Source organism: Pseudomonas sp. IT-P260 (assembly GCF_949768395.1).
Lineage (GTDB): Bacteria > Pseudomonadota > Gammaproteobacteria > Pseudomonadales > Pseudomonadaceae > Aquipseudomonas > Aquipseudomonas parakoreensis.
Genome location: NZ_CATKPO010000011.1, coordinates 454,664 through 511,195, shown reverse-complemented (window position 1 = coordinate 511,195; position 56,532 = coordinate 454,664). Strand labels below are relative to the sequence as shown.

51 protein-coding genes (2 of these 51 only partly in view) are annotated in these 56,532 nt (G+C 61.0%); 17 read left to right on the top strand and 34 right to left on the bottom strand.

Annotation, left to right across the window (positions count from 1 at the left end):
- Together lgt and ACM6HV_RS09205 are read right to left on the bottom strand one after the other, a co-directional pair.
- Window positions 1–638 carry the 5' portion of a prolipoprotein diacylglyceryl transferase gene (gene lgt, locus ACM6HV_RS09210; RefSeq protein ID WP_095668081.1) on the bottom strand. The gene continues 178 nt to the left of window position 1, outside the view, so 638 of the gene's 816 nt are visible here — the first part of the coding sequence; the start codon lies at window positions 636–638; its stop codon lies beyond the left edge, outside the window.
- Window positions 639–731: 93 nt separating this feature from the next.
- Window positions 732–1,514 carry a sulfite exporter TauE/SafE family protein gene (locus tag ACM6HV_RS09205; RefSeq protein ID WP_027610537.1) on the bottom strand — a complete coding sequence of 261 codons (783 nt, stop codon included), beginning with the start codon at window positions 1,512–1,514 and terminating at the stop codon, window positions 732–734.
- A 130-nt stretch (window positions 1,515–1,644) separates the two neighbouring features.
- On the opposite strand from ACM6HV_RS09205, the gene ACM6HV_RS09200 reads away from it, so the two are divergent.
- Entirely contained in the window at window positions 1,645–2,391 is a 747-nt protein-coding gene (locus ACM6HV_RS09200; RefSeq protein WP_414904026.1) for an NRDE family protein, read from the top strand.
- Between the two features lie 159 nt (window positions 2,392–2,550).
- Here the strand turns inward: ACM6HV_RS09200 and ptsP are convergent, their stop codons facing one another.
- Window positions 2,551–4,830 carry a phosphoenolpyruvate--protein phosphotransferase gene (ptsP, locus tag ACM6HV_RS09195; RefSeq protein WP_145593630.1) on the bottom strand — a complete coding sequence of 760 codons (2,280 nt, stop codon included), beginning with the start codon at window positions 4,828–4,830 and terminating at the stop codon, window positions 2,551–2,553.
- 22 nt (window positions 4,831–4,852) lie between these two features.
- Entirely contained in the window at window positions 4,853–5,332 is a 480-nt protein-coding gene (locus tag ACM6HV_RS09190; protein WP_003229203.1) for an RNA pyrophosphohydrolase, read from the bottom strand.
- 143 nt (window positions 5,333–5,475) lie between these two features.
- Here ACM6HV_RS09190 and ACM6HV_RS09185 point away from each other — a divergent pair, with 143 nt between their 5' ends.
- The gene (locus tag ACM6HV_RS09185; protein ID WP_041072163.1) at window positions 5,476–6,132 is read left to right on the top strand and encodes an HAD family hydrolase; all 657 of its coding nucleotides are present in this window, start codon (window positions 5,476–5,478) and stop codon (window positions 6,130–6,132) included.
- A gap of 103 nt (window positions 6,133–6,235) precedes the next feature.
- Here the strand turns inward: ACM6HV_RS09185 and ACM6HV_RS09180 are convergent, their stop codons facing one another.
- Together ACM6HV_RS09180 and ilvA are read right to left on the bottom strand one after the other, a co-directional pair.
- Entirely contained in the window at window positions 6,236–6,661 is a 426-nt protein-coding gene (locus tag ACM6HV_RS09180; protein ID WP_414904025.1) for a DUF2269 domain-containing protein, read from the bottom strand.
- 39 nt (window positions 6,662–6,700) lie between these two features.
- On the bottom strand, window positions 6,701–8,215 hold the full coding sequence (gene ilvA, locus ACM6HV_RS09175) for a threonine ammonia-lyase, biosynthetic (protein WP_041072159.1): 1,515 nt from the start codon (window positions 8,213–8,215) through the stop codon (window positions 6,701–6,703).
- 309 nt (window positions 8,216–8,524) lie between these two features.
- On the opposite strand from ilvA, the gene rpiA reads away from it, so the two are divergent.
- A complete protein-coding gene (gene rpiA, locus ACM6HV_RS09170; RefSeq protein WP_007965573.1) occupies window positions 8,525–9,199 on the top strand; it encodes a ribose-5-phosphate isomerase RpiA in 675 nt (224 codons plus the stop codon).
- Window positions 9,200–9,345: 146 nt separating this feature from the next.
- Here rpiA and ACM6HV_RS09165 read toward each other — a convergent pair whose 3' ends face one another.
- From ACM6HV_RS09165 to ACM6HV_RS09150, 4 genes are all read right to left on the bottom strand, one after another.
- On the bottom strand, window positions 9,346–10,263 hold the full coding sequence (locus tag ACM6HV_RS09165; RefSeq protein ID WP_414904024.1) for an SdiA-regulated domain-containing protein: 918 nt from the start codon (window positions 10,261–10,263) through the stop codon (window positions 9,346–9,348).
- 196 nt (window positions 10,264–10,459) lie between these two features.
- Entirely contained in the window at window positions 10,460–11,383 is a 924-nt protein-coding gene (locus tag ACM6HV_RS09160; protein WP_414904023.1) for an SdiA-regulated domain-containing protein, read from the bottom strand.
- Window positions 11,384–11,650: 267 nt separating this feature from the next.
- Window positions 11,651–12,316: a fumarylacetoacetate hydrolase family protein gene (locus ACM6HV_RS09155; protein WP_041072151.1), complete on the bottom strand. Its 666-nt coding sequence runs from the start codon at window positions 12,314–12,316 to the stop codon at window positions 11,651–11,653.
- Window positions 12,317–12,355: 39 nt separating this feature from the next.
- Complete coding sequence (locus ACM6HV_RS09150; protein ID WP_414904022.1) at window positions 12,356–13,750, bottom strand: FAD-binding oxidoreductase; 1,395 nt, start codon at window positions 13,748–13,750, stop codon at window positions 12,356–12,358.
- A 204-nt stretch (window positions 13,751–13,954) separates the two neighbouring features.
- Here ACM6HV_RS09150 and serA point away from each other — a divergent pair, with 204 nt between their 5' ends.
- A complete protein-coding gene (serA, locus tag ACM6HV_RS09145; RefSeq protein ID WP_003229219.1) occupies window positions 13,955–15,184 on the top strand; it encodes a phosphoglycerate dehydrogenase in 1,230 nt (409 codons plus the stop codon).
- Between the two features lie 62 nt (window positions 15,185–15,246).
- Here the strand turns inward: serA and ACM6HV_RS09140 are convergent, their stop codons facing one another.
- Window positions 15,247–15,672 (bottom strand): DUF4399 domain-containing protein, encoded by a 426-nt coding sequence (locus ACM6HV_RS09140; protein ID WP_041072147.1) that lies wholly within the window; start codon window positions 15,670–15,672, stop codon window positions 15,247–15,249.
- A 135-nt stretch (window positions 15,673–15,807) separates the two neighbouring features.
- Between ACM6HV_RS09140 and ACM6HV_RS09135 the strand changes: the two genes are divergently transcribed.
- Window positions 15,808–16,371: a transporter substrate-binding domain-containing protein gene (locus tag ACM6HV_RS09135; protein WP_145593635.1), complete on the top strand. Its 564-nt coding sequence runs from the start codon at window positions 15,808–15,810 to the stop codon at window positions 16,369–16,371.
- A gap of 101 nt (window positions 16,372–16,472) precedes the next feature.
- Here the strand turns inward: ACM6HV_RS09135 and ACM6HV_RS09130 are convergent, their stop codons facing one another.
- Window positions 16,473–16,958 (bottom strand): DUF523 domain-containing protein, encoded by a 486-nt coding sequence (locus ACM6HV_RS09130; protein WP_414904021.1) that lies wholly within the window; start codon window positions 16,956–16,958, stop codon window positions 16,473–16,475.
- Between the two features lies 1 nt (window position 16,959).
- Window positions 16,960–17,592, bottom strand: a complete 633-nt coding sequence (locus tag ACM6HV_RS09125; RefSeq protein WP_047297188.1) for a 2OG-Fe(II) oxygenase — start codon at window positions 17,590–17,592, stop codon at window positions 16,960–16,962.
- Between the two features lie 108 nt (window positions 17,593–17,700).
- Between ACM6HV_RS09125 and ACM6HV_RS09120 the strand changes: the two genes are divergently transcribed.
- Window positions 17,701–18,453, top strand: coding sequence for a DUF2059 domain-containing protein (locus ACM6HV_RS09120; protein ID WP_414904020.1), 753 nt, complete (start codon window positions 17,701–17,703; stop codon window positions 18,451–18,453).
- Between the two features lie 103 nt (window positions 18,454–18,556).
- On the opposite strand, the gene ACM6HV_RS09115 is transcribed toward ACM6HV_RS09120, so the two are convergent.
- Entirely contained in the window at window positions 18,557–19,504 is a 948-nt protein-coding gene (locus ACM6HV_RS09115; RefSeq protein WP_414904018.1) for an alpha/beta hydrolase, read from the bottom strand.
- 99 nt (window positions 19,505–19,603) lie between these two features.
- Here ACM6HV_RS09115 and ACM6HV_RS09110 point away from each other — a divergent pair, with 99 nt between their 5' ends.
- Together ACM6HV_RS09110 and ACM6HV_RS09105 are read left to right on the top strand one after the other, a co-directional pair.
- Window positions 19,604–20,182, top strand: a complete 579-nt coding sequence (locus ACM6HV_RS09110; protein WP_414904017.1) for a DUF6436 domain-containing protein — start codon at window positions 19,604–19,606, stop codon at window positions 20,180–20,182.
- Window positions 20,183–20,284: 102 nt separating this feature from the next.
- Window positions 20,285–22,696, top strand: a complete 2,412-nt coding sequence (locus ACM6HV_RS09105; protein WP_414904016.1) for a penicillin acylase family protein — start codon at window positions 20,285–20,287, stop codon at window positions 22,694–22,696.
- Window positions 22,697–22,811: 115 nt separating this feature from the next.
- Here the strand turns inward: ACM6HV_RS09105 and ACM6HV_RS09100 are convergent, their stop codons facing one another.
- Window positions 22,812–23,777: a GlxA family transcriptional regulator gene (locus ACM6HV_RS09100; protein WP_414904015.1), complete on the bottom strand. Its 966-nt coding sequence runs from the start codon at window positions 23,775–23,777 to the stop codon at window positions 22,812–22,814.
- A 320-nt stretch (window positions 23,778–24,097) separates the two neighbouring features.
- On the opposite strand from ACM6HV_RS09100, the gene ACM6HV_RS09095 reads away from it, so the two are divergent.
- Window positions 24,098–24,739 (top strand): HD domain-containing protein, encoded by a 642-nt coding sequence (locus ACM6HV_RS09095; RefSeq protein WP_414904014.1) that lies wholly within the window; start codon window positions 24,098–24,100, stop codon window positions 24,737–24,739.
- A gap of 92 nt (window positions 24,740–24,831) precedes the next feature.
- Here ACM6HV_RS09095 and ACM6HV_RS09090 read toward each other — a convergent pair whose 3' ends face one another.
- The 7 genes from ACM6HV_RS09090 to ACM6HV_RS09060 all read right to left on the bottom strand — a co-directional run bounded on the left by ACM6HV_RS09090 (window position 24,832) and on the right by ACM6HV_RS09060 (window position 33,191).
- Complete coding sequence (locus tag ACM6HV_RS09090; protein WP_047297195.1) at window positions 24,832–25,722, bottom strand: ABC transporter permease subunit; 891 nt, start codon at window positions 25,720–25,722, stop codon at window positions 24,832–24,834.
- A complete protein-coding gene (locus ACM6HV_RS09085) occupies window positions 25,719–26,600 on the bottom strand; it encodes an ABC transporter permease subunit (RefSeq protein ID WP_414904154.1) in 882 nt (293 codons plus the stop codon). Before ACM6HV_RS09085 ends, ACM6HV_RS09090 begins: the two co-directional genes overlap by 4 nt.
- A 35-nt stretch (window positions 26,601–26,635) precedes the next feature.
- A complete protein-coding gene (locus ACM6HV_RS09080) occupies window positions 26,636–27,778 on the bottom strand; it encodes an ABC transporter ATP-binding protein (protein WP_003229245.1) in 1,143 nt (380 codons plus the stop codon).
- Window positions 27,779–27,845: 67 nt separating this feature from the next.
- Window positions 27,846–28,943, bottom strand: coding sequence for a polyamine ABC transporter substrate-binding protein (locus tag ACM6HV_RS09075; RefSeq protein WP_041072123.1), 1,098 nt, complete (start codon window positions 28,941–28,943; stop codon window positions 27,846–27,848).
- Window positions 28,944–29,130: 187 nt separating this feature from the next.
- On the bottom strand, window positions 29,131–30,240 hold the full coding sequence (locus tag ACM6HV_RS09070) for a polyamine ABC transporter substrate-binding protein (RefSeq protein WP_047297197.1): 1,110 nt from the start codon (window positions 30,238–30,240) through the stop codon (window positions 29,131–29,133).
- A 171-nt stretch (window positions 30,241–30,411) separates the two neighbouring features.
- A complete protein-coding gene (locus ACM6HV_RS09065; protein WP_121182522.1) occupies window positions 30,412–31,776 on the bottom strand; it encodes an aspartate aminotransferase family protein in 1,365 nt (454 codons plus the stop codon).
- 56 nt (window positions 31,777–31,832) lie between these two features.
- Window positions 31,833–33,191 (bottom strand): glutamine synthetase family protein, encoded by a 1,359-nt coding sequence (locus tag ACM6HV_RS09060; protein WP_007967993.1) that lies wholly within the window; start codon window positions 33,189–33,191, stop codon window positions 31,833–31,835.
- Between the two features lie 730 nt (window positions 33,192–33,921).
- On the opposite strand from ACM6HV_RS09060, the gene ACM6HV_RS09055 reads away from it, so the two are divergent.
- Both ACM6HV_RS09055 and ACM6HV_RS09050 read left to right on the top strand, forming a co-directional pair.
- Window positions 33,922–35,298: a glutamine synthetase family protein gene (locus ACM6HV_RS09055; RefSeq protein ID WP_003229254.1), complete on the top strand. Its 1,377-nt coding sequence runs from the start codon at window positions 33,922–33,924 to the stop codon at window positions 35,296–35,298.
- Window positions 35,299–35,528: 230 nt separating this feature from the next.
- Complete coding sequence (locus tag ACM6HV_RS09050) at window positions 35,529–36,161, top strand: TetR/AcrR family transcriptional regulator (protein ID WP_027610513.1); 633 nt, start codon at window positions 35,529–35,531, stop codon at window positions 36,159–36,161.
- Between the two features lie 161 nt (window positions 36,162–36,322).
- Here ACM6HV_RS09050 and ACM6HV_RS09045 read toward each other — a convergent pair whose 3' ends face one another.
- The 8 genes from ACM6HV_RS09045 to ACM6HV_RS09010 form a co-directional block, all read right to left on the bottom strand.
- Window positions 36,323–36,538 carry a TOBE domain-containing protein gene (locus tag ACM6HV_RS09045; protein WP_007967989.1) on the bottom strand — a complete coding sequence of 72 codons (216 nt, stop codon included), beginning with the start codon at window positions 36,536–36,538 and terminating at the stop codon, window positions 36,323–36,325.
- 33 nt (window positions 36,539–36,571) lie between these two features.
- Window positions 36,572–37,378 carry an aliphatic sulfonates ABC transporter ATP-binding protein gene (gene ssuB / locus ACM6HV_RS09040; protein WP_145593644.1) on the bottom strand — a complete coding sequence of 269 codons (807 nt, stop codon included), beginning with the start codon at window positions 37,376–37,378 and terminating at the stop codon, window positions 36,572–36,574.
- On the bottom strand, window positions 37,375–38,157 hold the full coding sequence (gene ssuC / locus ACM6HV_RS09035; protein ID WP_047297201.1) for an aliphatic sulfonate ABC transporter permease SsuC: 783 nt from the start codon (window positions 38,155–38,157) through the stop codon (window positions 37,375–37,377). Before ssuC ends, ssuB begins: the two co-directional genes overlap by 4 nt.
- Before the next feature lie 8 nt (window positions 38,158–38,165).
- Entirely contained in the window at window positions 38,166–39,314 is a 1,149-nt protein-coding gene (ssuD, locus tag ACM6HV_RS09030; RefSeq protein WP_041072113.1) for an FMNH2-dependent alkanesulfonate monooxygenase, read from the bottom strand.
- A 25-nt stretch (window positions 39,315–39,339) separates the two neighbouring features.
- The gene (locus tag ACM6HV_RS09025) at window positions 39,340–40,320 is read right to left on the bottom strand and encodes a sulfonate ABC transporter substrate-binding protein (protein WP_414904013.1); all 981 of its coding nucleotides are present in this window, start codon (window positions 40,318–40,320) and stop codon (window positions 39,340–39,342) included.
- An 88-nt stretch (window positions 40,321–40,408) separates the two neighbouring features.
- Complete coding sequence (gene ssuE, locus ACM6HV_RS09020; RefSeq protein ID WP_041072109.1) at window positions 40,409–41,002, bottom strand: NADPH-dependent FMN reductase; 594 nt, start codon at window positions 41,000–41,002, stop codon at window positions 40,409–40,411.
- Between the two features lie 281 nt (window positions 41,003–41,283).
- Window positions 41,284–41,922, bottom strand: coding sequence for a peroxiredoxin (locus tag ACM6HV_RS09015; protein WP_414904012.1), 639 nt, complete (start codon window positions 41,920–41,922; stop codon window positions 41,284–41,286).
- Between the two features lie 295 nt (window positions 41,923–42,217).
- On the bottom strand, window positions 42,218–43,543 hold the full coding sequence (locus ACM6HV_RS09010; protein ID WP_041072104.1) for an OprD family porin: 1,326 nt from the start codon (window positions 43,541–43,543) through the stop codon (window positions 42,218–42,220).
- A gap of 364 nt (window positions 43,544–43,907) precedes the next feature.
- On the opposite strand from ACM6HV_RS09010, the gene tauA reads away from it, so the two are divergent.
- Window positions 43,908–44,897: a taurine ABC transporter substrate-binding protein gene (gene tauA / locus ACM6HV_RS09005; protein ID WP_414904011.1), complete on the top strand. Its 990-nt coding sequence runs from the start codon at window positions 43,908–43,910 to the stop codon at window positions 44,895–44,897.
- Between the two features lie 106 nt (window positions 44,898–45,003).
- Here tauA and argA read toward each other — a convergent pair whose 3' ends face one another.
- Both argA and argE read right to left on the bottom strand, forming a co-directional pair.
- Window positions 45,004–46,302 carry an amino-acid N-acetyltransferase gene (argA, locus tag ACM6HV_RS09000; protein WP_414904010.1) on the bottom strand — a complete coding sequence of 433 codons (1,299 nt, stop codon included), beginning with the start codon at window positions 46,300–46,302 and terminating at the stop codon, window positions 45,004–45,006.
- A gap of 245 nt (window positions 46,303–46,547) precedes the next feature.
- A complete protein-coding gene (argE, locus tag ACM6HV_RS08995) occupies window positions 46,548–47,693 on the bottom strand; it encodes an acetylornithine deacetylase (RefSeq protein WP_414904009.1) in 1,146 nt (381 codons plus the stop codon).
- Window positions 47,694–47,848: 155 nt separating this feature from the next.
- Between argE and ACM6HV_RS08990 the strand changes: the two genes are divergently transcribed.
- Entirely contained in the window at window positions 47,849–49,219 is a 1,371-nt protein-coding gene (locus tag ACM6HV_RS08990; RefSeq protein WP_095668062.1) for an inorganic triphosphatase, read from the top strand.
- Window positions 49,220–49,355: 136 nt separating this feature from the next.
- Here ACM6HV_RS08990 and ACM6HV_RS08985 read toward each other — a convergent pair whose 3' ends face one another.
- The gene (locus tag ACM6HV_RS08985; RefSeq protein WP_025112016.1) at window positions 49,356–49,826 is read right to left on the bottom strand and encodes an Lrp/AsnC family transcriptional regulator; all 471 of its coding nucleotides are present in this window, start codon (window positions 49,824–49,826) and stop codon (window positions 49,356–49,358) included.
- A 127-nt stretch (window positions 49,827–49,953) separates the two neighbouring features.
- Between ACM6HV_RS08985 and ACM6HV_RS08980 the strand changes: the two genes are divergently transcribed.
- From ACM6HV_RS08980 to ACM6HV_RS08970, 3 genes are all read left to right on the top strand, one after another.
- Entirely contained in the window at window positions 49,954–50,292 is a 339-nt protein-coding gene (locus ACM6HV_RS08980) for a hypothetical protein (RefSeq protein WP_108184141.1), read from the top strand.
- A gap of 90 nt (window positions 50,293–50,382) precedes the next feature.
- Window positions 50,383–52,167, top strand: coding sequence for a GspE/PulE family protein (locus tag ACM6HV_RS08975; RefSeq protein ID WP_041072096.1), 1,785 nt, complete (start codon window positions 50,383–50,385; stop codon window positions 52,165–52,167).
- A gap of 65 nt (window positions 52,168–52,232) precedes the next feature.
- Complete coding sequence (locus ACM6HV_RS08970; protein WP_169843014.1) at window positions 52,233–52,553, top strand: DUF2388 domain-containing protein; 321 nt, start codon at window positions 52,233–52,235, stop codon at window positions 52,551–52,553.
- Between the two features lie 188 nt (window positions 52,554–52,741).
- Here ACM6HV_RS08970 and gcvP read toward each other — a convergent pair whose 3' ends face one another.
- Window positions 52,742–55,615 (bottom strand): aminomethyl-transferring glycine dehydrogenase, encoded by a 2,874-nt coding sequence (gene gcvP, locus ACM6HV_RS08965; RefSeq protein ID WP_414904008.1) that lies wholly within the window; start codon window positions 55,613–55,615, stop codon window positions 52,742–52,744.
- Between the two features lie 153 nt (window positions 55,616–55,768).
- On the opposite strand from gcvP, the gene ACM6HV_RS08960 reads away from it, so the two are divergent.
- Window positions 55,769–56,532: the 5' portion of a DegT/DnrJ/EryC1/StrS family aminotransferase gene (locus ACM6HV_RS08960; RefSeq protein WP_414904007.1), read on the top strand. It continues 376 nt past the right edge of the window; only the first 764 of its 1,140 coding nucleotides appear in the window; it begins with the start codon at window positions 55,769–55,771; the stop codon falls past the right edge of the window.

Below are 56,532 nucleotides of genomic sequence, written 5' to 3'. Positions count from 1 at the left end.
CCGTAAAAAAGCGCGAACATGCCGGATACGGCCATGGTCGGACGCGGTTTACGCGAGAACAGCCACAGAATCAGGAACAGCGCGACGCCTTCGAGCGCGAACTGATACAGCTGCGACGGGTGACGCGGCAACTGCGCCGGATCGCTGAACGGCGGGAAGATCATCGCCCACGGCACGTCGGTCGGCTTGCCCCACAGCTCGGCGTTGATGAAGTTGCCGATACGCCCGGCACCCAGACCGATCGGCACCATCGGCGCAACGAAGTCCATCAGTTGGAAGAACGTCTTGCCGTTACGCTTGCCGAACCACAGCGCGGCGAGCATCACGCCGATGAACCCGCCGTGGAACGACATGCCGCCCTTCCACACTTCGAAAATCAGCGTCGGGTTGGCGAGGTAGGCGCTCAGGTCGTAGAACAGCACATAGCCCAGACGCCCACCGACAATCACCCCCATCGACAGCCAGAACACCAGATCGGAGAGCTTCTCCTTGGTCCAGGTCGGGTCGAAACGGTTGAGCCGGCTCGACGCCAGCAGCCATGCGCCGCCGATGCCGACGAGGTACATCAGGCCGTACCAGTGGATTTTCAGCGGACCGATGGCCAGGGCCACCGGGTCGATCTGCGGGTAAGGCAGCATTGCGACTCCTCGTTAGAGTTGAAACCAAAATTCCCGGGCGACGCTGCCACCTCAGGATTAAGCCAGGATTGCGGCCCGTTCTGACCCAGCGGATCAGAGCAGGAAATTCAGGCCCACGCAGAACAGCAAAGCGGCGAACAGCCGTTTCAGCAAGCGCGGCGACAATCTGTGTGCCAGGCGCGCGCCGAGACGGGCGAACACCATGCTGGTCAGGGCAATGCCCAGCAGCGCCGGCAAATAGACAAAACCGAGACTATGCGGCGGCAACAGCGGATCATGCCAGCCCAGAATCATGAAACTTAACGCACTCGCCACAGCAATCGGCAAGCCACAGGCCGACGACGTTGCCACCGCCTGCTGCATCGGCACGCTGCGCCAGGTCAGGAACGGCACGGTCAGCGAACCGCCGCCGATTCCGAAAATCGCCGAGGCCCAGCCAATCACACTGCCGGCCACGGTCAGACCGAGTTTGCCCGGCACCGTTCGACTGGCCTTGGGTTTGACCTCCAGCGCCAGTTGCACGGCAATGACCAAGGCGAATACGCCGATGATCTTCTGCAGGTTCGGCCCGGAAATCGCCTCGGCGGTCAGCGCCCCAAAACCGGCGCCGAGCAGAATGCCCACGGTCATCCACATGAAGATCGGCCAGCGCACCGCACCGCGCCGATGGTGCTCGCGCACGGCATTGACCGAGGTGAAGATGATGGTCGCCAGCGATGTCCCTACCGCCAGGTGCGTGAGGATCGACTGATCGAATCCCTGCAAGGTAAAACTGAACACCAGCACCGGGACAATAATGATCCCGCCGCCCACCCCGAACAGCCCGGCCAGCACGCCCGCACAGGCGCCCAACGCCAGATAGAGCAGAAATTCCATGACCGTCTCCCAGACGCATCCCCAAAACCGGAGCGGCATGGTAACGGATGCATGCCCTCCGGCTCCACTTGCGATGGATGCACGGACGCCGACTGCGTAGAGTGAGCAAAAAACACACAAGGACCACCTTATGTGCCTGATCGTTTTCGCCTGGCGTCCGGGCCATGCCCAGCCGCTGATCGTCGCGGCCAACCGTGACGAGTTCTACGCCCGCCCGAGCCTGCCGCTGGCGCCATGGGCCGATGCGCCGCACGTGCACGCCGGGCGCGATCTTGAGGCGGGCGGCACCTGGCTGGGGATCGGCGCCAACGGGCGCTTTGCCGCGCTGACCAATATCCGCGATCCACACCAGCCTCCGGCGCGTAAATCGAGGGGCGAGCTGGTGGCGCGGTTTCTCACGGGCGATGCGTCGATTGATGATTATTTAAGCGATGTGGTCGCGCGCTCGCCGGAGTACGCCGGGTTCAACCTGCTGCTGGGCAATGCCCACGAGCTGTGGCACTTCAATGCGCGGACGTCCGAGCCGGTGATGCTCCAACCCGGGGTTTACGGTCTGTCGAATGCCGGGCTGGATACGCCGTGGCCGAAGTTGCTCAAGGCCAAAGCTGCCCTGAGCGCGGTGCTGGACGATCCACAACCTGCGCGGTTGCTGGAGTTGCTGGGCGATGCGCACACCGCACCGTTTGCCGAACTGCCGGATACCGGAGTCGGGCTGGCGACCGAATCACTGCTGTCGAGCGTGTTCATTGCCAGCCAGAGTTACGGGACGCGAGCGAGTACGGCGTTGATTGTGCAGGCGGACGGCACGCGGCGGATGGTGGAGCGCAGTTTCGGGCCGTATGGCGGGCATTTGGGTGAGGTGGAGATCAATACCTGAAAGTGAGCAACCATTGTGGCTAGGGAGCTTGCTCCCGCTCGGGTGCGAAGCAGCCGCAACCCAGCCAATGCGATCTCTCAGAAGAATCTCATTGGCCGAATTGGGAGCGCTCCGCACTCCAGCGGGAGCAAGCTCCCTCACCACAGGGCCATCAGCCTTTTAAAGGGCCTTGTTGACCGCAGGAGGATTCATCTTCGACAAGCCGAGATTCTTCAGCGCCAGTTGCAGCGAGCTGTGGATAACCTGCGGATTGTCGATGGTCATCAGCTCCGCCAGCAGGTCCTTGGCCTTGCTCAGGTTGATCTGGCGCAGCATCCACTTCACTTTCGGCAGGTTGGTGGCGTTCATCGACAGGCTGTCGAAGCCCATCGCCATCAACAGCACCGCCGCTGCCGGATCACCGGCCATTTCGCCGCAGATGCTCACCGGCTTGCCTTCGGCATGCGCGTCGCGCACCACGGTTTGCAGGGCTTGCAGCACCGCCGGGTGCAGGTAGTCGTAGAGATCGGCCACTCGCGGGTTGTTGCGGTCAACCGCCAGCAGGTACTGGGTCAGGTCGTTGGAGCCGACCGACAGGAAGTCCACCTGCCGCGCCAGCTCCTTGGTCTGGTACACCGCCGCCGGAATCTCGATCATCACCCCGATCGGCGGCATCGGCACGTCGGTGCCTTCGTCGCGCACTTCGCCCCAGGCCCGGTGGATCAGGTGCAGGGCTTCTTCGAGTTCGTGAGTGCCGGAGATCATCGGCAGCAGGATCCGCAGGTTGTTAAGGCCTTCGCTGGCCTTGAGCATCGCACGGGTCTGCACCAGGAAGATTTCCGGATGGTCGAGGGTCACGCGAATCCCGCGCCAGCCGAGGAACGGGTTGTCTTCCTTGATCGGGAAGTACGACAGCGATTTGTCACCGCCGATGTCCAGACTGCGCATGGTCACCGGTTGCGGGTGGAACGCGGCGAGCTGCTCGCGGTAGATCGCCAGTTGTTCCTTCTCGCTCGGGAAGCGCTGGTTGATCATGAACGGCACTTCGGTGCGGTACAGGCCGACACCCTCGGCGCCGCGCTTCTGCGCCCGCGCCACATCGGCCAGCAGACCGGTGTTGACCCACAACGGCATGCGGTGCCCGTCGAGGGTCACGCACGGCAGGTCACGCAGGGTATCGAGGCCCAGCGCCAGTTGTTTCTCTTCTTCGACCACCTCGGCGAACTGCTTGCGCAGCACATCGCCAGGGTTGGTGTAGACCTCGCCGCGGGTGCCATCGACGATCACTTCGATACCGTCGACCTTGGCGTACGGCAGATCGACCAGGCCCATCACCGTCGGAATGCCCATGGCCCGGGCCAGGATCGCGACGTGGGAGTTGCCCGAACCGAGAACCGACACCAGACCGACCAGCGTGCCTTCCGGCACCTCGCCGAGCATCGCCGGCGTCAGTTCTTCGCTGACCAGAATGGTTTTTTCCGGGTAGACCAGGTTCTGCTGACGCTCTTCCTGCAGGTAAGCCAGCAGGCGCCGGCCGAGGTCTTTGACGTCCGACGCACGCTCGCGCAGGTAGGCGTCGTCCATCAGTTCGAAACGGTTGACGTGCTCAGTGACCACCTGGCGCAGCGCGCCCTGGGCCCACTGGCCGGTCTTGATCACGGTGGTGATTTCGCTGCCCAGCGAGGCGTCGTCGAGCATCATCAGGTAGACGTCGAACAGCGCGCGCTCTTCCGGACGCAACTGGGTCGCAAGTTTGGCGGACAAGGCGCGCATGTCGGCGCGCACGCCTTCGATGGCGGTCTTGAACAGCGCCAGTTCGGCGTCGATGTCGGTGATGTGCTTGTCCGGCACCACGTCCAGATCCGCTGGCGGCAGCATCACCACCGCAGTACCGACGGCAGCACCCGGCGAACCCGGTACGCCGACGAACTTGGCTTCCTGAATGCCCTTGCCCTGACGGCCCAGGCCACGGATCGAACCGGTGGCCTCGGCGTGGGCGATCACGCCGGCGAGCTGCGCGCTCATGGTCACGAGGAAGGCTTCTTCACCTTCATCGAACTGACGGCGTTCTTTCTGCTGGATGACCAACACGCCGACGACGCGGCGGTGATGAATGATCGGCGCCCCGAGGAAGGAGGCGTAGCGCTCCTCGCCGGTCTCGGCGAAGTAGCGGTAGCGCGGGTGATCCGCGGCGTTTTCGAGGTTCAGGGGTTCTTCACGCGTGCCGACCAGACCCACCAGACCTTCGTTGGGTGCCATGCTGACCTTGCCGATGGAGCGCTTGTTCAAGCCCTCGGTGGCCATCAGGACGAAGCGGTTGGTCTCGGGATCAAGCAGGTAGACCGAGCAGACCTGGCTGCCCATGGCCTCTTTGACGCGCAACACAATAATCCCCAACGCCGCCTTGAGATCCTTGGCGGAGTTAACTTCCTGGACGATCTTGCGCAGCGTATTGAGCATGGCTCGGGGTCGAACTCCGTCGTCAGTCGCGCGCTAAAAGGCGCGGGGCAAGCTCTTTGAGGGCGCGTCGATACACCTCGCGCTTGAATGTCACCACCTGGCCCAACGGATACCAATAACTGACCCAGCGCCAGCCATCGAACTCCGGTTTACCGGTCAAATCCATCCGCACCCGCTGCTCGTTGGAGATCAGGCGCAGGAGAAACCATTTCTGTTTCTGGCCGATGCACAGCGGTTGGCTGTGGGTACGCACCAGACGTTGCGGCAAACGATAGCGCAACCAGCCCCGGGTACAGGCCAGTATTTCAACATCTTCACGTTCCAGGCCAACTTCTTCGTTCAGCTCGCGGTACAAGGCGTCTTCCGGCGTCTCCTCGGGGTTGATTCCCCCTTGCGGAAACTGCCAGGCATCTTGATTGATACGGCGAGCCCATAGCACCTGGCCGGCGTCATTCGTCAGAATGATCCCGACATTGGGGCGGAAACCATCGGGGTCGATCACGGCAACAACCTCGCAAACGCATGTCGCCGCATTGTTCCACAAAGCTTGATAAGGCGGCAACGAAGGTTCCTACCTTATGTGCACTCTTGTGAAAAGACCGTATTCTTGTCGCCTTTTTACTGACTTTTCAGCGGGTAACTGCAATGCGCCTGGCTCTATTCGATTTGGACAACACCCTTCTGGGCGGCGACAGCGATCACGCCTGGGGCGACTATCTGTGCGAGCGCGGCTTCCTCGATCCGGTGGCGTACAAGCAGCGTAACGACGAGTTCTACCAGGATTACCTGGCCGGCCAGCTGGATAACGCCGCGTACCTGAACTTCTGCCTGGAAATCCTCGGTCGCACCGAAATGGCCGTGCTTGAGCAGTGGCATAACGATTACATGCGCGACTGCATTGAGCCGATCATGCTGCCCAAGGCGCTGGAGTTGCTGAAACAGCACCGTGACGCCGGTGACAAACTGGTGATCATCACCGCCACCAACCGCTTCGTCACCGCGCCGATTGCCGTGCGCCTGGGCGTTGAAACCCTGATCGCCACCGAGTGCGAGATGGTCGATGGCCGCTACACCGGGCGCAGCACCGACATTCCGTGCTTCCGCGAAGGCAAGGTGACGCGCCTGAATCGCTGGCTGGAGGAAACCGGGCATTCGCTGGATGACAGCTATTTCTATAGCGATTCGATGAATGACCTGCCGCTGCTGGAGCAGGTGGCGAACCCGGTGGCCGTGGATCCGGATCCGAATCTGCGGGCCGAGGCCGAGAAGCGGGGCTGGCCGGTGATTTCGTTGCGCGGCTGATTACGCCTTCGCGAGCAGGCTCGCTCCCACATTGGATCTGTGTCGTTCACAAATCCCCGTGGGAGCGAGCCTGCTCGCGAATGGGGCAACGCGGTGTGAAGCCTTAAACAGGCTTGGCGCCCATCAACCCGGCAATGGCGACAAAGCAGACAAAACTGAACAACGCCAAGGCAAAAGTGAACCTGCCAACGCCACCCGGCGCCTTGCGCAAGCGATTCAACCGCACCAGCAACCAGAACCACGCCAGCGCCGCCACGGTGTACAGCACGCTGGAGGCCAGCAGCCAGGTCTGCCCCAGCGGCCAGCCGACCAGATGCACCATGCCCCAGCCGGTAAACGGCATGCTCAGCAACGCCAGGCCCATCAACAGCCAGATGAACACCCGTGGCCGTTGCAAGGTGCGGCTGCCCGCCGTTGCATCACCTTTGCGTTTTGCCAGAAAAACCCAGACTCCCAACCCCAGCGCACCGGCCAGCAACACTACAGTGGCGACCATGTGCGCGGCTTTCAGGGCAGTTAACGTTTCCATTGTTCGATTTCCTCAGGGCCTGCCCATCAGCGTAGCCGCTCAGCCAAGAAACAACTGATAGGCCGGGTTTTCGCTTTCATCCCAGTACGGATAACCGATTTCCTCAAGCGCCGCCGGCACCAGATGGCGCTCGTCATGCGGTACTTGCAGGCCCGCGACCACCCGGCCGTCAGCTGCGCCGTGGTTGCGGTAGTGGAACATCGAGATGTTCCAGCGCCCGCCGAGCTTGTTGAGGAAGTTGAACAGCGCGCCCGGGCGTTCCGGGAATTCGAAGCGGAACACCACTTCGTCGATCACGTGCGCCGCATGGCCGCCGACCATGTGGCGGATGTGCAACTTGGCCAGTTCGTTGTCGGTCAGGTCGAGTACCGGGAAACCCTGCTCGGTCAGGCTCGCCAGCAGCGCGCTGCGCGGGTCGTTTTCCGGGTGCGTCTGCACGCCGACGAAGATGTGTGCTTCGCTGCCGGTGTTGTAGCGGTAGTTGAATTCGGTGATCTGACGCTTGCCGATCGCCTCGCAGAAGGCTTTGAAGCTGCCGGCCTTCTCCGGGATCGTCACGGCGATGATCGCCTCGCGACCCTCGCCCAGCTCGGCGCGCTCGGCGACATGGCGCAGGCGGTCGAAGTTGACGTTGGCTCCGGAGTCGATGGCGACGAAGGTCTGGCCACTGACGCCGCGCAGTTCGACGTACTTCTTGATCCCGGCCACGCCCAAGGCGCCGGCAGGTTCGGTGATCGAGCGGGTATCGTCGTAGATATCCTTGATTGCCGCGCAGATCTCGTCGGTGCTGACAGTAATCACTTCGTCGACGTAGTCTTTGCAGATGTCGAAGGTGTGCTGGCCGATCTGTGCCACCGCCACGCCGTCGGCGAAGATGCCCACGGTCGGCAGTACCACGCGCTCACCGGCGGCCATGGCCGCTTGCAGGCAGTTGGAGTCGTCCGGCTCGACGCCGATGACCTTGATGTCCGGACGCAGATATTTCACGTACGCCGCGATACCGGCAATCAGACCGCCGCCGCCGACCGGCACGAAGATCGCGTCCAGCGGTTGCGGGTGCTGGCGCAAAATTTCCATCGCCACGGTGCCCTGCCCGGCAATGGTGTGCGGATCGTCGTACGGGTGGATGTAGACGTAGCCCTTTTCATCGACCAGTTTCAGCGAGTAGGCCAGCGCTTCCGGGAACGAATCGCCGTGCAGCACGACTTTGCCGCCGCGCGAGCGCACGCCTTCGACCTTGATCTCCGGAGTGGTCTTGGGCATGACGATGGTGGCTTTCACGCCCAGCACTTTCGCCGCCAGCGCCAGACCCTGCGCATGGTTGCCCGCCGACGCGGTGACCACGCCACGGGCACGTTCTTCGTCGGTCAGCTGGGTCAACTTGTTGTAGGCGCCGCGAATCTTGAACGAGAACACCGGCTGCAAGTCTTCACGCTTGAGCCAAATGTCATTGCCCAGCCGCTCGGAGAGCTGGCGAGCGTTCTGCAGCGGGGTTTCTACGGCAACGTCATAAACGCGCGAGGTGAGGATCTTTTTGACGTACTGTTCGAGCATCGGAAAGCATCACTGGCGATTGGGCGGGACCGACGAGTCTAACCCGGCTTTTGCCCGTGCGACCACACTGAACAGGGGGTTTTAGCCGGGGCGAACACTTTGTGATGTAAACCTCATTGTGGTGAGGGGATTTATCCCCGATCGGCGGCGCAGCCGTCGTCAACCTGAGAGCGCAATATTTGGGAGGAGTGCCGGGGAGCGCTTCGCCCTCCATCGGGGATAAATCCCCTCACCACAGGAGTTTTCGCCGGGCATGGGGGCTATAATGCCGGCCTTTCCGAACTCACCTTGCCCGCTTCCGGAGCCCGCATGACCCAGGATCAACTCAAACAGGCAGTGGCTCAGGCCGCCGTCGACTTCATCCTCCCGAAACTCGATGACAAGAGCATCGTCGGGGTCGGCACCGGCTCCACCGCCAACTGCTTCATCGATGCGCTGGCCCAGCACAAGGGCGCGTTCGATGGCGCGGTCGCCAGTTCCGAAGCCACTGCCGCGCGCCTCAAGGGCCACGGCATTCCGGTGTATGAGCTGAACACTGTCAGCGACCTGGAGTTCTACGTCGACGGCGCCGACGAGAGCGACGAACACCTGAACCTGATCAAGGGCGGCGGCGCCGCCCTGACCCGCGAGAAGATCGTCGCGGCCGTGGCCAAGACCTTCATCTGCATCGCCGACGCCAGCAAACTGGTGCCGGTGCTGGGCGAATTCCCGCTACCGGTGGAAGTGATCCCGATGGCCCGCAGCCACGTCGCCCGCCAACTGGTGAAACTGGGCGGCGACCCGGTGTACCGCGAAGGCGTGCTGACCGACAACGGCAACATCATCCTCGACGTGCATAACCTGCAGATCACCAACCCGGTGGAGCTGGAAGCGCAGATCAACGCGATCGTCGGCGTGGTCACCAACGGCCTGTTCGCGGCGCGCCCGGCGGATCTGCTGTTGCTGGGCACCAGCGAAGGTGTAAAAACGCTGAAGGCTGAGTAAGCCCAGACTGCCCGAAATTAATGGGCAGACGAATAAACCTGTGGGAGCGAGCCTGCTCGCGAAAGCGCCCGTTCAGCCAACATTTTCATTGGCTGACACGACGCCTTCGCGAGCAGGCTCGCTCCCACAGTGTTTTGCGGTGTGAGTCAAGGCTGTGCAGGTTTCTTGAAGACGTAAAACAAGTTCGGCTCACTCACCAGATACAACGTTCCGTCATCATCCATCGCCATGCCTTCGGCTTGCGGCACGCTCTTGTGCAAACCCTGCCGGCCCTTGTTCAGCGACAAGGTGCTCAGCGGACGTCCATCAACATCCAGTTCCAGAATCAGCCCCGACTCGTCGGACAGCGCCAACAAATGACCGCTGCGCTCGTCGTATTGCAGGCTCGACAGATCGCGCACGAACATCCCGGCATCGCGCTTGGGGTTGTTGATCACGTGTACCGCGTAGGACTTTTCCGGATTGAAGTGCGGAAATCCGTGCACTTCATAAATCAGCATCGGGTCGCGCTCCTTGGCCACGAACAGGCGTTTGCCCACCGAGTCATACGCCAGGCCCTCGAAGCCCTTGTTGCCGCTCATGTGCACGCCAAGTGTCATCTGTTCGACATCCGCCGCATCGAGGAACGTGGTGTCATGCTCCAGTCGGATCTTGATCAGGCGCTGCTGGCGCTCGTCTGTGATTACGTAGGTGTCGGCACTGATGAACTCCACTGCTTCCGGATCGCCGAAGCCGATCAAGGCGACACGGCGCAGGATAGTGCCGTCCAGCGACAGCTCGATCAGTTCGGCATTCTTGTTGGTCACCGTGAACAGGCTCTTGCGCACCGGATCGTAAGTCAGCGCCGAGACATCGTCGTTCAGCCCGTCGATGACCTTCGCTTCGATCTGCACCCGGTACTGATCGAGTCCGATGGCGTCACTGCTCATCGGCTGCCAGAGCGTATGCAAATTGAACCAGGCTCGCTCGAACAGACGCATGTATTGGCCGATCGCAACCAGCGCGATCAGGGCAATCACCGACAGGATGATGAACAGAGGCTTGGGGCGGGCAAGTCGACGCATTCGGGCAGGCTCGGAATCAAAACAGGCGGATGAAATATCACGCCTGTCTGAACTGAAGCTTAATGGCCACTTGCCCTTGTCCACAACAGAACCGTGTAGGAGCTGCCGCAGGCTGCGATCTTTTGATCTTGATCTTGAAAAACAAAAGCAAAAGATCGCAGCCTGCGGCAGCTCCTACAGGGAGAGATTCAGGTGGTTATTTCTGCTTTTCGAAGCGGTAGAACAGGTTCGGTTCGCTGACCATGTACAGCGTACCGGCATCATCCATGGTCACGCCTTCGGCGCGAGGGATGGTGTTCTTCAAACCGTTGAAGCCGCCCAGCAGGGTCATGAAGCTGACTTGCTCGCCCTTCTCGTCCAGCTCCAGCAACAGATGCGAATCGGCGGACAGCACCAGGGTGTGGCCGGTACGCGGGTCGATGGCCAGCGCCGAGAGGTTGCGGATATCCAGCTCATCATTGGCCAGCTTCTGCTTGTCACCCTTGAGGATCGCGCTGCCGTCGCTTTTCCAGGTGAACAGCGCCGGTGGCCGTTCTTCGCCCAGCAGCAACTGTTGATTGCGCGGATCCCAGGTAATCGCCTCGAACGCCTTGTTCTGGTCTTTCGAGGGGCCCAGGTCGTATTTCGGGAATTGGTCGCGCTTCAGTTCACGGGTTTCGGCATCGACCTTGACGATGGAGAGCAGGTGTTCGCGCTCATCGACGATCGCCATCAGGCCGTTTTGCAACACGGTTACGCCTTCCGGATTGCTCCAGCCCACCAGCGGCATCTTGCGTAGCACATCACCCTGCAGGGTCAGTTCGACCAGAAACGGGTTCTTGCCCATCACTGAAAACAGGGTTTTGGTCTGCGGGTTGTAGGACAGGTCAGAGGCCTCGTCCTTTTCCATGCCCGGCAGCAGTTTGCCGTCGATGACCACACGATAGTCCGGCAACCAGATGCTCGCTTTTTGCTCGGCCTGGCTTTCGAAACGCTCGCGCAACCAGAGCAGGCCACGGTCGTCCCAATGCATGGCAAACGCCAGGCCATACGCGGCGGCAAGCACCAGCAACAGCCAGACATACCAGCGCAGGGCAAAACGTGAGCGACGAGGAGGATTGAGCTGTGTTTGAGCTGACATCAGGGACGCGTTCCGAAAATTCAGGCTATGGGTAATAGCACAAAGAGGCCGGCTCAGACGCCAGAATGAGAGGAATTATCCGGACAGAATGTGAAAAAAACGGCAAATGACGGGATTGGCGTGTGCCGCCAACCTTCTTCAGGACACCACAAAGCGATGTGGGAGCGAGCCTGCTCGCGAAGACGAAGTATCAGTCAACAATGATGTCGACTGACCTGGCGCCTTCGCGAGCAGGCTCGCTCCCACAAGGGATTTGCGGCGTGGCGATTAACGTACGCTGCTGCTGAAGCGGCTCGCGCCAACCAGTTCCAGGACGATGTCGTCGCCGACGTTCAACGGGCCGACGCCCACTGGCGTGCCGGTGAGGATCACGTCGCCGGCCTGCAGCGAAAAGCAGCCGGCCATGTGCTGGATCATCGGCACGATCGGGTTGAGCATCGCGCTGCTGTTGCCGTCCTGACGCACTTCACCGTTGATGGTCAGGCGAATGCCGATGTCGGTCAGGTCTGGGAACGTGCTGCCGACCACGAACGGCGCGATCACCGCCGCGCCGTCGAACGACTTGGCGATTTCCCATGGCAGGCCCTTGGACTTGAGCTCGGCCTGCTTGTCGCGCAGGGTCAGATCCAGCGCCGGGGCGAAACCGGAGATCGCATCCAGCACTTCTTCGCGGCTCGGTTTGGTCGACAGCGGCTTGCCGATCAACACGGCGATTTCCGCTTCGTAGTGCACCGAGCCGCGCTCGGTCGGAATGCTGAACCCGCCTTCCAGCGGCACCACGCAACTGCCCGGCTTGATGAACAGCAACGGTTCGGTAGGCACCGGATTGTCCAGTTCCTTGGCGTGTTCGGCGTAATTACGGCCAATGCACACCACTTTCCCGATCGGGAAGTGAATGCGCGTGCCGTCGACGTACTGGTGCTGATAGCTCATTTACCGACTCCTGCCTTCATTGATTCAGGGGATTGCCAATCAAACCGCGAAGATCTTGCCCGGGTTCATGATGCCGTTCGGGTCGAACACCGCTTTGACCGCCTTCATGTACTCGATTTCGACCGGCGAACGGCTGTACGTCAAGTAGTCGCGCTTGGTCATGCCCACGCCATGTTCGGCGGAGATCGAACCGTTGTATTTCTCGACGGTTTCGAACACCCACTTGTTGACGGTCGCACACTTGGCGAAGAACTCGTCCTTGCTCAGGTTATTCGGCTTGAGGATGTTCAGGTGCAGGTTGCCGTCGCCAATGTGGCCGAACCAGACAATTTCGAAATCCGGGTAATGTTCACCGACGATCGCGTCGATTTCCTGCAGAAACGCCGGCACTTTCGACACGGTGACCGAGATGTCGTTCTTGTACGGCGTCCAGTGCGAGATGGTTTCGGAAATGTACTCGCGCAGCTTCCACAGGTTGTGCAGCTGGGTTTCGCTCTGGCTCATCACGCCGTCCAGCACCCAGCCCTGCTCGACGCAGTGCTCGAAGGTTTCCAGCGCGGTGTTGGCCACTTCTTCGCTGGTGGCCTCGAATTCCAGCAACGCATAGAACGGGCACTCGGTGTCGAACGGCGCCGGTACGTCGCCACGGCCCAGCACTTTGGCCAGGGCCTTGTCGGAGAAGAATTCGAACGCGGTCAGGTCAAGCTTGCCCTGAAAGGCGTGCAGCACCGGCATGATCGAGTCGAAATCAGCGGTGCCGAGAACCATCGCCGTAAGGTTTTTCGGCGCGCGATCCAGACGCATGGTCGCTTCGACCACAAAACCCAAAGTGCCCTCGGCACCAATGAATAACTGGCGCAGGTCGTAACCGGTGGCGTTCTTGATCAGGTCTTTGTTCAGCTCCAGCACATCGCCCTTGCCGGTGACCACTTTCAGGCCAGCGACCCAGTTACGGGTCATGCCGTAGCGAATCACCTTGATCCCGCCGGCATTGGTGCCGATGTTGCCGCCAATCTGACTGGAACCGGCCGACGCGAAGTCCACCGGGTAGTACAGGCCGCTTTCATCGGCGACGTTTTGCAGGTGTTCGGTGACCACGCCCGGCTGGCACACGGCGGTGCGATCGGTGAGGTTCACGTCGAGAATCTGGTTCATGTAGTCGAACGACACCACCACTTCGCCATTCGCTGCGACGGCGGCGGCGGACAGCCCGGTGCGCCCGCCGGATGGCACCAGCGCCACTTTGTGGGTATTGGCCCAGCGGACGACGGCCTGCACCTGCTCGATGGTCTTGGGAAACACGATGGCGCTTGGCGCGGGAGCAAAGTGCTTGGTCCAATCCTTGCCGTACGCATTCAGGGAGTCGGCGTCGGTCAGGACCTTGCCAGGCTCGACCAGGGTCTTCAGTTCATCAATCAGGGCAGGATTGGTCATCGACAGAACTCTCGAACAATTCATGGTCATCCTGAAGACGCTTCACGTCGCAGGAATGAGTGTTTCGCGGGGTGGCTATGCTAGCATACCGACCCCGCAGGCCAGTGCCCAAGGCCAGTTCTGCGGTGACGGCTTTCTTGTCGTCCAGGTCAATGTCTGTTGACCATTTCCTGCCATTTTTCTCCGGGATACAGGTTTACGCAGATGAGCAAGACTTCTCTCGATAAGAGCAAGATCAAGTTCCTTCTTCTCGAAGGCGTCCACCAATCGGCTGTCGACGTCCTCAAGGCGGCGGGCTACACCAGCATCGAATACCTGACAGGCTCCTTGCCGGAAGCCGAGCTCAAGGAAAAGATCGCTGATGCTCACTTCATCGGCATTCGTTCGCGCACCCAACTGACCGAAGAGATCTTCGATCACGCGAAGAAGCTGGTCGCGGTCGGCTGTTTCTGCATCGGCACCAACCAGGTCGACCTGAGTGCTGCCCGCGAACGCGGTATCGCCGTGTTCAACGCGCCGTACTCCAACACCCGCTCCGTCGCGGAACTGGTGCTGGCCGAAGCGATCCTGCTGCTGCGCGGCATCCCTGAGAAAAACGCGTCCTGCCACCGTGGCGGCTGGATCAAGTCCGCAGCCAACTCCTTCGAGATCCGTGGCAAGAAACTCGGCATCGTCGGCTACGGCTCGATCGGTACGCAGCTGTCGGTTCTGGCGGAAGGCTTAGGGATGCAGGTGTTCTTCTACGACACCGTGACCAAGCTGCCGCTGGGCAACGCCACTCAGGTCGGCAACCTGCACGAGCTGCTGGGCATGTCCGACATCGTCACCCTGCACGTTCCGGAAACCGCTGCGACCCAGTGGATGATCGGCGAGAAGGAAATCCGCGCCATCAAGAAGGGCGGCATCCTGATCAACGCCGCGCGCGGTACCGTGGTCGAGCTGGACGCCCTGGCGGACGCGATCAAGGACAAGCACCTGATCGGCGCGGCCATCGACGTGTTCCCGGTAGAGCCACGCTCCAACGACGAAGAGTTCGAAAGCCCGCTGCGTGGCCTGGACAACGTGATCCTGACCCCGCACATCGGTGGCTCGACTGCCGAAGCCCAGGCCAACATCGGTCTGGAAGTGGCGGAGAAACTGGTCAAGTACAGCGACAACGGTACTTCGGTGTCGTCGGTGAACTTCCCGGAAGTGGCCCTGCCGGCTCACCCTGGCAAGCACCGTCTGCTGCACATCCACGAGAACATTCCGGGTGTGATGAGCGAGATCAACAAGGTCTTCGCCGAAAACGGCATCAACATCTCCGGTCAGTTCCTGCAGACCAACGAGAAAGTCGGTTACGTGGTGATCGACGTCGACGCCGAGTACTCGGAGCTGGCGCAAGAGAAGCTGCAACACGTCAACGGCACCATCCGTAGCCGCGTGCTGTTCTGATCGAACGCCGAGCAATGAAAAAGGGAGCCTCCGGGCTCCCTTTTTCATGCACCGCCGGAAACTTATTTGACGTTGACGGTGATTTTCTTCGAGACGATTGGCGGATCGAACGGCATGTGGCCGCTGTCGCCCAGTTCCAGCTGCAAGGTGTGCTTGCCCGGGGCCAGTTTGATCGTGGCCTCGGTCTGCGCCTTGCCGAAGTGCATGTGGTTCGCATCATTCGGAATCGGCGCGCCCGCCGCCGGCATTTGGTCGACGTCGATCAGCAGGTGATGGTGACCGGTGTTCTTGGTAACGTCACCGGCCGGTGCCAGCGCAACGTCCTTGACCCCGAACTTGACCTTGAACTCCTGAGAAACCGTGGCCCCGTCTTCGGGAGAAACGATGAACACTTCGGCACCTTTAGGCGCCGGGGTCGCTGCACTGGCCAGCACTGAAACACCCATCAACAGGCCAGCCAAGGCTGCTCGTGACATAAACGTTTTCATTCTCTTCTCCAGTTTTTCCGTAAAATCCGCGCGGTCATGACAACTTCATGACCATTCGTTGTCGAAGGCACTCGACAACCATAGCAAAGCGAGCCTGACTCAGAGCATCGCAATAATGATTTCAAAGGAGTGACCATGCGCCTTCTGCCTGGCCTGATCTGCCTGCTACCCCTTCTGAGCCCGTTGGCTCACGCCGAACTGATTGATGACATCAACGACCGTGGCGAGTTGCGCATTGCCCTTGAGGCTAATACACCGCCCTTCAATTTCAAGGATGGCGACACACTCACGGGGTTCGAGGTCGAGCTTGGGCAACTGCTGGCCAACGAGCTGGATGTACGCGCCGACTTCATCGTCACCGACGAAGCCGACCTGCTCCAGGGCGTTGAAAGCGGCAAGTACGACGTCGCGCTCAACCACATAGCACTGACACCTGAACTCAAGGATCGTTTCGACTTCAGCGAGTCTTACGGCAAGGTCGACTCGCAGCTATGGGCGAAGAAGGATGAGCAGCCACGGCCAATGGTGCTGGTGCAGGCGCTGACCGAAGAGAAGCCGAAAGCGACCCCGGTGGAGCTGGCGATTCCGTTTCAGAAGGGTAATCCGGCATTTCACGCCAGCCTGGAAGGTGCGTTGCAGCGGATCAAGGCCGATGGGCGCCTGGCGGCGCTGACCGAGAAGTGGTTCACCGAACCGTAGGAGCTGCCGCAGGCTGCGATCTTTTGATCTTGATTTTAAGGATCAAAAGATCGCAGCCTCGTTTCACTCGACAGCTCCTACAGACGGTCTGTGGTGGGCTTTTAGTCGAGGTGGGTCAGGGCCATGGCGGCCTGCTCCAGTTCAAGTTCACTGAAGACTTGAACGCCGTGCCGTTTGAGCAACGCGGCCGTCACGCCTTCGCCACTGACCTTCACCCCGCTGAACGTCCCGTCATAGGTCAGCAGATTCCCGCAGGAAGGGCTATTGGCCTTGAGCACCGCCACGCGGATGCCATGCTTTTGCACCAGTGCCAGCGCCTGCCGCGCGCCGTCGAGAAACTGCGCGCTGACGTCCTCGCCTTCGGTGGTGATCACCGCTGCCTTGCCATCAAGCACGTCGGTGCCCTGCCCGCCCGGGATTTCCGCCGCAGCACGCGGGGTCGGCAAACCACCGGCCACTTCCGGACACAGCGGCACTACACGGCCTTCGGCGATCCACTGTTCGAGCAAGTCGAACGGCCCGCTGGCCCCGCCGTCGTAACGCACGCGGTGGCCCAACAGGCAACGGCTGACCAGAATCTTCTGCATCTCAGAACGGCTCGTTGCCACGACGACGAAACCAGCCGGTCAGCGACAGGCGCTCGCGATGCGCCGGCAACACTTCATGCGGTACTTCGCCAGAGAGGAACACCACCAGGCAGCCGCCGGTGGGTTGCACGTCATGCACCCGGTCTTCGCTCAGGTACATGCGCAACTGACCACCGTCTTCCGGCAGCCAGGCGTCATTGAGGTAGACCACCGCCGAGACCATGCGCCGGTCATCGTCGCGAAAACGGTCGACGTGCTTGCGGTAGAACGCGCCCGGCGGATACAGGGCGAAGTGGCACTCGAAATCCTCAAGCCCGAGGAACAACCCGCGATTGAGCGCCTCGCGCAGACTCTCCATCAGATTCAGGTAACGGTCGCTGGCCTCGGCCTGGCCCGGGTCGATCCACTGGATGTGGTCGCCACGAATGCCCTCGCGAATCTCCGAAAACGGCCCACGGCCTACCGCTGCCGGCGCCAGTTCGCCCTCGGCCTCACGTTTGCGGCACTCGGCCGCCAGCTCACGGGTCAACCCCGCGGGCAGGAAAATGTTCTGCTGCGACCAGCCGTGTTCGGCCAGGTCGTCGACGATACGTAACAGCAGCGGGTGTTCAGAGGATATTTGCATGGCGCGCATAGTATGCCGGCGGCAGGAAATCCGACAGAGCCACGCGGCGGCTTGATACGAATTCTCGACAAGTACCGGCACCGCACGGAGAATAGTCCGCTGCTGACAGGAGTCCCTATGCGCCGTTTGCTTTTTTCACTGTTGATGTTCTGCGTTTTGCCCGCCTGGGCGGACGGCCACGATCAGTTGTACAAGATCGCCGGCTGGCCAGATCAACGTGCGCATTTCAACGATGCCCTGAGTGCCGCGCAGCAGCGCTACCAGAACAACCTGCCACCGGCGGTGTTTCAGGCCCTGGTCAACAACAGCAACCAGCGCTTCGCACCGCAGGCCATGGATCAGCGTGCCGAAGCGCAATTGCGCCAGCACTTGGCCGATCCACAACCGGCGCTGACGTTCTTTCAATCGCCACTGGGCAAGAAAATCGTCGCCGCTGAATTGCTCGCCACCCGTCGCGATCAACTGGCGAAGAACGCCAAAGGCTTGCCGAAGATGCAGGTCAGCGACAGCCGTCTGCTGATCATCGGCCATCTGGCGCAAGCGCTGCCGGCGCGCGAGGCCGGCGCCGAAGTCAGCCTGGCGATTGCCGGCGTGGCGGCGGACAGCTTGAGTTCGATGATTCCCGGCCTGCTCGGCGGCGGTCAGGCGCAAGGCATGCTGAACGGCCAGCGCCAGCGCCTGATGGAGCAGATCGGTGCCGATTTGAACAACACGCTGCTCTACGTTTATCGCGATCTGTCGGATGACGAACTGGAGCAGTTCGCGACCTTTGCCGAGTCTGCCGAGGGCAAGGCGTATTACCAGGCGGCGCTGGCAGCGATCCGGGCCGGGTTGGCGGTGGGGCAAAGCTCCTCGAACCTTGGCCAGTAATTTCTATTGCCTGAAGGGTCGCCTTCGCGAGCAGGCTCGCTCCCACAGGTGATCGCGGTCTCCTGTGGAAGCGAGCCTGCTCGCGAAGAGGCCTTAACAGACGCTAAAGATTCCGCCCCCTGATCCGCTTGTTCAGAAACTCGAAATACTCCTCGCGCATCTCCAGCGTCTCGTTCGCCAGATGATGCCGCGCCTCTGGCAGCAACAGAATCTGCGGCCGGTCGAATTTCCACTTCAGCACCTGCAGGTTGTGCTGCCAGTCCACGGTCATGTCCGCCTGCCCCTGAATGATCAGCGGCCGTCGCGGACTTTTTTTCGCGTGCTCGACGCGGATGATCCAGCGCGACAGCGCACCGACCCACGCGGTCGGCAAGCGCTTTGGCTGCAACGGATCGGCCTGCAGAAACGGCAGGAAATCCGGGTCGTTGGAGTTCTCGCTGAAGCGCCGGGCGATGCCTCGCACGAAAGGTCTGAGCAGGTAATAACTGAGCTGCGACCAGCCCCAGGCGCGCGGACGTACCAGCGGCGCCAACAGAATCAAATGGCCTTGCGCCGGGCTGCCCTCGCCATGATTGAGTACATGGTCGACGACGATCGCGCCGCCGGTGCTTTGCCCGCACAGGTGCCAGGGTTGCGGCAGGGCAATCGAAGCGGCTTCGGCGAACAACGCCTGCAAGGCGTCCTGATATTCAGAGAAATCACGGATGCTCGCCCGCGGCCCACTCGACAAACCATGCCCCTGCAAGTCGCAGGCAATAACAGCAAAATCCTGATCCAGTGCCCACTCGATGACATGCCGATACAGCCCGGTGTGATCGTAAAAACCGTGTAGCAGAAACAGCGTGCCCTTGACCTTCTCCGGCCACCAGCAATGGCTGACCAGCTCATATCCGTCCACGTCGAACCGGCCCATGCCGCGCCAGACATCGCGCTCGGGGAAATCGGTTTTATAAAACCGCTGATACGCCTTCGCCTCGTCCGACAACGGCTGCCACTGGGCCAAAGGCTTGAGGCTGGCGCGTAAATGATCGGCATCGAAAGTGTCAGGCATGCGGGTATTCCAAAGCGGTAAACAGACTTTATCGACCTGCGATATTCATCTGTTGCAGCAAGCATGGCAAGCTAGCCCCCCTTCGAGGATCGAAAAACCATGCGCTCGCCCTACCGCACCGCACTGTTTGCCAGCCTGCTCGCGCTTGTGTGCGCCGGGGTGCTGTGGGCAGCGTACGACTGGTTTCAAGGGCGCTACCTGCGCGCGTTCAGTCAGCACACCGCGGTGTTTTCCGGTGATTCGCTGCGCCTGCCGGATGAGCTGGCCGGCCCCGGCAAAATCCGCCTCGTGCACTTCTGGGATCCGGCCTGCCCATGCAACGTCGGCAATCAACAGCACCTGACGGAAATGGTCGAGCAGTTCGGTCCGCGCGGTGTGGAGTTCTTCGCCGTGCAAAAAGCTGGCAGCCACGGCCAGTTGCCCGCGACCCTGAGCAATCTGAAACACATCACGGTGTTGCCCGGTTCCGAGCAGGTACCGGCCAGCCCCGCCGTGGCGATCTGGGACCGCAGCGGCAAACTGGCGTACTTCGGCCCCTACAGCGAAGGCCTGACCTGCAACTCCAGCAACAGCTTTATTGAACCGATCCTCAACGCGCTGATGGATGATCGCCCGGTCAACGCCACGCACACCCTGGCGGTCGGGTGTTACTGCCCTTGGCCGGTGGTGGTGCAGTAAGGCATTCCGGACTTTTCGAGGACAGCGATGCACGGCACGGAAGGTCTGTGCTAATTGTTTGCAGCCCGACGGGCGGCAATCCCGCATGCACAAGGAGTCACCATGAAACGCGTCTTCACCGTTCTTGCCTTGCTCATCGTTGTCCTGCTCGCCAGCATCGGCGCCTACCTCTACAGCAAGCAACCAACGCGTCAGGGTCAGGTGGAGCTGCGCAACCTGCAGGGTTCGGTGACGGTGCGTTACGACGAACGCGGGGTGCCGCACATCCGCGCCGAAAACGAGACCGACCTGTATCGCGCCCTCGGCTACGTGCACGCTCAAGATCGCCTGTTCCAGATGGAAGCCATGCGCCGCCTCGCGCGTGGCGAGTTGGCCGAAGTGCTAGGGCCGAAGCTGCTCGACACCGACAAACTGTTCCGCAGCCTGCGCATCCGCGAACGCGCCGCCCGTTATGTCGCCAGTCTCGATAAGCAGTCACCGGCGTGGAAGGCCCTGCAAGCCTATCTGGACGGCATCAACCAATATCAGGACAGCCACGCCGCGCCGATCGAGTTCGACGTGCTGGGCATCCCCAAGCGGCCGTTCACCGCCGAAGACAGCATCAGCGTCGCCGGTTACATGGCCTACAGCTTTGCCGCCGCGTTTCGCACCGAGCCGTTGCTGACCTACGTGCGCGATCAACTCGGCGCTGATTACCTCAACGTCTTCGACCTCGACTGGCAGCCCCAAGGCGTGCTCGCCAAAGGTCACGCCAAGAAGACGCCGACCCTTGCCGCCGACGACTGGAAAGACCTCAACGCTCTCGCCCGCCTCAGCGAGCAGGCGCTGATTGAAAACGGCCTGCCGCAATTCGAAGGCAGCAATGCCTGGGTGATTGCCGGCAGTCGCAGCCAGAGCGGCAAACCGCTGCTGGCCGGCGACCCGCACATTCGTTTCTCGGTGCCTTCGGTGTGGTACGAAGCACAACTGTCGGCGCCGGGGTTTGAGCTTTACGGCCATCATCAGGCGCTGGTGCCGTTCGCGTTCCTGGGGCACAACCTGGATTTCGGCTGGAGCCTGACCATGTTCCAGAACGACGATCTGGATCTGATCGCCGAGAAGGTCAACCCGGACAACCCGAATCAGGTCTGGTACCACGGCCAGTGGACCGATCTGCTCAGCTCCGAACAGCAGATCGCGGTGAAGGGCCAGGCGCCGGTGACGCTGACCCTGCGCCAGTCGCCCCATGGCCCGATCGTCAACGACGCCCTCGGCACTGCCGCCGGCAAGACACCGATCGCCATGTGGTGGGCATTCCTCGAAACGCCGAACCCGATCCTCGAAGGTTTCTACCAGCTCAACCGCGCCGACACCCTGGCCAAGGCCCGCGCCGCAGCGGCGAAGGTGCAGGCGCCGGGGCTGAACATCGTCTACGCCAACGCCAAGGGTGACATCGCGTGGTGGGCCTCGGCGCTGTTGCCCAAACGCCCGGCCGGGGTCAAACCGGAGTTCATTCTCGACGGCAGCGGCAATCAGGCGGACAAGGACGGTTACTACCCGTTCAGCGCCAACCCGCAGGAGGAAAATCCGGCGCGCGGCTACATCGTCTCGGCCAACTTCCAGCCGCTGTCGCCGACCGGGATGGAGATTCCCGGTTACTACAACCTCGCCGATCGCGGCCAGCAGCTCAATCGCCAGCTCAGTGACAAGAACGTGAAATGGAGCAACGAGGCCAACCAGAAGCTGCAACTGGGCACCACCACCTGTTACGGCCCGCGTACCCTGGCGCCATTGCTGCCGGTGCTGCGTGAAGTGGTGAGCGATCCGGCGCAACTGAAACTGGTCGAGCAACTGGCGCAGTGGCCGGGCGACTATCCGCTGGATTCGGTGAGCGCCACCGTGTTCAACCAGTTCCTCTACGACCTCGCTGATGCGGCGATGCGCGATGAGTTGGGCAACGATTTCTTCGAGACGCTGCTATCAACCCGGGTGATCGACGCCGCCCTGCCGCGCCTGACGGCGAACGCCGATTCGCCGTGGTGGGACAACCGCAACACGCCGAACAAGGAGACTCGCGCCGACATCGTCAAAGCGGCGTGGCAGGCGAGCATGGCGCACCTGAAACAGACCCTCGGCGACAACCCGTCGGACTGGCAATGGGGCACGGCGCACACCCTGACCCATGGCCATCCGTTGGGTCAGCAGAAGCCGCTGGACCGGATCGTCAATGTCGGGCCGTTCGCTGCGCCGGGCAGCCACGAAGTGCCGAACAACCTTTCGGCCAAACTTGGCCCGGCGCCATGGCCAGTGACTTACGGGCCTTCGACGCGGCGGCTGGTGGACTTCGCCGACCCGGCACACAGCCTGACCATCAACCCGGTCGGCCAGAGCGGTGTGCCGTTCGACAGCCACTATGACGATCAGGCCGAAGAGTACATCGAGGGAATGTATGTGCAGGCGCACTTCAGCGAGGAAGAGGTGACGGCCAATACCCGCAGTACGTTGAAGCTGTTGCCGGCGCGGGCTGCGCAATAGATTTGTGCTGACGGCACCGGCCCCTTCGCGAGCAAGCTCGCTCCCACATGGGAATGCATTTCAAATGTGGGAGCGAGCCTGCTCGCGAAGGGGTCATCAGCCACACAGCAAGGACTCAGAGCAGCCCGGCAAAATTCAGCCGAAACAGCTGCGGCGTCACCCCCAACCGGCGATTGAACACACTGCGCATGTGCTGCGCATCGCGAAACCCGCACTGATAAGCCACGGTCTTCAGTGGCGCCGTGGTGCTTTCGAGCAGCACCCGTGCCGCATCGACTCGCGCACTTTCGACGAACTCTGCCGGGGTGACCCGGGCTTCGCGGGCAAACACCCGGGAAAAATTGCGCGCGCTCATGTTCGCCGCATTCGCCAGGTCGGCAATCGTCAGGTCGCCGGTGAGATTGGCCAGCACATACAACTGCACCATCGCCACCGCCGAGGTCGGCTCCGCATGCGGCGTGAGGAACGGACTGAACTGCGACTGTCCGCCCGAGCGCTGGGTGAACACCACCAGCCGTTTGGCCACGCTCAGCGCCACGTCAGCGCCGTGATCGCGGGCTAACAGGTACAGCGACAGATCGATCCCCGCCGTAACCCCGGCCGAGGTATAGAGTGCACCGTCCTCGACATACAGGCGATCGGCTTCGACCCGCGCCGATGGACACAATTGCGCCAGCGCTTGGGCATCGTTCCAGTGGGTGGTTACCGTTCGCCCGTCCAGCAGCCCCGCCCGCGCCAGCATGAACGCGCCGTTGCAGATCGAGCCAAAACGCCGCGCACGGGCACTGGCCTCGCGCAGCCAGGTGTCGAAGCCTTTGCCGAAATCCAGAAACGGTAACTGCGGGCCGCCGGCGACGAGCAACAGGTCCCAGGCGTCGAGCGCCTCGCTGAAGTGCCGGTGAGCGCTGAGGTTCAAACCGTTGGAACAGGCCATCGGGCCATGCTCGACGCTGATCACCTCCAGCCGATAGTGATCCTCAGACGGCAGAAAACGATTGGCCTCGGCAAACACATCCATCGGCCCGCTGACATCCAGCGCCTGCACGCCGGGGAACACCACGATGGCGATGGTTCTGTTCATAAGCCTCCAGGCAATCATTGTGGCGAGGGAGCTTGCTCCCGCTGGGCTGCGAAGCGGCCCCAATACCATTCAACCGGATTATGTCAGTCAATACGCGGACGCCGGATTTACGACTGCTGCGCAGCCGAGCGGGACGGTGCGACGATTCGACAAGCTCCCTCGCCACAATTGGACTGCACTCTGCCGTGCAAGGTGAGTTGGCACGATTTGCAGGTCGATTGGCAAGGATCGCAGCCATGGGTTGATTGTCCGTTCAGTGCCTCGGGGAACAGACTTTGTCCATCAGCGCCACGACGGCGTTTTCGACGAGGAAACACCTTATGAGCACGACCATTGCCGGCATCAAAATCCCCGACAGCGTCCTCGCCCGGGCCACCACCGAGTACATTCGCGACATCGAATCCGACCTGCTCTACCACCACTCGCGCCGGGTATTTCTGTTCGGTGCGCTGAGCGGCGAACGTCAACAACTGACCTACAACCCGGAGCTGCTGTATGTCGGCGCGATGTTCCACGACCTCGGACTGGTCGAGGGCTATCGCAGTGACGACGAGCGTTTCGAAGTGGATGGCGCCAACGCGGCAGCGGCGTTTCTCAAACCGTACGGGCTCAGCGATGACGACATCGAACAGGTCTGGCTGTCGATTGCCCTGCACACCACGCCGGGCGTGCCCAAACATCTGCGGCCGACTGTGGCGCTGGTGACGGCGGGTGTCGAGATGGACGTGTTGGGGATGGATTACGCGGCGTTCAGCAGTACCCAGCGCGAGGCGGTGGTGCATGCGCATCCACGCGGGGAAGGTTTCAAGGAATGCATCATCTGCGCGTTTGCCGACGGCGTGCGCTATCGTCCGCAGACCACGTTCGGTAATGTGAAGACCGATGTGCTGGTGGATCAGGAGCCGGGGTTCAAGCCGATGAACTTTGTCGAGGTCATCCGCCAATCTCCCTGGATTTCCTGAGCTCCAAAAGCAAAAGATCGCAGCCTGCGGCAGCTCCTACAGTGGAATGCGATCCCTGTAGGAGCTGCCGCAGGCTGCGATCTTTTTGCCTGTCAGGCCGCTTCCGGCGCAGGCGCGCGGCGCACGTCCGGTTGTTTCCACGAATCGGCGGCGCTTTCTTCGATGGCTTGCTGGATGGCTTTCTTGCGCGCTTCTTCGGCGCGGCGGCTGAAGAACCACACCAGGAAGGTCACCAGCGATACCGCCAGCAGAATCAGGCTGGCCACGGCATTGATCTCAGGTTTCACCCCCAGACGCACCGCCGAGAACACTTCCATCGGCAGGGTCGTCGAACCCGGGCCGGAGACGAAGCTCGCCAGTACCAGATCGTCCAGCGACAGCGCGAACGACATCATGCCGCCCGCTGCCAACGAAGGCGCGATCATCGGGATGGTGATCAGGAAGAACACCTTCCACGGCCGCGCACCGAGGTCCATGGCTGCCTCTTCGATCGACAGGTCCAGCTCACGCAGACGCGCCGACACCACCACCGCCACATACGCTGCACAGAACGTGGTGTGGGCGATCCAGATGGTGACGATGCCACGTTCCTGCGGCCAGCCGATCATCTGCGCCATGGCCACGAACAGCAGCAACAGCGACAGACCGGTAATCACTTCGGGCATCACCAAAGGCGCCGTCACCAGGCCACCGAACAGCGTGCGGCCCTTGAAGTGGGTGATGCGGGTCAGCACAAAGGCTGCAAGCGTACCCAGCGCCACCGCCGCAACGGCGGTATAGCAGGCGATTTCCAGGGAGCGCACCACCGAGCCCATCAGTTGGGTGTTGTCGAGCAGGCCGACGTACCACTTGATCGACCAGCCGCCCCACACGGTCACCAGTTTCGAGGCGTTGAACGAGTAGATCACCAGGATCAGCATCGGCAGGTAGATGAACAACAGACCCAGAACCAGCATCAGGCTGGAGAAACGGAAGCGCTTCATTCTTTACCCTCCATTTCCTTGGCCTGACTGCGGTTGAACAGGATGATCGGCACAATCAGGATCGCCAGCATCACCACCGCCAGGGCAGACGCCACCGGCCAGTCACGGTTGTTGAAGAACTCTTGCCAGAGCACTTTACCGATCATCAGGGTTTCCGGGCCACCGAGCAGTTCCGGAATCACGAACTCGCCGACCACTGGAATGAACACCAGCATGCAGCCGGCAATGATCCCGTTCTTGGACAGTGGAATGGTGATTTTCCAGAAGCTGTTGAAGGTGCTCGAACCGAGGTCGGCAGCGGCCTCCAGCAAGCTGTGATCGTGCTTCACCAGGTTGGCGTACAGCGGCAGGATCATGAACGGCAGGTACGAGTAGACAACACCGATGTACACCGCGAGGTTGGTGTTGAGGATCTGCAGCGGCTCGTCGATCAGGCCCATGCTCATCAGGAACCCGTTGAGCAGGCCGTTGTTGCTGAGAATGCCCATCCACGCATAAACACGGATCAGGATCGCGGTCCAGGTCGGCATCATGATCAGCAGCACCAGCACCGTCTGCAGCTCTTTACGGGCGCTGGCGATGGCGTAGGCCATCGGGTAGCCGATCAGCAGGCACAACAGCGTGCTGAAGAAAGCCATCTTCAGCGAGCCAAGGTACGCCGCAATGTACAACTCGTCGTCGCCGAGCATTGCGTAGTTGCCAAGGTTCAGCAGCAGTTGCAGCTTCTGCTCGGCGAAGGTGTAGATCTCGGTGTACGGCGGAATGGCCACGTCGGCTTCGGCAAAGCTGATCTTCAGGACGATGAAGAACGGCAGCATGAAGAACAGGAACAGCCAGATGAAGGGAACCCCGATGACCAACTGGCGGCCACCGGGAATTATTCGATTGAGCCGGCGTTTGAATTTGCGCATGTTCATGAGCGAAGTACCACGCCGCTGTCGTCTTCCCACCACACGTAAACCTGATCACCCCAGGTCGGACGCTGGCCGCGACGCTCGGCGTTGGCGACGAACGACTGCACCAGCTTGCCACTCGGCAATTCGACGTAGAACACCGAGTGCCCACCGAGGTAGGCGATGTCATGCACCTTGCCGCTGGACCAGTTGTATTCGCAGGTCGGCATCTCGGCGGTGACCAGCAGCTTCTCCGGACGAATCGCGTAGGTCACGGATTTGTCCTGCACCGAGGTGCTGATGCCGTGGCCGACATAGATCTGCCGGTCGAGGTCCTTGCAGGTGATGGTCGCGTGGCCTTCGGCGTCGTCGATCACTTCGCCTTCGAAGATGTTCACGTTGCCGATGAATTCGCAGACCAGACGGCTGGTCGGGGTTTCGTAGATGTCGATCGGGCTGCCGATCTGGGCGATCCAGCCCAGGTGCATGATCGCGATGCGCTCGGCCATGGTCATGGCCTCTTCCTGGTCGTGGGTCACCATCACGCAGGTCACGCCCACGCGCTCGATGATTTCCACCAGCTCCAGCTGCATCTGCGAACGCAGTTTCTTGTCCAGTGCGCCCATCGGCTCATCGAGCAGCAGCAGCTTCGGCCGCTTGGCCAGCGAACGCGCCAGTGCCACACGTTGACGCTGACCGCCGGACAGTTGATGCGGCTTGCGCTTGGCGTACTGGCTCATCTGCACCAGTTTGAGCATCTCGGCCACACGCGCATCGATCTCGGCGTTGGGGATCTTGTCCTGCTTGAGGCCGAAGGCGATGTTCTGCGCCACGGTCATGTGCGGGAACAAGGCGTACGACTGGAACATCATGTTGATCGGTCGCTCGTACGGCGGCATGTCGGTGATGTCGACGCCGTCGAGGAAAATGCGCCCCTCCGTGGGCCGTTCGAACCCTGCCAGCATCCGCAGCAGTGTGGATTTGCCCGATCCCGAACCGCCGAGCAGGGCGAAAATTTCGCCCTTTTTGATTTCCAGGGACACATCGTCCACGGCAATCGTCTCGTCGAACTTCTTCGTGACCCGGTCGATTTTGACCAACACCTGCTTAGGTGTCTGGTCGCCCTCGAGGGCTTTCTTATAGGCGCCGGAGGCAACTGCCATTTACGAAACTCCCAGAAAAAAACAGTGCAGTTCGCCCCATGCGGACGAACCCAGGATAGTTTGTGCCTTACTTGCCCGACTTGACCTTGGTCCAGCTACGGGTCATCAAACGCTGAATATTGGGTGGCAACTCGACCGACACGTAAGTCTTGTCGAGGACTGCTTGCGGTGGATAAACCGCTTCATCGGTGCGGATGGACTGCTCCATCAGCTTGTCCGACCCCGGGTTGGGGTTGGCGTAACCGACGTAATCACTGACCTGGGCGATCACCTCAGGTTTCAGCAAATAGTTGATGAAGGCGTGGGCCTCTTTGACGTTGGACGAGTCCTTCGGAATCGCCAGCATGTCGAACCACAGCGCGCCGCCCTCTTTCGGAATCGAGTAGGCGATGTTCACACCCTTCTTGGCTTCCTCGGCACGGTGCTTGGCCTGGAAGATGTCACCGGAGAAACCGATGGCCACGCAGATGTCGCCGTTGGCCAGATCACCGATGTATTTCGAGGAGTGGAAGTAGGTGACGTAAGGACGCACGGCCAGCAGTTTGTCGGTGGCCTTGGCGTAATCCTTCGGATTGGTGCTGTTGGCGTTCAGGCCCATGTAGTTGAGCACGGTCGGCATCATTTCATCGGCCGAGTCGAGGAACGCGACGCCGCAGCTGTGCAGCTTCTTGATGTTCTCCGGTTCGAACAGCACGCTCCAGGAGTCGATCTTGTCGATACCGAGCACGGCCTTGACCTTGTCGACGTTGTAGCCGATGCCGTTGGTGCCCCACAGGTACGGCACCGCGTACTGGTTGCCCGGATCGTTCTGCTCCAGGCGCTTGAGCAGCACCGGATCGAGATTCGCATAGTTCGGCAGCTGCGACTTGTCGAGCTTCTGGAACGCGCCTGCCTTGATCTGCTTGCCAAGGAAGTGGTTCGACGGCACGACCACGTCGTAACCGGTACGCCCGGCCAGCAGCTTGCCTTCCAGGGTCTCGTTGGAATCGAACACGTCGTACACCGGTTTGATCCCGGTCTCTTTCTGGAAGTCGGCCAGGGTGGTCTCGCCGATGTAATCCGACCAGTTATAAATATGCACCGTACCGGCGGCCTGGGCTCCGACAGCGATCGTCAGGCCGGCAGTGGCCAGCAGGGCTTTGCGCAAAGAAGAAAAAATAGGCAAGTGGAGGTCCTCTAATTTAGTTGGGCCCAAGTTGCCCCGTGCTGCATGACAGTCACGGTTGCCCGGCAACAAAACCGGCGCGCAACTTACCTTCGAAAAACCGATCCAGCAAAACTTTCTGTCATTTAATTGATCCGCTGACCGCCGTCATGGCGACGACAGCCAGCGGTTGCTGCTTCAAACCGGCTTATTTACCGGATTTGATCTTGGTCCAGCTGCGGGTCATTTCGCGCTGGGTAGCGGCCGGCAAGTCGGCGATCGCATACAGCTTGGCCTGCACGTCGGCTGGCGGGTAAATGCCTGGATCGCTGGTGATGTCTTTTTCCACCAGAGCGGTCGCAGCAGCGTTACCGTTCGGGAAGCGTACGGCGTTGGTGATGCCGGCCATGACTTCAGGCTTCTGCAGGAAGGTCATGAACTTGTAGGCGCCTTCGACGTTTTCGGCATCTTTAGGGATGGCGACCATGTCGAAGAAGCTGCCAGCGCCTTCTTTCGGAATGGCGTAGCTGACTTTCACCTTGTCACCGGCCTCGGCGGCACGGGACTTGGCCTGCTGCACGTCACCCGAGTAACCGACCGCTACGCAGATGTTGCCGTTGGCCAGGTCCGAGATGTACTTGGAGGAGTGGAAGTAGGTGATCGAAGGACGAATCTTGAGGAACAGGTCCTCGGCTTTCTTGATGTCTTCTTTCTTCTGGGTGTCGGTAGGCAGGCCCAGGTAGTGCAGCGCGACCGGGAGCATTTCGGTCGGCGAATCGAGGAAGCTCACACCGCAGCCCTTGAGCTTGGCGATGTTTTCCGGCTTGAGCAGCACGTCCCACGAGTCGATGGTGTCGACGCCCAGGGCAGCCTTGACCTTCTCCGGGTTGTAACCGATACCGATCGAACCCCACATGTACGGGAAGGCGTGCTTGTTGCCCGGATCGCTGACCGACACGGCCTTGAGCAGGTCCTGGTTCAGGTTCTTCCAGTTTGGCAGCTTGGACTGGTCCAGCTCCTGATAAACACCGGCCTTGATCTGCTTGGCCAGGAAGTTGTTCGACGGCACAACGACGTCGTAACCGGATTTGCCCGCCAGCAGTTTGGCTTCCAGGGTTTCGTTACTGTCGAATACGTCGTAAACGACTTTGATCCCGGACTCTTTCTCAAAGTTGGCAATGGTGTCCGGAGCGATGTAGTCGGACCAGTTGTAAACGTGCAGTACCTTGTCGTCCGCGTGAACCGCACCCGCCATCATGCCCGCGACGGACAGCGCGAGAAGAGTCTTGCCAGCAAGCTTTTTACCTAATGCCTTCATGCGTCATGCTCCAAATTTTTCTTTTTTGAACCACTTTGTTCAGCGGCCGAACCCCGACAACTGGAACTGCGGCTAGTCTGGCAAGATCGGAGGCGGTCTTTCAAGAAAAGGCCCACCTTTCTGACACCTTCGAGCGAGAGCGCCGCAGCTCCCCCGCTCGAAGCCTAGCACTTAGGCTTGCAACGCACTGAGGGTCAGGTCCAGGCACTTGCGTGCCTTGGTCACCAGCTCATCGATCTCCGCCTTGCTGATCACCAGCGGCGGCGCAATGATCATGGTGTCGCCCACGGCGCGCATGATCAGGCCGTTATCGAAGCAGAACTGCCGGCAGATCATGCCCACGCCCCGACCTTCGTAACGCTTGCGAGTGGCCTTGTCCTGCACCAGCTCGATCGCCCCCAGCAAACCGACGCCGCGCACTTCGCCCACCAACGGGTGGTCGTTGAGTTCGCGCAGACGTTTCTGCAAATACGGTGCCGTTTCGTTGTGCGCGTTCTCGATAATTTTCTCGTCGCGCAGGATCCGGATGTTTTCCAGACCCACCGCTGCCGCCACCGGGTGCCCGGAGTAGGTGAAGCCGTGGTTGAAGTCGCCACCTTCGTTGAGCACTTTCACCACTTCATCACGGACGATCAGGCCACCCATCGGGATGTAACCGGAGGTCAGGCCTTTGGCGATGGTCATCATGTCCGGTTTCAGGTCGTAGAAATCCGAACCGAACCACTCGCCGGTACGGCCGAAACCGCAGATCACCTCATCAGCGACGAACAGAATGTCGTACTTGGCGAGGATTTCCTTGATGCGCGGCCAATAGGTATCAGGCGGAATGATCACGCCGCCAGCGCCCTGGATCGGCTCGGCAATGAACGCACCGACGTTGTCCACGCCCACTTCGAGAATCTTCTCTTCCAGCTGATTGGCGGCCCAGATGCCGAACTCTTCCGGCGACATGTCGCCGCCCTCGGCGAACCAGTACGGCTGCGCGATGTGGACGATGCCCGGGATCGGCAAATCGCCCTGTTCGTGCATGTAGGTCATGCCGCCCAGGCTCGCGCCGGCCACGGTGGAACCGTGATAACCGTTCTTGCGGCTGATGATGACTTTCTTGTTCGGCTGGCCCTTGATCGCCCAGTAGTGGCGAACCATGCGCAGCATGGTGTCGTTGCCTTCGGAGCCGGAACCGGTGAAGAACACATGGTTCATGCCTTCCGGCGCCACGTCGGCGATGGCCTTGGCCAGTTCCAGTGCCGGCGGGTGCGCAGTCTGGAAAAACAGGTTGTAGTAAGGCAGTTCGCGCATCTGCTTGGCAGCTGCGTCGGCCAGCTCATCGCGGCCATAACCGATCGCCACGCACCACAGACCCGCCATGCCATCGAGGATCTTGTTGCCCTCGCTGTCCCACAGGTACACGCCCTTGGCGTTGGTGATGATCCGTGGGCCCTTCTCTTTCAGTTGCTTGAAGTCGCTGAACGGGGCCAGGTGGTGTTCGCTGCTCAGGGCTTGCCACTCACGGGTTTGCGGGTTGTTGCTGGTCATGCCAATTCTCCTTGTTATCGGTGAAGGCGCGGCTGCTGCCAGCCGCGCCCGGCGTATCAGACAGCGAAGAGCAGGTACTCACGCTCCCAGGAACTGATCACGCGCTTGAAGTTTTCATGCTCGGCCCGCTTGACCGCGACGTAGCCGGTGATGAAGGTCTTGCCCAGGTATTTCTCGATGGTTGCGCTGTTTTCCATACGCTCCAGCGCGTCTTCGATGGTCAGCGGCAGGCGCAGGTTGCGGCGTTCATAGCCACGACCGACCACCGGAGCGCTCGGATTGAGGCCTTCGACCATGCCGATGTAACCGCAGAGCAGGCTCGCGGCAATCGCCAGGTACGGGTTGGCGTCGGCGCCCGGCAGGCGGTTTTCCACGCGGCGGTTCTGCGGGCCGGCATCCGGGACGCGCAGGCCCACGGTGCGGTTCTCTTCGCCCCACTCCACGTTCACCGGCGCCGAGGTGTCCGGCAGGAAGCGGCGGAACGAGTTTACGTTCGGCGCGAACAGCGGGAGCAATTCCGGGATCAGTTTCTGCAGGCCACCGATGTGGTGCAGGAACAGCTGGCTCATGGTCCCGTCTTCATTGGAGAACACGTTCTTGCCGGTCTCGATGTCGATGATGCTCTGGTGCAAGTGCATCGCACTGCCCGGCTCGCCGGTCATCGGCTTGGCCATGAAGGTGGCGGCCACGTCGTGCTTGAGCGCGGCTTCGCGCATGGTGCGCTTGAACACCAGGATCTGGTCGGCCAGCGACAGTGCATCGCCGTGACGGAAGTTGATTTCCATCTGTGCCGTGCCGTCTTCGTGGATCAGCGTGTCGAGGTCCAGCTCCTGCAGTTCGCACCAGTCGTAGACGTCCTCGAACAGCGGGTCGAACTCGTTCGCCGCTTCGATGGAGAACGACTGACGCCCGATTTCCGGACGGCCCGAGCGGCCGATAGGCGGCTGCAGCGGATAGTCGGGGTCGTCACTGCGCTTGGTCAGGTAGAACTCCATCTCCGGCGCCACGATCGGCTGCCAGCCCTTGTCGGCGTAGAGTTTCAGGACCTTCTTGAGCACGTTGCGCGGCGACAGCTCGATCGGGTTGCCTTGCTTGTCGTAGGTGTCGTGGATCACCTGGGCGGTCGGCTCGATGGCCCATGGCACCAGGTACACGGCGTTCTGGTCGGGACGGCAGATCATGTCGATATCGGCCGGGTCGAGCAGTTCGTAATAGATGTCGTCTTCGACGTAGTCGCCGGTCACGGTCTGCAACAGCACGCTTTCCGGCAGGCGCATGCCCTTTTCGGCGATGAACTTGTTGGTCGGCGAGATCTTGCCCCGGGTGATACCGGTCAAGTCGCCGATCATGCATTCGACTTCTGTGATCTTGTGGTCTTTCAACCAATCGGTGAGCTGGTCGAGGTTGTTACTCATAAATGCCTCTGGGCTGAGTCTCCTGACATCGTGTCAGGCAAAGTTTGACGCCGTGGCGTCGCGTTAAAGGGGGCTTGCTTGCGCGCAGTGCCGGCTTACGCCTGGCACCGCGCATCGACAATGAAAGAGGAGCTTACCTGCCCTTTACGCTGGCGTTGCATTTCCTGTGCACATTCAAGGCGTGCAGAATCATGAGCACGGCTGGGGAAGCGGCACAGGCTTTGGGACTCAAAGGGATCTATATTGAAGGAAGACGCCATAAACAGAATGCTTTGCCGTACGTCCAGAATAACGGACGCTGCCGTTTGGCCTGATGCGGACGAGGACATCGTCAACTGCCCGCGAGCCTTGCGGGCTGCACTACGGACGGATTGGTCGCCACTGATGTGTTGAGCATGCAGACCGGACTGTTGCGAGCAGTCGGTGATGCCGATTAACGGCAGGCGAGACATGAAGCACCCCGGTATTATTGCTGTTATGGGTTTGATCGGAGCTTAGCCTTGTTCATTTTTTTACACAACACCCCCGTAAAAAATACAACACGGCCTGCTCAAGCCCGCGGGTGCCAAGCGTCCCAAGGACAAAAAACTGCCCCAAAGTGCCCCATAAATGCCCTCGCAGCGCTTTTTTAGGGCAAAAAAGGCCTCGCTTGACTTCGGCATGCCGTTCGGGTTGACTGAAACCAGAAAAGATCAATGATTGATATTTTTAACAACAAAGGTGTTGCATCATGTCGGTACCCCCGCGTGCCGTTCAGCTTAACGAAGCGAACGCGTTCCTTAAGGAACATCCTGAGGTTCTGTACGTTGACCTTCTGATTGCGGATATGAATGGTGTGGTGCGCGGCAAGCGCATCGAACGCACCAGCCTCCACAAGGTTTACGAGAAAGGCATCAACCTGCCGGCCTCTCTATTTGCTCTGGATATCAATGGTTCTACGGTGGAAAGCACCGGCCTGGGTCTGGACATCGGCGACGCCGACCGGATCTGCTATCCAATCCCCGATACCCTGTGCAACGAGCCATGGCAGAAGCGCCCGACCGCGCAACTGTTGATGACCATGCACGAACTCGAAGGCGACCCGTTCTTCGCCGATCCGCGCGAAGTGCTCCGTCAAGTTGTTGCAAAGTTTGACGAGCTCGGCTTGACCATCTGCGCAGCCTTCGAGCTGGAGTTCTACCTGATCGACCAGGAAAACGTGAACGGCCGTCCACAGCCGCCACGCTCGCCGATTTCCGGCAAACGCCCGCACTCGACTCAGGTCTACCTGATCGACGACCTCGACGAATACGTCGACTGCCTCCAGGACATTCTGGAAGGCGCCAAAGAGCAAGGCATCCCGGCCGACGCCATCGTCAAGGAAAGTGCCCCGGCGCAGTTCGAAGTGAACCTGCACCACGTCGCCGACCCGATCAAGGCATGCGACTACGCGGTACTGCTCAAGCGTCTGATCAAGAACATCGCCTACGACCATGAAATGGACACCACCTTCATGGCCAAGCCGTACCCGGGCCAGGCTGGTAACGGTCTGCATGTCCACATCTCGGTGCTCGACAAAGATGGCAAGAACATCTTTGCAAGCGAGGATCCCGAGCAGAACGCCGCGCTGCGTCACGCGATCGGCGGTGTGCTCGAGACCCTGCCGGCGCAGATGGCTTTCCTCTGCCCGAACGTCAACTCGTACCGCCGTTTCGGCGCGCAGTTCTATGTACCGAACTCGCCGTGCTGGGGCCTGGACAACCGCACCGTGGCGATCCGCGTGCCGACTGGCTCTGCCGATGCCGTACGGATCGAACACCGCGTGGCCGGTGCCGACGCCAACCCGTACCTGCTGATGGCTTCGGTCCTGGCTGGTGTGCATCACGGTCTGGTGAACAAGATCGAACCGGGCGCCCCGGTCGAAGGCAACAGCTACGAGCAGAACGAGCAAAGCCTGCCGAACAACTTGCGCGATGCCCTGCGTGAGCTGGACGACAGCGAGGTGATGGCCAAGTACATCGATCCGAAATACATCGATATCTTCGTCGCCTGCAAGGAAAGCGAGCTGGAGGAGTTCGAACACTCCATCTCCGACCTTGAGTACAACTGGTATCTGCATACCGTTTAAGCGGTTGTAGTGCCAAACAGAACGCCGTCAGCTGATTCAGCCAACGGCGTTTTTTTTATGGCCGCCTGCGGCGGTTCGCGAGCAGGCTCGCTCCCACAGTTAAACTCCAGTGAACATGAATACTGTGCACACAGAACCTCCCTGTGGGAGCGAGCCTGCTCGCGAAAGCGGCCGACGAGACAACACAAGAGCCGGCTCGTACAATGCCCGCTGCCCCGCAGGAGACTTCCATGACGCGTCCCGCCCCCGTTCGTAAACCCCGTGCCCGCAGCCAGGCGCGCATCGACTCGATACTCGAAGCCGCGCGCACGCTGCTGGCTGCCGAGGGTGTGGCCAGCCTGTCGATCTACAGCGTCGCCGAACGCGCGCAGATTCCGCCCTCCTCGGTCTACCACTTCTTCGCCAGCGTCCCGGCGCTGCTCGAAGCATTGACCGCCGATGTGCACGCGGCGTTTCGCGCCTGCCTGCAAGCGCCGATCGACCACGATGCCCTGCGCGACTGGCGCGACCTGTCGCGGCTGGTCGAGGAGCGGATGCTGGAGATCTACGACGAAGACGCTGCGGCCCGCCAGTTGATCCTCGCCCAGCATGGCCTCACCGAAGTGACCCAGGCCGACCGGCAACACGACATCGAACTCGGCGACCTGATGCACAAGTTGTTCGACCATCATTTCGAATTGCCGCGCCTGCCGAGCGATGTCGACGTGTTTGCGCTGGCGATGGAGTTGGGCGACCGCGTGTATGCGCGCTCGGTGCAGCAGCACGGGCAGATCACGCCGCGCATGGCCGAGGAAGGGATGCGGGTGTTTGATGCTTACATCGGGCTGTATTTGCCGCCGTATCTGCCCAAAAGAATTCTCTAGCGTCTTTACCGGCCTCTTCGCGAGCAGGCTCGCTCCCACATTTGGAATGCGGTTCCCTGTGGGAGCGAGCCTGCTCGCGAAGACCGCTCAGCCGATTTCAAGCCAGGTACAAAAAACCCCGAAGGGCTCACGCCTTTCGGGGTTGTTTTTTACTCACAGGCTTACAACTTGGCGATCGACACCTCGGTGGATTTCACGAAGGCGATCACTTCGCTGCCCACCGCCAGTTCCAGCTCCTTGACCGAGCGGGTGGTGATCACCGAAGTGACGATGCCGGAGGCGGTCTGCACGTCGATTTCCGACAGCACGTCGCCGAGAACGATTTCCTTGATCGAGCCTTTGAACTGGTTGCGCACGTTGATGGCTTTGATAGTCATGGCTTTGATTCCTGTCGTTGGAGGTAACTTGAGTTATTGAGCCCAGCGCAATTGCGTAGGCAGTGGTGAAACAGGTTCCGGCTCCGGCGGTTCGCCAGGCAGGGACAGAACACGGTTGAGCACTTCGGTCTCCAGCGCCGCCAGTCGATGCGATCCGCGCACTCGCGGGCGTGGCAGCTCCACTGGCAGGTCGAGGCCGACTTCGCCGTCCTCGATCAGAATCACCCGGTCGGCAATCGCCACCGCTTCGCTGACGTCATGGGTCACCAGCAGCACGGTGAAGCCACGCTGTTGCCAGAGGCGTTCGATCAGTTGCTGCATCTCGATCCGGGTCAGCGCATCCAGCGCACCCAGTGGCTCGTCGAGCAGCAGCAGGCGCGGTTGATGAATCAGCGCCCGGGCCAGCGCCACGCGCTGCTTCTGTCCACCGGACAAGGCGGCCGGCCATTCGTTGGCACGATCGGCCAGACCCACCGCTTCCAGCGCCTCCAGCGCTTGCGGGCGCCAGTTGCCGTTAAGGCCAAGGCCGACGTTGTCGATGATCTTTTTCCACGGCAGCAGCCGGGCTTCCTGGAACATCAGCCGGGTGTCTTCCCGCGCATCGCTCAGCGGGGCGGCACCGGCCAACAGGTCGCCGCCCGTCGGTTGATCGAGGCCGGCGAGCAGACGCAGGAACGTGCTCTTGCCGCACCCGCTGCGCCCGACCACGGCGACGAATTGCCCCGCTGGAATGTGCAGGTCGATGTCGCGCAACACCTGCCGCGCACCAAAGGTTTTCTGCAGGTTGCGCACCACCAGCGGAATCCCGCGCAGCAGGCGTGGAGGTTGTTGAGCGGTCATGCCACACCTCCCTTGGCAACCTGATAAGCCGGGTGCCAGCGCAACCACACACGTTCAAGTCCACGGGCCGCGAGGTCGGCGAGTTTGCCGAGCACCGCGTAAAGCAGGATCGCCAGCACCACCACATCGGTCTGCAAAAACTCCCGGGCATTCATCGCCAGATAGCCGATGCCGGAGCTGGCGGAAATGGTTTCGGCAACGATCAGCGTCAGCCACATGAAGCCCAGCGCAAAGCGCACGCCGACCAGAATCGACGGCAGCGCGCCCGGCAAAATCACCTGCCAGAACAGGCTGAAACCGCTCAAGCCATAACTGCGCGCCATCTCCACCAACGCCGGATCAACGTTGCGGATGCCGTGATAAGTGTTGAGGTAGATCGGGAACAACGTGCCCAACGCCACCAGGAAAATCTTCGCCGACTCGTCGATGCCGAACCACAGGATCACCAGCGGAATCAGCGCCAGGTGCGGCACGTTGCGAATCATCTGCACCGAACTGTCGAGCAGGCGTTCGCCCCACTTCGACAGGCCGGTGATGAAGCCCAGCACCAGGCCGATGCTGCCGCCGATGGTGAAACCCAGCGCGGCGCGCCAGCCGCTGATTGCCAGGTGCGTCCAGATTTCGCCGCTGCGCACCAGGCTGACACCGGCCTCGATCACCGCCACCGGTGCCGGCAGAATCCGCGTCGACAACCAACCGGCCGACACCGACAACTGCCACACCGCCAGCAACAACACCGGCAACGCCCAGGGCGCGAGGTTGTGGATAAGTTTCTTCATGGCGCGCCTCAGCTCTGCGACGCGGCTTTGGGAAGAATGTCGTTGGCCACCATCTCGCCGAACGGGCTGACGTAACCGGCGCTTTTCGGCAGTTCCGGACGCTCGATGTCGAGGTGCGGGAACAGCAGCTCAGCGACGCGGTACGACTCTTCGAGGTGTGGATAACCGGAGAAGATGAACGTATCGATCCCCAGATCCGCGTACTCCTTCACGCGGGCGGCCACGGTCGGACCATCGCCGACCAGCGCCGTACCGGCGCCGCCGCGCACCAGGCCGACGCCGGCCCACAGGTTGGGGCTGACTTCGAGGTTGTCGCGACTGCCGCCGTGCAGCGCGGCCATGCGTTGCTGGCCGACCGAGTCGAAGCGCGCCAGCGACGCCTGCGCACGTTTGATGGTGTCGTCGTCCAGATGCGAGATCAGCCGGTCGGCCGCTTGCCAGGCTTCGGCGTTGGTTTCGCGCACAATCACATGCAGACGAATGCCGAAGCGCACGGTACGTCCGAGCCTCGCGGCTTTGGCGCGCACCTGCTCGATCTTCTCGGCCACCGCCGCTGGCGGCTCGCCCCAGGTCAGGACCATCTCGACCTGTTCGGCAGCGAGATCCTGCGCTGCTTCCGAAGAGCCACCGAAGTACAGCGGCGGACGCGGTTGCTGGATCGGCGGATAGAGCAGTTTGGCGCCCTTCACGCTGATGTGCTCGCCGTCGTAATCGACGGTTTCGCCTTCCAGCACGCGACGCCAGATGCGGGTGAATTCCACCGAAGCCTGATAACGCGCTTCGTGATCGAGGAACAGACCATCACCGGCCAACTCTTCCGGGTCGCCACCGGTCACCAGGTTGAACAACGCACGCCCGCCGGACAGACGATCCAGGGTCGCTGCCTGCCGCGCCGCGACCGTCGGGGAAATGATCCCGGGGCGCAGGGCGACAAGGAATTTCAGACGCTGGGTCACCGGGATCAACGACGCGGCCACCAGCCACGAGTCTTCGCAGGAACGGCCGGTGGGAATCAGCACGCCGCCAAAACCCAGACGATCCGCCGCTTGCGCGACCTGTTGCAGATAACCGTGGTCAACGGCGCGGGCACCTTCGGCGGTGCCAAGGTAATGGCCGTCGCCGTGGGTAGGCAGGAACCAGAAGATGTTGAGGCTCATGGAGTGGTCTCCTTGGGAATTCGATTTACTGGGCTTGGGTAACCGAGCTTTGGGCCACAGCGGCCGGTGGTGTCCAGATCACGTCCTTGATGCTCAACGGCTTGGGAATCAGCTTGAGCTGGTAGAAGGTGTCGGCGATTTTCTGTTGCGCGGCGACCACGTCCGGGGTCAGGAACAGCGCACCGTAGCCCTGGCGCTTCACCGAGGTCAGGGTGATGTCCGCCGGCAGGCCGAGCAGTGGCGCGACCTGTCGGGTCACGTCTTCAGGATTGGCTTTGGACCACTCGCCCACGGCGCGCACTTCTTCGACGAGGGTCTTGATCACTTCGGGATTTTTCTGCGCGTAAGGTTTGGTCGCGAGGTAGAACTGATGGTTGTCGACGATGCCTTTGCCGTCACGCAGGGTGTGCGCTTGCAGCTGTTGCTCGGCAGCGGCCTGGTACGGGTCCCAGATGACCCAGGCGTCGACGCTGCCACGTTCGAACGCGGCGCGGGCATCGGCCGGCGGCAGGAATACGGTCTGGATATCGGCGTATTTGAGGCCGGCATCTTCAAGGGCACGCACCAGCAGGTAGTGCACGTTGGAGCCTTTGTTCAGCGCGACTTTCTTGCCCTTCAGATCGGCGACCGATTTGATCGGCGAGTCTTTCGGTACGAGGATCGCCTCGCTGTTCGGCGCTGGCGGTTCGTAGGCGACATAGAGCAGGTCAGCGCCGGCAGCCTGAGCGAATACCGGTGGGGTTTCGCCGGTAACACCGAAGTCGATCGAGCCGACGTTCAGGCCTTCGAGCAGTTGCGGGCCGCCGGGGAATTCAGTCCATTGCACGTCCACGCCTTGGGCGGCCAGACGTTTTTCCAGTGTGCCTTTGGCCTTGAGCAGCACCAGCGTGCCGTATTTCTGATAACCGATCCGTAGAGTCTCGGCCTGAGCTTGAGTAATGGCGCCGAAGGACACAGCCGCAGCAAACAGAGCGACCAGACCACGACGCAAAAATACAGTGCGCATAGCGCTCTCCTTTTGCTGTTGGGTTTTGGCTGCACCTGCTTGGCCGTTAGCGGCTGAGTAAGGTGAGTGGAGCAATTTCGGATAAGGCTTAAATGCTCCAGCGAGCACTCAACAAACGTTCATTCAACAGCCCCGGCTCCAGCGGTTTCGGCCGGCGGGCCATGGCACTGACAAACTGCTCCAGTGCTTCGTGCAGACGCTGCTCCAGCGCCGGCGCCAGTTGCGCCTGGGCACTGCCTTCGCCGTAAGCAATCTGGCTGTCCTCGGCAAAAATCCCTTGCAGCATTTCCTGGGCTTTCAATGCCGACAGCACTGGCTTGAGGGCGTAATCGACCACCAACATGTGGGCGATGCTGCCGCCCGTGGCCATCGGCAGCACAATCTTGTGGTTCAGGGCGCGTTCCGGGAGCAGATCGAGCACGGTCTTCAGTGCGCCGGAAAACGACGCCTTGTACACCGGCGTGGCGATCAGCAGACCGTCGGCGTTTTCAATCTGCGCCAGCAGGTCGAGCACCTTCGGGCTGTCGAAGCGGGCGTGGAGCAAGTCTTCGGCCGGGAAGTCCCGCACCTGATAACTCACCACTTCCACCCCCTGCTCCTGCAACCAGCGTTGCGAGCGCTCCAGCAACACCCCGGAACGGGAGCGTTGGCTGGGACTGCCACCGAGTGAGACGACCAGCATTCAGACAATTCCTTGCGCGTTAGAGACGATTCGCGGGTTGCGATCTCGCTTCGATGAGAGTGACCTTACCAGCTGATTTATATATCCATAAATCATATTTATTCATTTGGTTATGCATTTTGGAGATATACATTTCAACAAACTGCGCGCGAAAAAAAGGCCGTCGAAACAGCCTGAAATCCCCTGCTATTTGGATGCACCAAAAGATCGCAGCCTACGGCAGCTCCTACATGGATCGGCTTACTCCTGTAGGAGCTGCCGCAGGCTGCGATCTTTTGATCTTAACGATTCGGCTGCGGCGTCAGGCGCAGGTATGGTTTCACCTCACGATAGCCTTTGGGGAAGCGCCGCTTGATCTCTTCCTCATCCTTGAGCGACGGCACGATCACCACCTCCTCACCGTCCTGCCAGTTGGCCGGGGTGGCCACCTTGTAGTTGTCGGTAAGCTGCAGCGAATCGATCACCCGCAGGATCTCGTGGAAGTTGCGTCCGGTGCTCGCCGGGTAGGTGATGGTCAGGCGGATCTTCTTGTTCGGATCGATCACGAACAGCGAACGTACGGTCAGCGTGTCGTTGGCGTTCGGGTGGATCAGATCATAGAGATCGGAAACCTTGCGATCGGCATCGGCCAGGATCGGGAAGTTGACGATGGTGTTCTGGGTTTCGTTGATGTCTTCGATCCACTTGTGGTGCGAGTCCACCGGGTCCACCGACAGCGCAATGGCTTTGACGCCGCGCTTGCTGAACTCATCCTTGAGCTTGGCGGTGAAGCCCAGCTCGGTGGTGCACACCGGGGTGAAGTCGGCCGGGTGGGAGAACAGCACACCCCAGCTATCGCCCAGCCACTCGTGAAAACGAATCTTGCCGGCGCTGGAATCCTGTTCGAAATCGGGGGCGATGTCGCCGAGTCTGAGGCTCATGGTGCTGCTCCTGATGAGTTGTTGGAGAACTCAACTGTAGCTCGGGATTTGCCATCATGAAAAAGAATAAATAACTAGATATCTAGCACTTAAAGGAATATTAAACATCGTTCACTGGACGCTCGCCGCCATCGCGACGAACATCGACCCCAAGGTTCGAGAAGGCCTTGAGTAGCTGCAAAAGAGGGAAATTTCGGGACAGGCTTACGGGGGTGAGCCTGACCCGAAAATGCAAAAGCCCCGTCCGGCGCAATGCCGGACGGGGCTTTTTTACATCAGCCGCTTGAGCGCGCTATTACAGCAGCGGGATCGAGTAGCTGACGATCAGGCGGTTTTCGTCCTGGGAACGGGTATTCGCCAGGTCGGTACGCCACATCGCGTTTTTCCAGGCAACGCCGAGGTTCTTCAGCGGACCTTCCGGAATCACGTAACCGATGGTCAGGTCACGTTCCCACTCGGTTTTTTCGCCCAGCGGAGTGTCGATGTTGTTGCCACGCAGGTAGATCACGTTGGCGGTCAGGCCAGGAACGCCGATCTTGGCGAAATCGTAGCCGTAGCGAGCCTGCCAGGTACGCTCGCCAGCACGGGCGAACTTCTGGATCTGCATGTCGGTGATGGTGCTGTTCGACGAGCCGTCACCCTGGTTCAGCCAAGGGAAGTCGCTGTCGCCTTTGGTGTACTGGTAACCGGCACCGAAGGTGTGACCTTCAACCGAGTACAGGGCCAGGTAGCTGTACAGATCGTTGTCGACTTTGCCCTTGACGGTTTTGCCACCGTAGTAGCCGCTGGTGTAGTAGGCAGCGGTATCGCCGTTGGCACCGTTGTCGCGGCTGCGGTAGTAACGCAGGTCGCTTTTCAGTACGCCCGGGCCGATTGCCCAGTTGTGTACCAGACCCAGGAAGTTCTGCGAGTAGAAGTCTTTCAGCTCACCGTAGTAGTACGAAGCGGTCAGGTCTTTGGTGACCTTGTAGTCCGCACCACCGTAGTAGAACTTGTTGCTGAACACGCCTTTGTCATAGTTCGAACCAGCGTTCGCACCGGCAATCGACATGTTCTCGTTGTTGCTGGAGTTACGACCTTTCACGGCCTCGACCTGACCGGCAGTCAGGGTCAGATCCTTGAACTCGTTCGAGGTGATCGCTTCACCCTGGAAAGTTTGCGGCAGCAGACGGCCGTCGTTGTACTTGATGACCGGGTTGTTCGGCATCAGGGTACCGACTTTCAGTTCGGTCTGAGAGATCTTGACCTTGCCGGTCACGCCCAGGCTGGCGAAGTCATGCACGGCACGGTTGCCATCGCTTGGGAACACGGTGCCGCCCGACGCGGTACCGGCGGAGTTGCCACTGGTGGCCGGGCTGGAATCAAGACGCACGCCGTACAGGCCGATCGCGTCAACACCGAACTGCACGGTGCCTTGGGTGTAGCCGGAGATGAAACGCAGATCGAAGCCTTGGCCCCACTCTTCGTTCTTGTTCGCACCAGCGCCATCACGGTTGTCGGTGTTGATGTAGAAGTTACGCAGCCCCAAGGTGGCCTTGCTGTCTTCGATGAAACCGGCGGCGCCCGCCTGCTGCGCCAAAACCCCTACGGCCACAGCCAGGGCCAAGGTGGACTTGTTCATGTAAAGCTCCTCTCGTTTCTAATTCTTGTGTTCCTGGCCCGGGGTCTGATGCCCTGGATCCTAAGATGCGCGATTAGCGCCAGACCGTGACTGACAAGTCAATCGTAACCTTGTGTGTCTACGACCAAGGTCTAATCGCAGTGATTTGGTCCGTGCAGAGTAAAGACTTCCTGATAAACCCAAAAAGAATTTATTCATTCTTTTTCATATCATTTCGAAATATGGCCAGTATCGTGCCACCTCCGCCGGGAAACAGCGTATCGGCGACTAAGCTCATTCCTAAATGGTATTTGTTAGCCTTTTTTTATATCGATTAGCTTTGGCGCAACCCCGATTCGTCAAACCCTATCGAAAAGGCGACGCCATGATGGCCAAACGCGCACTATCTAGTCAATTTGTTACAGTTTGTGTATCAGCGCTGATTTCTTTTTCCGCCCATGCCGCCAACCTCACCGTTGGCTATCAAACCGGTATCGACCCGAGCAAAGTCCCTCAGGCCGACGGCATCTACGAACAAACCATCGGCCAGAAGATCGACTGGCGTCGCTTCAATAGCGGCCCGGAAGTTGTGACAGCCCTTGCATCGGGCGACGTACAGATCGGCAACCTTGGCTCCAGCCCTCTGGCAGCGGCCGCTTCTCGCAATCTGCCGATCGTCACTTTCATTGTTTCAGCGCAGATCAACGCCGCCGAGGCGCTGGTGGTGCGCAATGGCAGCGGGATCAATACCCCGCAGGATCTGGTCGGCAAGACCATCGCCACGCCTTTCGTTTCCACCTCCCACTACAGCCTGCTCGGCGCACTCAAGCACTGGGGCCTGGACACCTCGAAAGTCAAAGTGGTGAACCTGCAGCCCGCAGAAATCGCAGCGGCATGGAAGCGTGGGGATATAGATGGCGCGTTTGTCTGGTCGCCGGCGCTGGGGGAAATCCGCAAGACCGGCAAAACCCTGACCGATGCCGCACAAGTCGGCCAATGGGGCGCACCGACCTTCGAAGTCTGGGTCGCGCGCAAGGACTACGCCGAGAAGCACCCTGAGGTGGTGGCCAAGTTTGCCAAGGTCACTCTAGACGCATTTGCCGATTACGCCAGCCATAAAGACAGCTGGACGGCGGACTCGGCGCCGGTGCAGAAAATCGCCAAATTGACCGGTGCCAATGCGGCCGACGTACCGGAGCTGCTGGCCGGTTCGGCCTTCCCGGATGCCAAGGCGCAGCAATCCACCGCACTGCTGGATGGCGGCACGGCGAAAGCGATTGGTGAGACGGCGAAGTTTCTGAAGGAACAGGGCAAGGTCGAGACGGTGCTGCCGGATTATTCGCCGTACGTCAGCGCGAAGTTCATCGCTGAGTAAACACAAAACCCTGTAGGAGCTGCCGAAGGCTGCGATCTTTTGATCTTGTTTTCAGGAAACCAAAGGCAAAAGATCGCAACCTGCGGCAGCTCCTACTGGGCTTGGGTTACAGGGACTTTTCGAAGATCTTCGAATTGCGCTGATAGTTGTACAGCGACGCCCGCGCCGCCGGCAGGCGTTCGACGCTGCTAGGCTCGAAGCCACGTTCGCGGAACCAGTGCGCGGTACGGGTGGTGAGGACGAACAGGGTTTTCAACCCTTGCGCCCGGGCACGGGTCTCGATGCGCTCCAACAGTTCATCGCCGCGACCACCATGGCGGTACTCCGGATTCACCGCCAGGCACGCCAGCTCACCGGCGTCCGAATCGGCAATCTGATACAGCGCCGCACAGGCAATGATCATCCCTTCACGCTCAACCACACTGAACTGCTCGATTTCGCGCTCCAGCACTTCGCGCGAGCGACGCACCAGAATCCCCTGCTCTTCCAGCGGACTGATCAGGTCGAGCAAACCGCCGACGTCTTCAATCGCCGCCTCGCGCACCAATTCGAATTGCTCCTGAGCGACCAGCGTACCGCCACCATCGCGGGTGAACAGTTCGGTCAGCAGTGCACCGTCCTCGGCATAGCTGACGATATGGCTGCGCGCCACGCCGCCACGGCAGGCCTCGGCGGCGGCATCCAGCAGTTCGGCCTGATAGTTGTTGCCCAGACGCGCCAGATGCGCAGGCACCTGTTGCGGCCGCAGTTCGCGCACCAGTTTGCCGTTTTCGTCGATCAGACCGAGGTCAGCGCCGAACAGCAAGAGTTTGTCGGCACCGAGGTCGATGGCGGCGCGGGTGGCGACGTCTTCGCAGGCGAGGTTGAAGATTTCCCCGGTCGGCGAGTAGCCCAGCGGCGACAGCAGCACGATCGAGCGCTCGTCGAGCAGGCGATTGATGCCTTTACGGTCGACCCGGCGCACTTCGCCGGTGTGGTGATAGTCGACGCCTTCGAGCACGCCGATCGGCCGCGCCGTGACCAGGTTGCCGCTGGCCACCCGCAGACGCGAGCCTTGCATCGGCGACGAGGCCATGTCCATCGACAGTCGCGCTTCAATGGCGATGCGCAACTGACCGACAGCATCGATCACGCATTCCAAGGTCGCTGCATCGGTGATGCGCATGCCGTGGTGGTAGTGGGGGGTCAGGCCGCGAGCGGCGAGGCGGGTTTCAATCTGCGGACGCGAACCGTGGACCAGCACCAGACGCACGCCGAGGCTGTGCAACAGCACCAGGTCGTGGACGATGTTGCCGAAGTTCGGATGCTCCACGCCGTCGCCGGGCAGCATGACGACGAACGTGCAGTCGCGGTGAGCGTTGATGTAAGGGGACGCGTGACGAAGCCAATTAACGTATTCGGGCATGAACCTGGGCCTGTAATAAATAGCAGCCGGAAAAAAGGGCGAAACGGAAAACGCACAGCGGGCTGATGGTTATCGTCGGAACAGGCTTGGCGACACGCGCGTTCTCCTCATGAATACGGGTTGGATTCCCACTAATTTAACGACTTTCCCTGTAGGAGCTGCCGCAGGCTGCGATCTTTTGACTTTGTTTTTAAAAGACAAGATCAAAAGATCGCAGCCTTCGGCAGCTCCTACAAGGGATGTGTTCAATTCTTCAGGCAGTAATGTTCAATCAACTGCCGCAATAGATGCACGGTAGGCTGCAAACGTGACATTTCGAGGTATTCGCCGGGCTGGTGGGCACAGGCGATGTCGCCGGGGCCGAGCACGATGGTTTCGCAGCCAAGGCGCTGAAGATAAGGCGCTTCGGTGCCAAACGCTACTGCTTCGGCACGATGGCCGGTGAGCTTTTCGGCGATGCGCACCAATTCGGCGTCTTCGGCCTGTTCGAACGGCGGTACTTCCGGGAACAACGGTTTGTAATCGATCTTCACCTGGTGCCGCTCGGCCACGGGATTGAGCTTGCGCAGGATTTCCGCGCGCAGGACTTTCGGGTCCATACCCGGCAACGGACGCAGGTCGAACTCCAGCGAACACTGGCCACAGATGCGATTCGGGTTGTCGCCGCCATGAATACAGCCAAAGTTCATGGTCGGTTGCGGCACGCTGAACTGCGGATTGTTGAATTCACGCTGCCACAGCAGGCGCAAACCGCGCAGCTCGCCGATGGCATCGTGCATCGCTTCGAGGGCACTGTGCCCCAAACGCGGATCCGACGAATGGCCGCTTTGCCCGAGGATATCGATGCGCTCCATCATGATGCCCTTATGCATGCGAATCGGCTTGAGCCCGGTCGGCTCGCCGATCACCGCCGCACGGCCCAGCGGCTTGCCGGCCTCGGCCAGCGCGCGGGCACCGGACATCGAACTTTCTTCATCACAGGTGGCGAGAATCAGCAGCGGTTGCCTGAACGGTTGATCGAGCAGCGGCTGCACGGCCTCAATGATCAGCGCGAAAAAGCCCTTCATGTCGCAGCTGCCCAGCCCGACCCAGCGGCCGCCAACTTCGGTGAGCTTCAGCGGATCGGTCTGCCACAGCGCATCGTCATAAGGCACGGTATCGCTGTGCCCGGCCAGCACCAGACCGCCGGGGCCGCTGCCGTAACTGGCGAGCAGGTTGAATTTGCCGGGACTGACCTGCTGGATATCGCAGCTGAAGCCCAGATCACCCAGCCAGCCGGCGAGCAAATCGATCACCGCCCGGTTGGACTGATCCAGGCCCGGCTGGGTGCAACTGACCGACGGTACGGCGATCAGTGCAGCGAACTGGTCTTGCATGGACGGCAAAGGCATCGCTGACTCCAACTCCGATTTGAAGTCCATCATAGAGCCATCCGGCGCCAGGAATAAACCGCCGCAGGGCGTAGGAAGTTTGAGTCCTGTACACTGCACGGCCTTGGCAGCCACACATTCCCCCGGCTGCGCTCCCGATCCTGGATTTTCCGGCCATGCAGAAAGAAACCGAAATCAAACTCCGCGTCAGCCGCGAAACCCTCGCTGCCCTGCGCGAGCACCCGCTACTGAAAAAACGCAACAAAAATGGCTGGGAACGCCGTGAGTTGATGAACCAGTACTTCGACACCCCCGAGCGCGACCTGGCCCAGGCCAAAGTCGCCCTGCGCTTGCGCAAGGACGGTGACGAAGTGATTCAGACCCTCAAGACCCGCGGCCAGAGTGTTGCCGGTCTGTCCGAGCGTAATGAATACGACTGGAAGTTGCCCAAAGCCAAGCTCGACGTGAAGAAACTCGACGGCGAATGCTGGCCCGAGTCGCTGGCCGAGCTGGACAAGAAAACCCTGAAGCCGATCTTCACCACCGACTTCGTCCGCGAGCGTGCGGAAATCGCCTGGGGCCGCGGCAAGGCCAAAGTGGTTATCGAAGCTGCGCTGGATCTGGGCCACGTGGTGGTCGGCAAACAGAAAGAAGAAATCTGCGAGCTGGAACTGGAACTGCGCGAAGGCGAGCCGGCCGCGCTGCTGGAACTGGCCGCTGAACTGGCCGAAACCCTGGCCCTGATGCCGTGCGACATCAGCAAGGCCGAGCGCGGCTACCGTCTGTACGACGCCAACAGCTACTCGCTGAGCCTGCCGGCGCCGCAACTGACCCCGGAAACCCCACTCGACGACGCCTTCGCCGCACTGGCCTGGCACTTGCTCGGCAGCAGCCAGCGTCTGGCCGAACAATATCGCTTCAATGGCCACTGGCGCCTGCTGCAGGACTGGGTCGAGAACCTCGCCGAAATGCGCGCCCTGCTCAGCAGCCTCGGCCAGGCCGCACCGCGTCCGGCCACTCACGACCTGCGCGTGGCGCTGGACGCATTGCTCGAAGACTGGCGCCCGCTGGTTCAGGTCGGCATCGAAGACGAAGACGTACGCAAGGCGGCGCCGGAGCAATTCCTCGAAGAACTGGAAGACCCGCGCTGGGGCCTGTTCTCGCTGACCGCATCACGCTGGCTGCTGGCCCGCGCCTGGACCGCCGAGCGCAACACCCGCGGCAACCGCCAGGGCGCCGCGCAACTGCACAGCTGGCTGCCGCGCCTGCTGGGCGAAGAAGCCACCTCCCTGCAATTGCAGCGCTATCAGCAGCAACCGGAAGATCTGGCCGAACAACTGCCGCGCATCGAGCGCATCCAGGTCTGGCTGCACCACGCGCGTAACGTGCTGGAGATCGCGGAAATGGATCGCCTGTACGGCGAACTGAACAAACTGGCGCAACTGGCCAATGAGCCGACGATCACCGACGAACTGCTCGATGCACGCAAGCAGCAGGCGATTGCGGTTTATCAGAATCGTGCGTGGAAAATGCTGCTGCGCATGTGATGCTCAGCAATACCTGAAAACTGTGGCGAGGGAGCTTGCTCCCGCTGGAGGCCGAAGGACTCCCAATTCCTGCAATTGCAGATTTTGGGGCCGCTTCGCAGCCCAGCGGGAGCAAGCTCCCTCGCCACAGAGGCCATCAGCGCATGACCGGCAGGCTGGTCGTCGACTTGATCTCCGACAGCGCCACAATCGAGTTCACCTCCTGAATCCCTGGCACCAGCGACAGCTTTTCGAAGAAGAACCGCTCATACGCCTCGATGTCCGCCGCGACAATCCGCAACAGAAAATCTACCGCGCCCATCAGCACGTAGCACTCCAGAACCTCCGGAAAACCGCGAATCGCCTCGGTGAATTCGGTGAAGTTCGACCGCCCGTGGGCGTTGAGCTTGATCTCGGCGAAGATCTGCGTGTTCAGGCCGATCTTCTTGCGATCAAGCAAGGTCACCTGGCCGCGAATGATGCCCTCCTCCTTCATCCGCTGAATGCGCCGCCAGCACGGTGACTGCGACAGGCCCACCTGCTCGGCGATCTGTGCGCTGGACAAGGAAGCGTCCTCTTGCAGCAGGGCGAGAATCCTGCGGTCGTAGCTGTCCAGCTCGCTGTGCATAGAAAAACCTCAAATATGGATTCTTGCGAATCAATCCAGTCGATCATTCGCCAATCACACCGATCTTAGCCAAGAAATGCCCGGCACCGAATGTAAAAATTTCTCCAGTGTTTTTTGGAGACTCGCCATGCCGCACCTCGAAGCCGTGAATACCGCACCAACCCGGGCCGATGTCTGGAACGTCAACAACAGCCATTGCCTGGCGCAGTATCAGATCCTCGCCGAAGCCGAGCCGGATCTGCTGGTGCGGGTGCTGAACCTGTTCGCGCTGCAGTTCCTCACGCCTGAACAGGTCAATGTGCAGCGGATGGACGACTTGATGTCGATCGACATCGTCATGGGCGGTTTCAGTTGGCATCGCGCCCAAGTGATTGCGGAAAAACTTCGTAACCTGATCAGCGTCTGCTCGGTCAACCTGCAAAACGCCGACGCGGCGTGGGATACGCCCGCGCAAGCGGTTGGCTGAAAAATCCGGCAACGGCTTTGTCGGGTAGTGGCCCAACGGTCTGCGGGGCCACGACTATCCTTTGCGAACTGTCGTTCAAAAGGAGCCCGCATGTCCGTTCAACTCGCCACTCAGGACCGCTGGCTGGATCTCAACGATGTGTTGCGTGAATTGGTCGCCCAAGGCTTCATCAGCCAGGATTCGGCGGAGCAGGCGCTCAATGCCCGGCGCCGCCACGCGACCCACGGCCAGCAGCACCCGCTGGAGTTCATTGCCAGCCAGCAACTGGATGACCTCAGCCGTCCGGGTAAACATCTGGATCTGGAAAGCCTGACCCTGTGGCTGGCGCAGCAGGCCGGCCAACCGTACATGCGCATCGACCCGTTGAAGATCAACGTTGCGGCAATCACTCCGCTGATGTCCTACGCCTTTGCCCAGCGGCACAGGATTCTTGCAGTGGCGGTCGACCGCGACGCCGTGGTCGTGGCCAGTGCCCAGCCCTACGTCACCGCTTGGGAAGCCGACCTGACTCACGTGCTGAAGCTGCCGATCAAGCGGGTGGTCGCCAACCCGGTGGACATCCAGCGCTTCAGCGTCGAGTTCTTCCGCCTCGCCAAATCGGTCAGCGGCGCCAGCAATGCCGATCAGCAAAGCGGCAACCTCGGCAACTTCGAACAACTGCTCAACCTCGGCGCCAGCGATCAGGAGCCGGACGCCAACGACGCACACATCGTCAACATCGTCGACTGGCTGTTCCAGTACGCCTTCCAGCAACGCGCCAGCGATATTCACATCGAACCGCGCCGCGAACAGGGTACCGTGCGCTTTCGCATCGATGGCGTGTTGCACAACGTCTATCAATTCCCGCCGCAGGTGACCATGGCGATCGTCAGCCGCCTGAAAAGCCTCGGGCGCATGAACGTCGCCGAGAAGCGCAAACCCCAGGACGGCCGGGTCAAGACCAAGACCCCGGACGGTGGCGAGGTGGAGCTGCGGCTCTCAACGCTGCCCACCGCGTTTGGCGAAAAAATGGTCATGCGCATTTTTGACCCGGAAGTGCTGCTCAAGGACTTCGATCAGTTGGGCTTTTCCGCCGACGACCTGCGCCGCTGGCAGGACATGACCCGCCAGCCCAACGGCATCATCCTGGTCACCGGGCCGACCGGTTCGGGCAAGACCACCACGCTCTACACCACGCTGAAGAAACTGGCGACGCCGGAGATCAACCTCTGCACCATCGAAGACCCGATCGAAATGGTCGAGCCGGCGTTCAATCAGATGCAGGTGCAGCACAACATCGAGCTGAGTTTCGCCGCCGGGGTGCGTGCGTTGATGCGACAGGACCCGGACATCATCATGATCGGCGAGATTCGCGACCTGGAAACCGCGGAAATGGCGATTCAGGCGGCACTCACCGGCCACCTGGTGCTGTCGACCCTGCACACCAACGATGCCCCCAGTGCTATCAGCCGGTTACTCGAACTCGGCGTGCCGCACTATCTGATCAAGGCCACGGTACTCGGGGTCATGGCCCAGCGTCTGGTGCGTACCTTGTGCCCGCACTGCAAGGCGCCGCTGACGCTGGAAGAGGAGGACTGGCAGACCCTGACCCGCCCCTGGCAGGCGCCGCTGCCGGGCAATGCGCAACGGGCGATCGGCTGCCTGGAGTGCCGCGACACGGGTTATCGCGGGCGCGCCGGGGTTTACGAAATCATGCAACTGAGCGACAGCCTCAAAACCCTCATCACCCCGGACACCGACCTTACCGCCATCCGACGGCAAGCCTTCAAGGAAGGCATGCGCAGCCTGCGCCTTTCAGGTGCGCAGAAGGTCGCGGCAGGGCTGACCACCCTTGAAGAGGTGCTGCGGGTGACACCGCAGAGCGAGCAGAAATAGGCCGCTACGGAACCGGATCGGGGAATCGTTATCCAACGCCGTAGTTAACCCCCAGGAGTCACTCAATCATGCGTCTCAAACTTGCTGTCGCCACCCTTGCCTTGCTGTCCCTTCCCGTTGGTTCAGCGATGGCCGACAGCTTTTGGCGTAACGTCATTTCGTCCGGCGCCACCACCGGTTCGACCTACCTGACCTTCAAGGATCACAAGCTGATCGTTGCCGCGCAGGACGACGCCGGCAGCTTCGTCGCCAGCGATGGCGGCATTCGTGGGCCATACCTGGAAGCAGCCATGCAGAAAGTCCGCGCCGACAATCCGGGCCTGCAGGCCACGGACATGGAACTGGCGAATGCGATTCTGGCGAAGAATGCAGTGGCTTCCGAATAAGCCCGCCGCCGACAGAAATGCCGCTCGATCGAGCGGCATTTTTTTGCCCGTAATGTCGAATTCACCACAACCTCTGTGGGAGCGAGCCTGCTCGCGAATAAAGTGGGTCAGATACATCTTTGTCTTCTGACACGACGCCTTCGCGAGCAGGCTCGCTCCCACATTTGGACGGTTGTACAACCTGAAAATCAGCGGTATTCGTCCACCGGGACGCAGGCGCAAAACAGATTGCGATCGCCATAAACGTTATCCACCCGATTCACCGCCGGCCAATACTTGTGCGCCTTGGTGTGTGCATCCGGGGTGATGCCCTGCTCGATGCTGTAAGGCCGCTCCCAGACTCCGGTGACATCGGCCAACGTATGTGGAGCACGCTTGAGCGGGTTGTCTTCCGCCGGCCAGTTGCCGTTCTGCACTTCGGTGATTTCTGCGCGAATGCTCAGCATGGCGCCGATAAACCGGTCGAGTTCAGCCTTGGATTCGCTCTCGGTCGGTTCGACCATCAACGTCCCCGGCACCGGAAAAGACATGGTTGGCGCATGGAAACCGTAGTCCATCAGGCGCTTGGCGACGTCTTCTTCGCTGATCCCGGTCTGCGCCTTCAACGGCCGCAGATCGAGAATGCATTCATGGGCCACCCGCCCGTTGCGCCCGGTGTACAGCACCGGGAATGCGCCGGATAAATGCTGGGCCAGATAGTTCGCCGCGAGGATCGCCACTTCGCTGGCATCCGCCAATTGCGGCCCCATCATCGCGATGTACATCCAGCTGATCGGCAAAATACTCGCACTGCCCCACGGCGCCGCGCTGACCGCGCCGTTCTGCGGCAGCGGGCCGTCAATCGGCACGACCGGATGATTGGCGACGAACGGCGCCAGGTGCGCGCGAATGCCGATCGGCCCCATGCCCGGCCCGCCGCCGCCGTGGGGAATGCAGAACGTCTTGTGCAGGTTCATGTGCGACACATCGGCGCCGATGTCCGCCGGCCGCGCCAGCCCGACCTGCGCATTCAGATTGGCGCCGTCCATGTACACCTGCCCGCCGTGCTGGTGGATAACTTCGCAGATTTCGCTGATGCCTTCCTCGTACACGCCATGGGTCGACGGATAGGTCGCCATCAGGCACGACAACTTGTCCCCCGCCTCGGCCGCCCTGGTTTTCAGGTCGTCCAGATCGACGTTACCGGCCTCGTCGCATTCGACGATCACCACGCGCATCCCGGCCATCTGCGCCGAGGCCGGGTTGGTGCCGTGGGCCGAGGACGGGATCAGGCAGATATCCCGCGCGCCCTGATGCCGGCTCTCGTGATATTTGCGAATCGCCAGCAGCCCGGCGTACTCGCCCTGAGCCCCGGAGTTTGGCTGCATGCAGATCGCATCAAACCCGGTGATCGCGCACAGCCAGCGCTGCAGTTCTTCGATCATCAAGGTGTAACCGACTGCCTGCTCCCGAGGCGCAAACGGGTGCAGGTTCGCGAACTGCGGCCAGGTGATGGGGATCATTTCGCTGGTGGCGTTGAGCTTCATGGTGCAGGAGCCCAACGGGATCATCGACTGGTTGAGCGCCAGATCCTTGTTCTCCAGTTGCTTGAGGTAGCGCAGCATCTCGGTTTCGCTGTGATGCGCGTTGAACACCGGATGGCGCAAGTAAGGCGTCTTGCGCTGGAGGCTGTCGGGGATGCCTGAAACCAACGTTTCTGCATCGAGTTGCTCGACGTTCAAACCATGATCGGCGCCGAGCAGCACGTCGAACAGTTTGGCCACCGTGCTTTCATCGCACGTCTCGTCAAGACTCAACCCGACTCGACCACGGCCAAGAATCCGCAAGTTGATCTGCGCGGCCCTGGCGCTGTCGATGATCGCGCTCTGCGCGCCGCCGACCTCCAGCGTGAGGGTGTCGAAAAACTGCCCGTTAACCCGCGCAATACCATGGCGCTCAAGGCCCGCCGCCAGGATGCAGGTCAAGCGGTGCACGCGCTGGGCGATGCGTTTCAAGCCTTGCGGCCCGTGATACACCGCGTAGCAACTGGCGATGTTGGCCAGCAGCACCTGCGCGGTGCAGATGTTCGAATTGGCCTTCTCGCGGCGAATATGTTGCTCGCGGGTTTGCAGGGCCATGCGCAACGCGACATTGCCACGAGCGTCTTTCGACACGCCGATGATCCGCCCGGGAATCGCCCGTTTGTACGCCTCACGACTGGCGAAAAACGCCGCGTGCGGGCCACCGTAGCCCATCGGCACGCCAAAGCGCTGGGACGATCCGAACACCACGTCAGCGCCCAGTTCACCCGGTGGCGTCAGCAGCAACAGGCTCAGCAGATCCGTAGCGACGCAGGCCAGCGCCTGCTGCGCGTGCAGTTGATCGATGACCGGACGCAAATCACGAATCTCGCCGTGGGTGTCGGGATACTGCAGCAATGCGCCGAATACCTGATGCTGGCCGAGGTTATCCACAGCGTCGATGATCAGCTCAAAGCCGAAGCCTTCGGCGCGGGTCTGCACCACGGAAAGAGTCTGTGGATGACAGTTCTCATCGACGAAAAACAGATTGCTCTTCGACTTCGCCACACGTTTGGCCAGCGCCATGGCCTCCGCCGCAGCCGTTGCCTCGTCGAGCAACGAAGCATTGGCCAGCTCCAGTCCGGTGAGGTCGATGGTCAGTTGCTGAAAGTTCAGCAGCGCTTCGAGACGGCCCTGGGCAATCTCCGGTTGATACGGGGTATAGGCGGTGTACCAGCCGGGATTTTCCAGCACATTGCGCAAGATGACCGTGGGCGTCAGCGTGCCGTGGTAACCCATGCCGATCAGGCTGGTCCACACCTGGTTCTGCTCGGCATAACCGCGCAGCTTGGCCAGCGCCGCCTGCTCATCAAGGGCCGGCGGCAAATCCAGCGCCCGGTTCAACCGAATGCCCGGTGGCACCGTCTGCTCGATCAGTTCAACCCGGCTGCCGAGACCGAGGCTGTCGAGCATCGCCTGTTGCTCGGCAGCGTCGGGCCCCAAATGGCGGCGCAGGAAGGCTTCGGGGTCGCGTAACTGGCTCAAGGATGGCAACTGGGACATGACGGGCTCTCTCTTGGCTGCTCGGCGTCAATGCAACACGGTCAAACCAGCATAGCAGCCGATACCGACGCGCACGGCTTGGCGGCAGCGGGGGTTCCGGGGCATGCTGTAGCGCCTGCATCAGGCGTCCAACTTCCGGATGATCGAACCCTCATGAGCCAACTGCCGTTCCTGCCGTTTTCCAAACCTGTCATTGATGAAGCCACGATTGCCGCCGTCGGCGATGTACTGCGCTCTGGCTGGATCACCAGCGGGCCGAAGGTCCAGGCCTTTGAAGCGCAGTTGTCGGAATATTTCGGCGGACGCCCGGTGCGCACCTTCAACTCCGGCACCTGCACCATGGAAATCGCCCTGCGCATCGCCGGTATCGGCCCGGGTGACGAAGTGATCACCACGCCGATTTCCTGGGTCGCCACCGCCAACGTGATCCTCGAAGTCGGCGCCACCCCGGTGTTCGCCGATATCGACCCGGTGACCCGCAACATTGATCTGGACAAGCTCGAGGCAGCGATCACCCCACGCACCAAAGCGCTGATTCCGGTGTACCTCGCCGGCCTGCCGGTGGACATGGATCGGCTATATGCCATCGCACGCAAACACAATCTGCGGATTGTCGAAGACGCCGCGCAGGCGTTGGGTTCGAGCTGGAACGGCCAGCGCATCGGCGCCACTGGCGACTTCGTGTCGTTCAGTTTCCAGGCCAACAAGAACGTGACCTGTTCCGAGGGCGGCTGCCTGGTGCTGAACACCCCGGAAGAGGCGCGGCTGGCGGAGAAGTACCGCCTGCAGGGCGTGGCCCGCAACGGCTTTGATGGTCTGGACGTCGATGTGCTCGGTGGCAAGTTCAACATGACCGACATCGCCGCCACCATCGGCCTCGGCCAGTTCGCCCATATCGAGGCGCTGACCGCCCATCG

What these genes read in the sequence shown, in the direction of transcription:
- ACM6HV_RS08975 (WP_041072096.1), top strand. Translation starts at nt 50,383, where the DNA reads ATGTCCGTTCAACTCGCCACTCAGGACCGCTGGCTGGATCTCAACGAT.
- tauA (WP_414904011.1), top strand. Translation starts at nt 43,908, where the DNA reads ATGATGGCCAAACGCGCACTATCTAGTCAATTTGTTACAGTTTGTGTA.
- ACM6HV_RS09135 (WP_145593635.1), top strand. Translation starts at nt 15,808, where the DNA reads ATGCGCCTTCTGCCTGGCCTGATCTGCCTGCTACCCCTTCTGAGCCCG.
- ssuD (WP_041072113.1), bottom strand. Translation starts at nt 39,314, where the DNA reads ATGAGCCTCAACATCTTCTGGTTCCTGCCTACCCACGGCGACGGCCAT.
- ACM6HV_RS08990 (WP_095668062.1), top strand. Translation starts at nt 47,849, where the DNA reads ATGCAGAAAGAAACCGAAATCAAACTCCGCGTCAGCCGCGAAACCCTC.
- ACM6HV_RS09055 (WP_003229254.1), top strand. Translation starts at nt 33,922, where the DNA reads ATGTCGGTACCCCCGCGTGCCGTTCAGCTTAACGAAGCGAACGCGTTC.
- ACM6HV_RS09025 (WP_414904013.1), bottom strand. Translation starts at nt 40,320, where the DNA reads ATGCGCACTGTATTTTTGCGTCGTGGTCTGGTCGCTCTGTTTGCTGCG.
- ACM6HV_RS09140 (WP_041072147.1), bottom strand. Translation starts at nt 15,672, where the DNA reads ATGAAAACGTTTATGTCACGAGCAGCCTTGGCTGGCCTGTTGATGGGT.
- ACM6HV_RS09060 (WP_007967993.1), bottom strand. Translation starts at nt 33,191, where the DNA reads ATGAGTAACAACCTCGACCAGCTCACCGATTGGTTGAAAGACCACAAG.
- ACM6HV_RS09165 (WP_414904024.1), bottom strand. Translation starts at nt 10,263, where the DNA reads ATGCGTCGACTTGCCCGCCCCAAGCCTCTGTTCATCATCCTGTCGGTG.
- ACM6HV_RS09185 (WP_041072163.1), top strand. Translation starts at nt 5,476, where the DNA reads ATGCGCCTGGCTCTATTCGATTTGGACAACACCCTTCTGGGCGGCGAC.
- argE (WP_414904009.1), bottom strand. Translation starts at nt 47,693, where the DNA reads ATGCCTTTGCCGTCCATGCAAGACCAGTTCGCTGCACTGATCGCCGTA.
- ACM6HV_RS09130 (WP_414904021.1), bottom strand. Translation starts at nt 16,958, where the DNA reads ATGCAGAAGATTCTGGTCAGCCGTTGCCTGTTGGGCCACCGCGTGCGT.
- ilvA (WP_041072159.1), bottom strand. Translation starts at nt 8,215, where the DNA reads ATGCTCGAACAGTACGTCAAAAAGATCCTCACCTCGCGCGTTTATGAC.
- ACM6HV_RS09105 (WP_414904016.1), top strand. Translation starts at nt 20,285, where the DNA reads ATGAAACGCGTCTTCACCGTTCTTGCCTTGCTCATCGTTGTCCTGCTC.
- ACM6HV_RS08980 (WP_108184141.1), top strand. Translation starts at nt 49,954, where the DNA reads ATGCCGCACCTCGAAGCCGTGAATACCGCACCAACCCGGGCCGATGTC.
- ACM6HV_RS09070 (WP_047297197.1), bottom strand. Translation starts at nt 30,240, where the DNA reads ATGAAGGCATTAGGTAAAAAGCTTGCTGGCAAGACTCTTCTCGCGCTG.
- rpiA (WP_007965573.1), top strand. Translation starts at nt 8,525, where the DNA reads ATGACCCAGGATCAACTCAAACAGGCAGTGGCTCAGGCCGCCGTCGAC.
- ACM6HV_RS09200 (WP_414904026.1), top strand. Translation starts at nt 1,645, where the DNA reads ATGTGCCTGATCGTTTTCGCCTGGCGTCCGGGCCATGCCCAGCCGCTG.
- ACM6HV_RS09090 (WP_047297195.1), bottom strand. Translation starts at nt 25,722, where the DNA reads ATGAAGCGCTTCCGTTTCTCCAGCCTGATGCTGGTTCTGGGTCTGTTG.
- ACM6HV_RS09180 (WP_414904025.1), bottom strand. Translation starts at nt 6,661, where the DNA reads ATGGAAACGTTAACTGCCCTGAAAGCCGCGCACATGGTCGCCACTGTA.
- ACM6HV_RS09065 (WP_121182522.1), bottom strand. Translation starts at nt 31,776, where the DNA reads ATGACCAGCAACAACCCGCAAACCCGTGAGTGGCAAGCCCTGAGCAGC.
- ACM6HV_RS09115 (WP_414904018.1), bottom strand. Translation starts at nt 19,504, where the DNA reads ATGCCTGACACTTTCGATGCCGATCATTTACGCGCCAGCCTCAAGCCT.
- ACM6HV_RS09095 (WP_414904014.1), top strand. Translation starts at nt 24,098, where the DNA reads ATGAGCACGACCATTGCCGGCATCAAAATCCCCGACAGCGTCCTCGCC.
- gcvP (WP_414904008.1), bottom strand. Translation starts at nt 55,615, where the DNA reads ATGTCCCAGTTGCCATCCTTGAGCCAGTTACGCGACCCCGAAGCCTTC.
- ssuB (WP_145593644.1), bottom strand. Translation starts at nt 37,378, where the DNA reads ATGACCGCTCAACAACCTCCACGCCTGCTGCGCGGGATTCCGCTGGTG.
- ACM6HV_RS09045 (WP_007967989.1), bottom strand. Translation starts at nt 36,538, where the DNA reads ATGACTATCAAAGCCATCAACGTGCGCAACCAGTTCAAAGGCTCGATC.
- ACM6HV_RS09100 (WP_414904015.1), bottom strand. Translation starts at nt 23,777, where the DNA reads ATGAACAGAACCATCGCCATCGTGGTGTTCCCCGGCGTGCAGGCGCTG.
- ACM6HV_RS09010 (WP_041072104.1), bottom strand. Translation starts at nt 43,543, where the DNA reads ATGAACAAGTCCACCTTGGCCCTGGCTGTGGCCGTAGGGGTTTTGGCG.
- ACM6HV_RS08985 (WP_025112016.1), bottom strand. Translation starts at nt 49,826, where the DNA reads ATGCACAGCGAGCTGGACAGCTACGACCGCAGGATTCTCGCCCTGCTG.
- ssuC (WP_047297201.1), bottom strand. Translation starts at nt 38,157, where the DNA reads ATGAAGAAACTTATCCACAACCTCGCGCCCTGGGCGTTGCCGGTGTTG.
- serA (WP_003229219.1), top strand. Translation starts at nt 13,955, where the DNA reads ATGAGCAAGACTTCTCTCGATAAGAGCAAGATCAAGTTCCTTCTTCTC.
- ACM6HV_RS09080 (WP_003229245.1), bottom strand. Translation starts at nt 27,778, where the DNA reads ATGGCAGTTGCCTCCGGCGCCTATAAGAAAGCCCTCGAGGGCGACCAG.
- ptsP (WP_145593630.1), bottom strand. Translation starts at nt 4,830, where the DNA reads ATGCTCAATACGCTGCGCAAGATCGTCCAGGAAGTTAACTCCGCCAAG.
- ACM6HV_RS09160 (WP_414904023.1), bottom strand. Translation starts at nt 11,383, where the DNA reads ATGTCAGCTCAAACACAGCTCAATCCTCCTCGTCGCTCACGTTTTGCC.
- ACM6HV_RS09155 (WP_041072151.1), bottom strand. Translation starts at nt 12,316, where the DNA reads ATGAGCTATCAGCACCAGTACGTCGACGGCACGCGCATTCACTTCCCG.
- ACM6HV_RS09205 (WP_027610537.1), bottom strand. Translation starts at nt 1,514, where the DNA reads ATGGAATTTCTGCTCTATCTGGCGTTGGGCGCCTGTGCGGGCGTGCTG.
- ACM6HV_RS09150 (WP_414904022.1), bottom strand. Translation starts at nt 13,750, where the DNA reads ATGACCAATCCTGCCCTGATTGATGAACTGAAGACCCTGGTCGAGCCT.
- ACM6HV_RS09120 (WP_414904020.1), top strand. Translation starts at nt 17,701, where the DNA reads ATGCGCCGTTTGCTTTTTTCACTGTTGATGTTCTGCGTTTTGCCCGCC.
- argA (WP_414904010.1), bottom strand. Translation starts at nt 46,302, where the DNA reads ATGCCCGAATACGTTAATTGGCTTCGTCACGCGTCCCCTTACATCAAC.
- ACM6HV_RS09015 (WP_414904012.1), bottom strand. Translation starts at nt 41,922, where the DNA reads ATGAGCCTCAGACTCGGCGACATCGCCCCCGATTTCGAACAGGATTCC.
- ssuE (WP_041072109.1), bottom strand. Translation starts at nt 41,002, where the DNA reads ATGCTGGTCGTCTCACTCGGTGGCAGTCCCAGCCAACGCTCCCGTTCC.
- ACM6HV_RS09125 (WP_047297188.1), bottom strand. Translation starts at nt 17,592, where the DNA reads ATGCGCGCCATGCAAATATCCTCTGAACACCCGCTGCTGTTACGTATC.
- ACM6HV_RS09110 (WP_414904017.1), top strand. Translation starts at nt 19,604, where the DNA reads ATGCGCTCGCCCTACCGCACCGCACTGTTTGCCAGCCTGCTCGCGCTT.
- ACM6HV_RS09050 (WP_027610513.1), top strand. Translation starts at nt 35,529, where the DNA reads ATGACGCGTCCCGCCCCCGTTCGTAAACCCCGTGCCCGCAGCCAGGCG.